45 protein-coding genes, 5 pseudogenes and 3 riboswitches (1 of these 53 running past the window's edge) are annotated in these 57671 nt (G+C 65.4%); of the genes and pseudogenes, 26 read left to right on the forward strand and 24 right to left on the reverse strand.

Annotated elements, in window-relative coordinates:
- The 4 genes and pseudogenes from H3V53_RS23545 to H3V53_RS23560 form a co-directional block, all read left to right on the forward strand.
- Positions 1-3891, forward strand: a pseudogene (locus H3V53_RS23545) (cellulose synthase subunit BcsC-related outer membrane protein); the annotation flags it as partial.
- Positions 3892-4196: 305 nt separating this feature from the next.
- Complete coding sequence (locus H3V53_RS23550) at positions 4197-4652, forward strand: 2Fe-2S iron-sulfur cluster-binding protein (protein ID WP_054920981.1); 456 nt, start codon at positions 4197-4199, stop codon at positions 4650-4652.
- A gap of 1 nt (position 4653) precedes the next feature.
- Positions 4654-6891: a xanthine dehydrogenase family protein molybdopterin-binding subunit gene (locus H3V53_RS23555; RefSeq protein WP_336600011.1), complete on the forward strand. Its 2238-nt coding sequence runs from the start codon at positions 4654-4656 to the stop codon at positions 6889-6891.
- Between the two features lie 13 nt (positions 6892-6904).
- Positions 6905-8176 carry a c-type cytochrome gene (locus H3V53_RS23560; RefSeq protein ID WP_336600012.1) on the forward strand — a complete coding sequence of 424 codons (1272 nt, stop codon included), beginning with the start codon at positions 6905-6907 and terminating at the stop codon, positions 8174-8176.
- A gap of 54 nt (positions 8177-8230) precedes the next feature.
- Here the strand turns inward: H3V53_RS23560 and H3V53_RS23565 are convergent, their stop codons facing one another.
- The 3 genes from H3V53_RS23565 to H3V53_RS23575 are packed head-to-tail and all read right to left on the reverse strand — an operon-like array spanning position 8231 to position 10488.
- Positions 8231-8887, reverse strand: a complete 657-nt coding sequence (locus tag H3V53_RS23565; RefSeq protein WP_054920984.1) for an ABC transporter permease subunit — start codon at positions 8885-8887, stop codon at positions 8231-8233.
- Entirely contained in the window at positions 8884-9639 is a 756-nt protein-coding gene (locus H3V53_RS23570; protein WP_336600013.1) for an amino acid ABC transporter permease, read from the reverse strand. The genes H3V53_RS23565 and H3V53_RS23570 overlap by 4 nt, the downstream gene beginning before the upstream one ends.
- A gap of 39 nt (positions 9640-9678) precedes the next feature.
- Positions 9679-10488: a transporter substrate-binding domain-containing protein gene (locus H3V53_RS23575; RefSeq protein WP_054920986.1), complete on the reverse strand. Its 810-nt coding sequence runs from the start codon at positions 10486-10488 to the stop codon at positions 9679-9681.
- Between the two features lie 262 nt (positions 10489-10750).
- Between H3V53_RS23575 and H3V53_RS23580 the strand changes: the two genes are divergently transcribed.
- Positions 10751-11626, forward strand: a complete 876-nt coding sequence (locus H3V53_RS23580) for a LysR substrate-binding domain-containing protein (protein ID WP_336600014.1) — start codon at positions 10751-10753, stop codon at positions 11624-11626.
- 21 nt (positions 11627-11647) lie between these two features.
- Here the strand turns inward: H3V53_RS23580 and H3V53_RS23585 are convergent, their stop codons facing one another.
- Positions 11648-12742, reverse strand: a complete 1095-nt coding sequence (locus H3V53_RS23585; protein ID WP_336600015.1) for a calcium:cation antiporter — start codon at positions 12740-12742, stop codon at positions 11648-11650.
- A 234-nt stretch (positions 12743-12976) separates the two neighbouring features.
- The gene (locus H3V53_RS23590; RefSeq protein WP_336600016.1) at positions 12977-13333 is read right to left on the reverse strand and encodes a BON domain-containing protein; all 357 of its coding nucleotides are present in this window, start codon (positions 13331-13333) and stop codon (positions 12977-12979) included.
- Positions 13334-13742: 409 nt separating this feature from the next.
- Here H3V53_RS23590 and H3V53_RS23595 point away from each other — a divergent pair, with 409 nt between their 5' ends.
- Both H3V53_RS23595 and H3V53_RS23600 read left to right on the forward strand, forming a co-directional pair.
- Complete coding sequence (locus H3V53_RS23595) at positions 13743-14456, forward strand: DNA-3-methyladenine glycosylase (RefSeq protein WP_336600017.1); 714 nt, start codon at positions 13743-13745, stop codon at positions 14454-14456.
- Between the two features lie 312 nt (positions 14457-14768).
- Entirely contained in the window at positions 14769-15101 is a 333-nt protein-coding gene (locus H3V53_RS23600) for a DUF4148 domain-containing protein (RefSeq protein ID WP_336600018.1), read from the forward strand.
- A gap of 238 nt (positions 15102-15339) precedes the next feature.
- On the opposite strand, the gene H3V53_RS23605 is transcribed toward H3V53_RS23600, so the two are convergent.
- Positions 15340-15774, reverse strand: a complete 435-nt coding sequence (locus H3V53_RS23605) for a CBS domain-containing protein (RefSeq protein WP_054920992.1) — start codon at positions 15772-15774, stop codon at positions 15340-15342.
- Between the two features lie 399 nt (positions 15775-16173).
- On the opposite strand from H3V53_RS23605, the gene ribA reads away from it, so the two are divergent.
- Complete coding sequence (ribA, locus tag H3V53_RS23610) at positions 16174-16821, forward strand: GTP cyclohydrolase II (protein WP_419539561.1); 648 nt, start codon at positions 16174-16176, stop codon at positions 16819-16821.
- A gap of 108 nt (positions 16822-16929) precedes the next feature.
- On the opposite strand, the gene H3V53_RS23615 is transcribed toward ribA, so the two are convergent.
- Both H3V53_RS23615 and H3V53_RS23620 read right to left on the reverse strand, forming a co-directional pair.
- Positions 16930-17058, reverse strand: a complete 129-nt coding sequence (locus tag H3V53_RS23615) for a hypothetical protein (protein WP_336600020.1) — start codon at positions 17056-17058, stop codon at positions 16930-16932.
- Positions 17059-17128: 70 nt separating this feature from the next.
- Positions 17129-18016, reverse strand: a complete 888-nt coding sequence (locus tag H3V53_RS23620) for an NmrA family NAD(P)-binding protein (protein WP_336600021.1) — start codon at positions 18014-18016, stop codon at positions 17129-17131.
- A 201-nt stretch (positions 18017-18217) separates the two neighbouring features.
- Between H3V53_RS23620 and H3V53_RS23625 the strand changes: the two genes are divergently transcribed.
- Positions 18218-19114 carry an AraC family transcriptional regulator gene (locus H3V53_RS23625; RefSeq protein WP_336600022.1) on the forward strand — a complete coding sequence of 299 codons (897 nt, stop codon included), beginning with the start codon at positions 18218-18220 and terminating at the stop codon, positions 19112-19114.
- A gap of 22 nt (positions 19115-19136) precedes the next feature.
- On the opposite strand, the gene H3V53_RS23630 is transcribed toward H3V53_RS23625, so the two are convergent.
- Positions 19137-21632 carry a GcvT family protein gene (locus H3V53_RS23630; protein WP_336600023.1) on the reverse strand — a complete coding sequence of 832 codons (2496 nt, stop codon included), beginning with the start codon at positions 21630-21632 and terminating at the stop codon, positions 19137-19139.
- Positions 21633-21831: 199 nt separating this feature from the next.
- Here H3V53_RS23630 and H3V53_RS23635 point away from each other — a divergent pair, with 199 nt between their 5' ends.
- Positions 21832-22626, forward strand: a complete 795-nt coding sequence (locus tag H3V53_RS23635; protein WP_336600024.1) for a DeoR/GlpR family DNA-binding transcription regulator — start codon at positions 21832-21834, stop codon at positions 22624-22626.
- Between the two features lie 460 nt (positions 22627-23086).
- Here H3V53_RS23635 and H3V53_RS23640 read toward each other — a convergent pair whose 3' ends face one another.
- A complete protein-coding gene (locus H3V53_RS23640; RefSeq protein WP_336600025.1) occupies positions 23087-23371 on the reverse strand; it encodes a hypothetical protein in 285 nt (94 codons plus the stop codon).
- 49 nt (positions 23372-23420) lie between these two features.
- Here H3V53_RS23640 and H3V53_RS23645 point away from each other — a divergent pair, with 49 nt between their 5' ends.
- Positions 23421-24104 carry a response regulator transcription factor gene (locus tag H3V53_RS23645; RefSeq protein ID WP_336600026.1) on the forward strand — a complete coding sequence of 228 codons (684 nt, stop codon included), beginning with the start codon at positions 23421-23423 and terminating at the stop codon, positions 24102-24104.
- Positions 24105-24163: 59 nt separating this feature from the next.
- Here H3V53_RS23645 and bluB read toward each other — a convergent pair whose 3' ends face one another.
- The 5 genes and pseudogenes from bluB to cobA all read right to left on the reverse strand — a co-directional run bounded on the left by bluB (position 24164) and on the right by cobA (position 27916).
- Positions 24164-24898, reverse strand: coding sequence for a 5,6-dimethylbenzimidazole synthase (gene bluB, locus H3V53_RS23650; protein WP_336600027.1), 735 nt, complete (start codon positions 24896-24898; stop codon positions 24164-24166).
- Positions 24882-26185: pseudogene (locus H3V53_RS23655) on the reverse strand (cobyrinate a,c-diamide synthase). The gene bluB and the pseudogene H3V53_RS23655 overlap by 17 nt, the downstream one beginning before the upstream one ends.
- 2 nt (positions 26186-26187) lie before the next feature.
- A complete protein-coding gene (cobO, locus tag H3V53_RS23660) occupies positions 26188-26790 on the reverse strand; it encodes a cob(I)yrinic acid a,c-diamide adenosyltransferase (RefSeq protein WP_054921001.1) in 603 nt (200 codons plus the stop codon).
- Positions 26787-27203 carry a cobalamin biosynthesis protein gene (locus H3V53_RS23665; protein WP_336600028.1) on the reverse strand — a complete coding sequence of 139 codons (417 nt, stop codon included), beginning with the start codon at positions 27201-27203 and terminating at the stop codon, positions 26787-26789. Before H3V53_RS23665 ends, cobO begins: the two co-directional genes overlap by 4 nt.
- Positions 27200-27916: a uroporphyrinogen-III C-methyltransferase gene (cobA, locus tag H3V53_RS23670; protein ID WP_336600029.1), complete on the reverse strand. Its 717-nt coding sequence runs from the start codon at positions 27914-27916 to the stop codon at positions 27200-27202. The genes H3V53_RS23665 and cobA overlap by 4 nt, the downstream gene beginning before the upstream one ends.
- A gap of 150 nt (positions 27917-28066) precedes the next feature.
- A riboswitch (cobalamin riboswitch) is annotated at positions 28067-28329 on the reverse strand.
- Positions 28330-28411: 82 nt separating this feature from the next.
- A riboswitch (cobalamin riboswitch) is annotated at positions 28412-28682 on the forward strand.
- Positions 28683-28842: 160 nt separating this feature from the next.
- Between cobA and cobW the strand changes: the two genes are divergently transcribed.
- The 6 genes and pseudogenes from cobW to H3V53_RS23695 all read left to right on the forward strand — a co-directional run bounded on the left by cobW (position 28843) and on the right by H3V53_RS23695 (position 37715).
- On the forward strand, positions 28843-29961 hold the full coding sequence (cobW, locus tag H3V53_RS23675; RefSeq protein WP_336600030.1) for a cobalamin biosynthesis protein CobW: 1119 nt from the start codon (positions 28843-28845) through the stop codon (positions 29959-29961).
- A gap of 11 nt (positions 29962-29972) precedes the next feature.
- Positions 29973-33776, forward strand: coding sequence for a cobaltochelatase subunit CobN (gene cobN, locus H3V53_RS23680; protein ID WP_336600031.1), 3804 nt, complete (start codon positions 29973-29975; stop codon positions 33774-33776).
- The gene (locus H3V53_RS23685; protein WP_336600032.1) at positions 33773-34810 is read left to right on the forward strand and encodes a magnesium chelatase ATPase subunit I; all 1038 of its coding nucleotides are present in this window, start codon (positions 33773-33775) and stop codon (positions 34808-34810) included. Before cobN ends, H3V53_RS23685 begins: the two co-directional genes overlap by 4 nt.
- A 29-nt stretch (positions 34811-34839) precedes the next feature.
- Complete coding sequence (locus H3V53_RS23690) at positions 34840-35478, forward strand: vWA domain-containing protein (protein ID WP_336600033.1); 639 nt, start codon at positions 34840-34842, stop codon at positions 35476-35478.
- A 365-nt stretch (positions 35479-35843) separates the two neighbouring features.
- Positions 35844-35975, forward strand: a pseudogene (locus tag H3V53_RS43695) (ESPR domain-containing protein); the annotation flags it as partial.
- Positions 35976-36107: 132 nt separating this feature from the next.
- Positions 36108-37715: a YadA family autotransporter adhesin gene (locus tag H3V53_RS23695; RefSeq protein WP_336600034.1), complete on the forward strand. Its 1608-nt coding sequence runs from the start codon at positions 36108-36110 to the stop codon at positions 37713-37715.
- 75 nt (positions 37716-37790) lie between these two features.
- Here the strand turns inward: H3V53_RS23695 and H3V53_RS23700 are convergent, their stop codons facing one another.
- The 5 genes and pseudogenes from H3V53_RS23700 to cobG form a co-directional block, all read right to left on the reverse strand.
- Entirely contained in the window at positions 37791-38744 is a 954-nt protein-coding gene (locus H3V53_RS23700) for a flagellar brake protein (RefSeq protein ID WP_336600035.1), read from the reverse strand.
- A gap of 196 nt (positions 38745-38940) precedes the next feature.
- Positions 38941-40687 (reverse strand): annotated as a pseudogene (gene cobJ / locus H3V53_RS23705) (precorrin-3B C(17)-methyltransferase).
- A complete protein-coding gene (locus H3V53_RS23710) occupies positions 40684-41439 on the reverse strand; it encodes a precorrin-2 C(20)-methyltransferase (RefSeq protein WP_336600036.1) in 756 nt (251 codons plus the stop codon). Before H3V53_RS23710 ends, cobJ begins: the two are co-directional and overlap by 4 nt.
- Positions 41440-42066, reverse strand: a complete 627-nt coding sequence (locus H3V53_RS23715) for a precorrin-8X methylmutase (protein WP_336600037.1) — start codon at positions 42064-42066, stop codon at positions 41440-41442. It abuts the gene before it with no gap.
- Positions 42059-43414, reverse strand: a complete 1356-nt coding sequence (cobG, locus tag H3V53_RS23720) for a precorrin-3B synthase (RefSeq protein WP_336600038.1) — start codon at positions 43412-43414, stop codon at positions 42059-42061. Before cobG ends, H3V53_RS23715 begins: the two co-directional genes overlap by 8 nt.
- Positions 43415-43533: 119 nt before the next feature.
- A riboswitch (cobalamin riboswitch) is annotated at positions 43534-43718 on the reverse strand.
- An 83-nt stretch (positions 43719-43801) separates the two neighbouring features.
- Here cobG and cbiE point away from each other — a divergent pair.
- Genes cbiE through cobM form a run of 4 tightly spaced genes read left to right on the forward strand, consistent with a single transcriptional unit; the run spans position 43802 to position 47581 of the window.
- Entirely contained in the window at positions 43802-45004 is a 1203-nt protein-coding gene (cbiE, locus tag H3V53_RS23725; RefSeq protein ID WP_336600039.1) for a precorrin-6y C5,15-methyltransferase (decarboxylating) subunit CbiE, read from the forward strand.
- On the forward strand, positions 45004-46122 hold the full coding sequence (locus H3V53_RS23730) for a cobalt-precorrin-5B (C(1))-methyltransferase (RefSeq protein WP_336600040.1): 1119 nt from the start codon (positions 45004-45006) through the stop codon (positions 46120-46122). Before cbiE ends, H3V53_RS23730 begins: the two co-directional genes overlap by 1 nt.
- Complete coding sequence (locus H3V53_RS23735) at positions 46119-46847, forward strand: cobalt-precorrin-6A reductase (protein ID WP_336600041.1); 729 nt, start codon at positions 46119-46121, stop codon at positions 46845-46847. The genes H3V53_RS23730 and H3V53_RS23735 overlap by 4 nt, the downstream gene beginning before the upstream one ends.
- A 2-nt stretch (positions 46848-46849) precedes the next feature.
- Positions 46850-47581: a precorrin-4 C(11)-methyltransferase gene (gene cobM / locus H3V53_RS23740; protein WP_336600042.1), complete on the forward strand. Its 732-nt coding sequence runs from the start codon at positions 46850-46852 to the stop codon at positions 47579-47581.
- Between the two features lie 135 nt (positions 47582-47716).
- On the opposite strand, the gene H3V53_RS23745 is transcribed toward cobM, so the two are convergent.
- Positions 47717-49195, reverse strand: a complete 1479-nt coding sequence (locus H3V53_RS23745) for a sodium:solute symporter family protein (RefSeq protein WP_336600043.1) — start codon at positions 49193-49195, stop codon at positions 47717-47719.
- Positions 49192-49404 (reverse strand): DUF3311 domain-containing protein, encoded by a 213-nt coding sequence (locus tag H3V53_RS23750; RefSeq protein WP_054921028.1) that lies wholly within the window; start codon positions 49402-49404, stop codon positions 49192-49194. The genes H3V53_RS23745 and H3V53_RS23750 overlap by 4 nt, the downstream gene beginning before the upstream one ends.
- A gap of 290 nt (positions 49405-49694) precedes the next feature.
- Here H3V53_RS23750 and H3V53_RS23755 point away from each other — a divergent pair.
- From H3V53_RS23755 to H3V53_RS23765, 3 genes and pseudogenes are all read left to right on the forward strand, one after another.
- Positions 49695-50367: pseudogene (locus tag H3V53_RS23755) on the forward strand (MarC family protein).
- Positions 50368-50452: 85 nt separating this feature from the next.
- The gene (locus H3V53_RS23760) at positions 50453-51286 is read left to right on the forward strand and encodes a class II glutamine amidotransferase (RefSeq protein WP_336600044.1); all 834 of its coding nucleotides are present in this window, start codon (positions 50453-50455) and stop codon (positions 51284-51286) included.
- A gap of 244 nt (positions 51287-51530) precedes the next feature.
- Entirely contained in the window at positions 51531-53744 is a 2214-nt protein-coding gene (locus H3V53_RS23765) for a putative bifunctional diguanylate cyclase/phosphodiesterase (protein WP_419539562.1), read from the forward strand.
- Positions 53745-53890: 146 nt separating this feature from the next.
- On the opposite strand, the gene H3V53_RS23770 is transcribed toward H3V53_RS23765, so the two are convergent.
- Positions 53891-54646, reverse strand: a complete 756-nt coding sequence (locus H3V53_RS23770; protein WP_336600045.1) for a glutathione S-transferase family protein — start codon at positions 54644-54646, stop codon at positions 53891-53893.
- Positions 54647-54900: 254 nt separating this feature from the next.
- Between H3V53_RS23770 and H3V53_RS23775 the strand changes: the two genes are divergently transcribed.
- Positions 54901-55071, forward strand: coding sequence for a hypothetical protein (locus H3V53_RS23775; RefSeq protein WP_336600046.1), 171 nt, complete (start codon positions 54901-54903; stop codon positions 55069-55071).
- Positions 55072-55400: 329 nt separating this feature from the next.
- Here the strand turns inward: H3V53_RS23775 and H3V53_RS23780 are convergent, their stop codons facing one another.
- On the reverse strand, positions 55401-56306 hold the full coding sequence (locus H3V53_RS23780; RefSeq protein ID WP_336600047.1) for a 2-hydroxy-3-oxopropionate reductase: 906 nt from the start codon (positions 56304-56306) through the stop codon (positions 55401-55403).
- 403 nt (positions 56307-56709) lie between these two features.
- On the opposite strand from H3V53_RS23780, the gene H3V53_RS23785 reads away from it, so the two are divergent.
- Positions 56710-57671, forward strand: the 5' portion of a protein-coding gene (locus H3V53_RS23785; protein ID WP_336600048.1) for an MFS transporter. Its footprint extends 334 nt past the window's final position; the window shows 962 of its 1296 coding nt (coding positions 1-962); its start codon is at positions 56710-56712; the stop codon falls past the right edge of the window.

A 57671-nucleotide genomic window follows, 5' to 3' on the forward strand; every position in this document is an offset into this window, starting at 1 on the left:
CCGACGCGCGCGGCCGCGCAGTCGCCGAGGGCTTCGCGGCGCTCGATCGCGGCGATCTCGTGACGGCCAAGGCGCGCTTCTCGTCGGTGCTCGCGAGCGCGCCGAGCGACGGCGACGCGCTCGGCGGCATGGGTGTCGCGCTGCTCAAGCAGGAACAGTTCGCGCAGGCGCGCGAGTATCTGCTGCGCGGCATCGCAGGCTGGCGGCGCGGCGCGCTGGCGCGAGGCGCTCAACAGCGCGACGTACTGGATGTACACGAGCGAAGGCCTCGGCGAGCAGAGCAATGGCAATCTCGCGCAGGCCAAGGCATCGTTCGAACGAGCCATTGCCGTGAGTCCCGGCGACGTCACCGCGCAAACCGCGCTCGGCGATCTGCTGATGCAAAGCGGCGACCCGCGCGGCGCGGAAGCGGCGTTCCGGATGGCGTTGCGTCGTCAGTCGGACAATCCTGACGCGATCCGCGGTCTTGTCGGCGCGCTTGCCGCGCAAGGGCGCGGCGACGAAGCGCTCAGTTTCGCGAACCAGCTGACGGAAGAGCAGCGCGCGAAAGTGGGCGGCACCAACCGTCTGCGCGGCGAAGCGCAGGCAGCGCAGGCACGCGCCGCCGAGGCGCGCGGCGATCTGGGCAGTGCGCGCAGCCTGTTCGAGGACGCGCTGCTGAACGATCCCGATGATCCGTGGCTGCGGCTCGACCTCGCGCGCATCTACGCGAAGCAGGGCGCATATGCGAATGCGAAGAGCATCATGGACGGCCTCATCGCGCTGCATCCCGACATGCCCGATGCGTACTACGCGAGCGCGCTGCTCGCCGCCGACATGCAGGACTGGCGCTACGGCCTGTCGCAACTCGAACGCATTCCGGCCGCCAAACGCACCGACGCAATGGCGATCCTGCAACATCGCTTGTGGGTGCATCAGCAATGCGACGAAGCCGTGGCGCTCGCGAAGAACGGGCGCATCGCAGAGGCGCGCGCGATGCTGCAGAACGCGGAGCCGATCGCGGGCACGAATGCCGAACTGATCGGCGCGATCGCGTCGGCGTATGTGACTACGGGCGACACGCCGCGCGCGCTGATGATGGTGCGCAGCGCCGTCGCGCGTGCGCCGAACGACCCAGGGCTGCTGCTCGCCGACGCGGGCATTCTGCTGAACGCGGGCCAGGACATCGAACTTGGCGAAGTGATGCGCAGACTTGCGTCGATGCCACTGACGGGCCGGCAGCGCAGTGACTTCGAGAAGATCAACGTGGCGATCGTCGTGCGCCGCACGGACGCGCTGCGCCAGGCTAACGATCTCGCGAGCGCCTTCGACGTGCTGTCGCCGTGGCTTGCCGCGAGGCCGAATGATCCCGCGATTCTCGCGGCGCTCGCGCGGCTCTACACGGCGAACAACGACAATGCGAACGCGCTGGCCACCTATCGTCTCGCGCTCGCGCAGAACCCGACCGACGTCGGACTGCTGCTGAACGCGGCGGGCGCGGCCACCCAGATCCGCAAGTTCGACTTCGCCGAGTCGACGATGATGCAGGCCCTGCGCATCGCGCCCAACAACCCCGACGTGCTCGCGGCGGCGGGCCGCATGTATCGCGCGCAAGGCCGCAACAGTCTCGCCGCGCAGTATCTGCAACGCGCGCTGATTGCGCAGAACGCACCGCTCGCGCGGCCGGGCGCGACGACGGCGGGCACCAATGGACAGCCTGTGCCGAGCGGCTGGGACGTGCCGTTGCGCTCGCGCGGTCCAATCCCGTTGCCGGGCACCAACCCGTTCGCGAACCGCACGTCGACGGATGCGTCGAACAGTGTGCCGTTCCCGGCGCAGAACACTCAACCGTATCCAATGCCAGCCATGCCTGCCTACATACCGCCGACGCAGCCGGCAACTGTGCCCAATGCGCCTGATGCGCCCTACGTCGCACCGCAGCCGCAGCCGGCCATGCAGATCAACTCGCTGGGCTCGCTCGCGCCGCGGGCGGCCGCCGATACGCGCGGCGCGCAGGAGGCGGACGGCTACGGTCCCGATCAATATGGGTCGTCGCAAGCAGGCGGCGGGCTCGCGCCGGGGCAAGCGTATCCCGCGCAAGACTATGCGCAACCGCAGCCGTATCAACAGCCGTATCAACAGCCGGATGCGCAGCAACCTTATGCGCAGCAACCGGCGTCGCAGCCGTATCAGCAACCGATGTACGCGCAACCAGATGTGAGCACGCCCTGGCCGATGTCGCCGCAGGCGCAGGCCGCGCAGTCGCAGGCAATGCAGCCGATGCAACCGGCGAACCCGCAACCGTCCTCGAAGAAGCGGACGGCGAAGAATGCGCGAGCGGCCGGCAACACGGGGGCGTATGCACAGCAGCCGGGCGGCTATCCGCAGCAAGGGTACGGGCAACCCTATGCGCAGCAGCAGGCTTATCCGCAGCCGTATCCGCAACAGCAGCCTTACCCGCAGCAGCCTTATCCGCAACAGCCTTATCCGCAGCAGCGCGCGTATGCGCAACAGCCGTATCCGCAGCAGGCATATCAGCCACAGCCTTACCCGCAGCAGCCGTATCCGCAGCCATATCAGCCGCAGCCGCAGGGCTATACGAACCAGGGCTACGGTCTCGTGCCGTATGTTCCGCAGCCGCCCGCACCGTATCCGACGCGCGGTGCGCAGGATCAGCAGAACCGTCCCAATTCGCAGCCGGCGCAGACGCAGACGCTGACCGTCGAGGAAGAACTCGCGCAGATCAACCGCGAACAGACCAGCACGATCAGCGGCGGCATCCAGTTCCGCAATCGCGACGGCGAAAACGGCCTGTCGAATCTGACCGACATCGAAGCGCCGCTGCAAGGGCGCATCCGCGCGGGCGACGGGCATGTGGTCGTGACGGTCACGCCCGTCACGCTCGATGCGGGCACGATGAGCAGCAACTCCAACACGATCGCCCGCTTCGGTTCGGCGAGGACCGACCAGACCACCAATCCGTATGGCTCGCAGACGGCGAGCGGCGTCGGCGCAGGGGTCGGCTACGAGTATCGCGGTCTGAAGGCGGACGTCGGCGCGACGCCGTTCGGCTTTCGCGAGCAGAACATCGTCGGCGGCGTGCAGTGGAAGGGCGGGTTGACCGACAAGGTCTCGTACTCGCTGACGGCGGGACGCCGTGCCGTCACCGACAGCCTGCTCTCCTATGCCGGTGCACGCGATCAGTCGGCGAACCTGGAGTGGGGCGGCGTGACATCCAACGGCCTGCGCGGCGACATCGGCTGGGACGACGGGACGAGCGGCCTCTATGCCAATGCAGCCTGGGACTACTACGACGGCCATCACGTCGCGTCGAACAATTCGATCAAGGGCGGCGGCGGTGTGTACACGCGTCTGTACAAGGACGCCGACCAGAGCTTCACGGTCGGCGTGAACACGACGCTGATGCACTACAACAAGAACCTGTCGTACTTCACGTACGGGCAGGGCGGCTACTTCAGCCCGCAGCAGTACGCGATCCTGAATCTGCCGATCCAGTGGACGGGGCGCAACGGGCCGTTCACCTACGACCTGAAGGCATCGATCGGCGTGCAGCATTACCGGCAGGACGATTCGCCTTACTTCCCGCTCGACCCAAAGTTGCAAAACGATGCCGTGACGAACTTCGCGAGCGCGAATCTGCCCGTGCCCGATCCGAACGCTATCTATCCTGGCCAGAGCAAGACGGGCGTGTCGTATTCGATCGATGCCGTGGGCGAATATCAACTCGCGCCGCAGTTGACGGTGGGTGCGGCCGCATCGTTTGGCAACGCCTACGAGTACCGCGAGTTCGTCGCCGCCGTGTACGTGCGCTATGCGTTCACGAAGCAGACGGGCTTCAATGTGTTTCCGCCCACGCCGCTCAGGTCGCCGTATCTGCCTGTCAACGACTAGGCGCCTGTCCCACGCAGATGCAACGAACGAGAGCAGTGCGGCCGCCACTGCTCTGTTTGTTTCGGCGCGCCCGGCCGTCCCGCTCGCGGCGGACGCACTGAGCGCGACACTTCGCCCGCACGTTTTTTAACGTCCCACTACAATCGGTTGGCCCTGCTACCAGTTGCATGCGCAATGCGTCGCTGCACCGTGTGTGTACATGCACGTGCTTGCGCGATTGGCAAGCCACGTCCAACAAAAGCCGGTCGACGACCGCATTTTGTTTGGCGTCGGCGGATAAAACATCACCACTTTTGGATTTGCTCATGGCAACGCTGAACATCAACGGACAGACTCACACCATCGACGCACCGCCCGACATGCCCGTGCTGTGGGCCTTGCGCGACCTCATCGGTCTCACGGGCACCAAGTTCGGCTGCGGCATCGCGCAATGCGGCGCGTGCACGGTGCACCTGGATGGCGTCGCAGTGCGCTCGTGCGTGCTGCCCGTCGCGGCCGTCGGCGATAAAAAGATCACGACGATCGAAGCGGTCGGCGACACGCCCGCCGGCAAGAAAGTCCAGGCGGCGTGGCGTCAGCTCGACGTCGTGCAATGCGGCTACTGCCAGTCCGGACAGGTGATGCAGGCGGCCTCGCTGCTCGCGCAGAACCCCAATCCGAGCGACGCCGACATCGATGCCGCCATGGCTGGCAACATCTGCCGCTGCGGCACCTACAACCGCATCCGCGCCGCCGTGAAGCAGGCAGCGAAGGGGGCATGACATGTCGCAAGGATTGCTCGATGCGCAAAACGGCAAGCCGCGCGATGACGATGCCACGCGTGTCAATCGCCGCGCGTTCCTGAAGTTCAGCGCGAGCGTGGCCGCGATGGCGGGCGGCGGGCTGATGCTCGGCTTCAGCATGCCCGCACAAAGCCAGGGCGATGCACGCAAGTCCGTGATCGGCGGCGACGGCGTCGAGACGCCGCAAAACGGCGTGTTCGCGCCCAACGCCTTCGTGCAGATCGACACGGCAGGCAAGGTCACGCTGATCGTGCCGAAGGTCGAAATGGGCCAGGGCGTGTACACGTCGATTCCGATGCTGATCGCGGAAGAACTCGAAGTGCCGCTCGATAGCGTGACGATCGACCACGCGCCGCCCAACGAACAGCTCTTCACCGACCCGCTGCTCGGCGGCCAGTTGACGGGCGGCTCGACCTCGATCCGCTACGCGTGGGAGCCGATGCGCCGCGCGGGCGCGACCGCGCGCGTGCTGCTGATCAACGCGGCCGCGCAGCAATGGCAGGTGGACCCGGCGTCGTGTCACGCGGAGTACGGCCAGGTGATCCATGCGGATACGAAGCGCAGCATCGCGTACGGACAACTCGTCGATGCCGCCGCGAAGCTCGCCGTGCCGCAGAATGTGCCGCTAAAAAGCCCGAAGGATTTCAAGCTGATCGGCACGCAGGCGAAGCGTCTCGATTCGCCGGAAAAGGTGGACGGCAGCGCGATGTTCGGTCTCGACGTGCGCTTGCCCGACATGGTGTATGCGGCCATCGTCAACTGCCCGGTGTTCGGCGGCACGCTCGCGGGTGTCGACGATACGGCCGCGAAGAAGATTCCCGGCGTGCGGCAGATCGTGAAGATCGACAACGGCGTGGCCGTGATCGGCGATCACACGTGGGCCGCGAAACGCGGCGCGGCGGCGTTGAAGATCACGTGGAACGAAGGCGAGGGCGCGACGGTGTCGATGAAAACGCTCGTCGACGATATGGAGAAGGCGTCGCAGGGCAACGGTGCCGTCGCGCGCAAGGACGGCGACGTGAACAACGCGTTCGCACAGGCGAAGACGCGCGTCGATGCCGTCTACCAGCAGCCGTTCCTCGCGCATGCGACGATGGAACCCGTCAATTGCACGGTGCACGTGAAGCCCGACAGCTGCGAGATCTGGGTCGGCACGCAGGTGCCCACGCGCGCGCGTGACGCGGGCGCGAAGGTGACGGGGCTGTCGCCGGACAAGATCGTCGTGCACAACTTCCTGCTCGGCGGCGGCTTTGGGCGCAGGCTCGAATTCGATATGGTCACGCAGGCCGTGAAAGTGGCAAAACAGCTGAACGTGCCCGTGAAAGTGGTGTGGACGCGCGAGGAAGACATCCAGCACGACATGTACCGGCCGTACTACTACGACAAGATCTCGGCGGGGCTCGATGCGAACGGCAAGCCCGTCGCGTGGCAGCACCGCATCGTCGGCTCGTCGATTCTGGCGCGCTTTGCGCCGCCCGCCGTGAAGAACGGCGTCGATCCCGATGCCGTCGAAGTGGCCGCGGATCTTCCCTACGATCTGCCCAATCAGCTGATCGATTACGTGCGCCAGGAACCGCGCGCGATCCCGACGGCATTCTGGCGCGGCGTGGGGCCGACGCGCGGCGCGTTCGTGGTCGAGAGCTTCATCGACGAACTCGCGGCGCAGGTGAAGATCGATCCCGTCAAGTACCGGCAAGACCTGCTCGGCAAGTCGCCGCGCGCGTTGAACGTGCTGAACGTCGCGACCCAGGCGGCGGGATGGGGCACCGCCATGCCGAAGGGGCAGGGGCGCGGCGTGTCGGTGATGCACGCGTTCGGCAGCTTCTTTTCGATGGTCGCGGACGTCACCGTCGATCAGGGCGAGGTCAGGGTGAACCGCGTGGTGTGCGCGGTGGACTGCGGGATGGTGGTCAATCCGAATACCGTCGAAGCGCAGATCCAGGGCGGCATCATCTTCGCGATCACGGCGGCGCTCTACAGCGAGATCACGATCGATCGCGGCCGCGTGCAGCAGAACAACTTCACCGATTACCGGATTCTGCGCATCCACGAAACGCCGACCATCGACGTGCACATCGTGAAGAGCAGCGAAGCGCCGGGCGGCATCGGCGAGCCGGGGACGGCCGCCGCGCAGCCGGCGATCGCCAACGCGATCTATGCGGCGACGGGCAAGCGGTTGCGTCATTTGCCCGTCGGCAGCCAGCTGATGAACGCTTGAGGAGAGGCCGACGATGAAACCCAGCCTGAAGGCTTTCGCGCTCGCGGCCGCATGCGCGCTGCCGCTCGTCGCGGGCAATGCGCGCGCCGCCGACGATGCCCTCGTCAAACGCGGCGAATATCTGGCGAAGGCGGGCGACTGCGTCGCGTGCCACTCGGTGCAACACGGCAAGCCGTTCGCGGGCGGCCTGCAGATGATGACGCCGATGGGCGCGATCTACTCGACCAACATCACGCCCGATCCCGACACGGGCATCGGCCGCTACAGCGAGGACGACTTCCGGCGCGCGATGCGCGAAGGCGTCGCGAAGGACGGCCACAACCTGTATCCGGCGATGCCGTATCCGTCGTACGCGAAGATCAACGACGACGACATGCATGCGCTCTACGCGTACTTCATGAACGGCGTGGCGCCCGTGAAGCAGGCGAACCGTGAGCCGGACATCAAGTGGCCGATGAACATGCGTTGGCCGCTGAAGTTCTGGAACATGGTCTTCCTCGACAAGGGCGTGTATCAGGACAAGCCGGGCAAGGACGTCGCGTGGAATCGCGGCGCGTATCTGATCCAGGGGCTCGGGCACTGCGGCTCGTGCCATACGCCTCGCGGCGTGGCGTTCCAGGAGAAGGCGCTCGATGAAAGCGGCAGTGCGTTTCTGACGGGCGGCGTGCTCGACAACTGGTTCGCGTCGAACCTGACGGGCGAGCATAACGTCGGACTGGGACGCTGGTCCGAAGCGGATGTCGCGCAATTCCTGAAGACGGGCGCGAATCAGCATGCGTCGGCGTTCGGTGCGATGACGAGCGTGATCAACAACAGCACGCAAGCGATGACGGATGGCGACATCGCCGCGATGTCGCGCTATCTGAAGTCGCTGCCCGCCTCGGGCGGCGCGGGCGGCGCGGCCTATGCGTACGACGCGAAGGCGACGAAAGTGTCGTTGACGCGTCCCGCCAATGACGCCGGCGCGCGCGTCTATACGGCGTACTGCATGCACTGCCACGGCGTCGACGGACGCGGCTTCGCGCCGATGCTCGCGCCGCTCGCGGGCAATCCGAACGTGCTGGAGAAGAACGCCGTGTCGCTGATCAACGTGACGTTGAATGGGACGGAGGATCTGGTGATCGGCGGCATTCCCGCGCCGTATCCGATGCCGAAGTACGCGCCCGTGTTGAGCGACCAGCAGATCGCCGATGTGCTGACTTTCGTTCGTGCGGGGTGGAACAACGGCGCGCCTGCCGTTAGCGCGGACGAGGTGACGAAGGTCAGGAAGGTGACGGCGAAGTGATGTCTGCCTGTCTGCGACGCTGAGGCAATGGCCTGCGCGTCGCAGACAGCGTGTCTACCGCTCCCGTCCCACCTTTTGCTTGCGCTCCAGCACGCGCGCATACCACGTCAGCGGGAAGCACATCGCGAAGTACAGCAGCGCCACCATCCCGTAGATCGGAAATGGCCTGAACGCGGCATTGGTGATCATCGTCCCCGTTTTCGTGAGCTCGGTGAAGCCGATGATCGACGTCAGCGCGGTGCTCTTCACGACCTGCACGAGAAAGCCGACGGTCGGCGCGACGGCGATCTTGAGCGCCTGCGGCCAGACGATGTACCGCAGTTGCTGCCCGAAGGTCATCCCCAGACTCGCGCCCGCGGCCCATTGCCCGCGCGGCACGGCATCGACGCAGCCGCGCCAGATGTCCGCGAGATACGCGCTCGTGTAAAGCGTCAGCGTGACAGTCGCCGCGACCCATGGCGACACGTCGACGCCGAGCAAGGGCAAGCCGAAGAAAGTGAGAAACAGCTGCATCAGCAGCGGCGTGCCCTGGAACAGCTCGACATACAGCACGACGAAGCGCCGCAACCACGGCAGCGGGGAGACGCGCATCGCGAGCAGCAGCAGCCCGACAAGCCCGCCGCCGACGAACGCGATCAGCGACAGCAACACCGTCCAGCGCGCGGCGAGCAGCAGATTGCGCGCGATATCCCATAGCGTGAATTCGATCATGACGAGCGCTCCGTCGTCGATGCCGCGCGCGCACTGCGCGTCCAGGACAGCGCGCGCAACAGTCCGCGCGGCGCTGGCGCCGAACGCGCCGCACGTCCGGCGAACAGGCCCTTGCCGAGCCGGTTCAGCACCTGCCGCAGCACGATCGACAGCGCCAGATACGTGGCCGTGATGATCACGTACGCCTCGAACGAGCGGAAATTGCGCGACTGGATATAGTTGGCCGCGTAGGTGAGGTCGGGCACCGAGATCTGCGACACGACGGCCGAGCCGAGCATCACGATCAGCACCTGGCTCAGCAGCGCGGGAAACACATTGGCGATGGCCTGCGGCAGCACGACATGACGAAACACCTGACCTTGCTGCAGTCCGAGCGCCTGAGCGGCCTGGATCTGTCCGCGCGGAATCGAGTCGATGCCGGCACGCACGATTTCGATCGCATACGCGCCGAGATTGACCGTCATCGCGAAGATGGCGGCCTGTATTTCGTCGATGTGCAAGCCGAGGCTCGGCAGCCCGAAGAACACGAAAAACAGCTGCACGAGAAAGGGCGTGTTGCGGATCAACTCGACATAGGCCGCGATCAGAGCGCGCAGCCATTTCGGCCCGGACGCCGCACCCGCCGCGCCCGCGATGCCGACGATGCCGCCCAGCACCGTCGAGATAGCCGTCAGTCCGAGCGTCACGCCGACGCCGCGCACGAGCATCCCCGCATACATATCGAAGCTGCTGAAATCGAACGTATAACTCATCGTGTACGGCTCATCGTGACGTCTGATCGAAAGGCGAGGTTAGAGATTTTCCGGCAGCGGCGCGCGCAGCCACTTCTGCGAAATCGCGTTCATCGTGCCGTCCTTGCGGGCGCGCGCGATGGTGTCGTCGACCTTCTTCAGCAGGCGCGGCTCGTTCTTGTTCAGGCCGACATGATCGGGCGAACTGAACAGCGAGAACTTCTGTTCCGGATCGTTGGCGGGATGGCGTGCGAGGATCGTCGCGCCGACATCGTTGCCGACGACCATCAACTGTACCTGACCAGAAAGAAATGCAGAAATAGCGCCGTTCGGATCGTCGAAGCGTTTGATGTTCGCGGACGGCGGCGCGATTTTCGTCACACTCAGGTCTTCGAGCGTGCCGCGCGCGACGGAAATGCTCTTGCCCGCGAGATCGTTCGCGTCCTTCACTTTCAGCGACTTCGGCCCGAACACGGCGAGGTAGTAGGGCGCGTACGGCTGCGAGAAGTCGATCACCTTCTCGCGCTCGGGCGTCTGGCCGACGGACAGCAGCATGTCCGCCTTGTGGTCGGCGAGATAAGCCATGCGGTTGTCGCCCGTCACGGCCACGAGTTCGACCTTCACGCCGAGCGACTTGCCGATCAGGTTGGCGACGTCGATGTCATAGCCTTGCGGCTTCATATCCGGGCCGATCGAGCCGAACGGCGGATAGTCCATGAACACGCCGACGCGCACGACGCCCGCCTTCGTGATCGTATCGAGCGCGTCCGCATGCGCGTGCGGCGCGAAGGTGGACAGCGCGACGCCCACAAAGGCGATTGCGGCGAACGCGTTGGAGAAGCGGCGGCGGAAGAGAGCGGCGGTGGTCATCGGTGCATCCTTTCTTGAGTGTTGGGGACGGCGGTGGAGTCACTGTAGGTACGTCAAAAACCTCGAACAACCGAAATCTGCGCATAGGCGCCATGACTTGCGCTCATGCCGTAAGGGTTGTCCCGCACGGGCTCGCGCATGAATTATGTGCATGGCGCGGTATGGCGGCGAATTTTGGATCGCGTATCCTTGAGGACCGTCTGCCGCATGCGCGAGCAAAAAGCAGCACGCGCAATGAATTTTCCTGATAGGGCCAACCCTCATGCGACGACTCCCGCCCCTGAATGCCTTGCAGATCTTCGAGACCGTCGCGCGGCATCGCAGCTTCACGCGTGCGGCCGAACATCTGTGCCTCACGCAGGGCGCCGTGAGCCGGCAGATTCTCGCGCTCGAGGACTACTATCAATTCCCGCTTTTCAAGCGTCATGCGAAGGGGCTCACGCTGACAGCGGAAGGCGAACTGCTGCTGCCCGCCGTCAAGGAGAGCTTTGCGCGCATCGAAGAGATTTCGCTGCGCCTGACCCGCCAGCGCACCGATCTCGCGCTGAAGGTGCCGACCTGCGTGATGCGCTGGATGCTGCCCAAAATCATGCTGTTCCAGGCCGAATATCCCGACCTTCACGTGCAGATCACGACGACCTGGCAGCACGACGTCGACTTTCAGGTCGAGCCGTTCGACGCCGCCATCGTCTATGGCAGGTCAACGGGTGCCGACGTGCAGGCCGTGCCTCTGTTCGAGGAGCGCCTCACGCCCGTGTGCGCGCCGCAACTGCTGCATGGCAAGCCGCTCGCGAGCGCCGCCGATCTGTCGCGTCATACGCTGCTGCATCCGACGCGCGATCACCGCGACTGGAGAATGTGGCTCGATTACGTGGAGGAGCGCGACGTCGATGCCGGTCTCGGCCCGAGCTTCGATACGCTCGATCTCGCGACCAATGCCGCGCTACAGGGGTTCGGCGTCGCGATCAGCGATCTCGCGCTGATCGAAGAGGACGTCGCCGCGCAACGGCTCGTGCGTCCGTTCGACGCCGTGCTCGTGACGGGCGCGCGTTACTTTTTCGTGTATCCGGACAGCGTCGCGCATCAGCAGAAGGTCAATCTGTTTCGCGACTGGATCGACCGGCATTGGACGGAATGAAGGACCTGCTTCAGAGAGAGATCACGGCGCGAACGACAGAAACAGATACGCGGCGAACAGCGACAGGTGCACGGCGCCTTGCAGAATCGTCGTGCGCCCCGTGCCCAGCGTGAGCGTGCTGATCAGCAGCGTCAGTGTGAGCAGCACGGTGTCCTTGCCGTCGATGCCGAGCACGAGCGGACGGCCCGTCCAGATGAACACCAGCGCGACGGTCGGAATCGTCAAGCCGATGCTCGCGAGGGCCGAGCCGAGCGCGAGGTTCAGGCTGTTCTGAAGTCGGTCGGCGCGCGCCGCGCGCACGGCGGCCAGGCCTTCGGGCAACAGCACCAGCGCGGCGATCACGATGCCGACCACGGCCTCGGGCGCACCCGCTTCGAGCACCGCGCGCTCGACGACGGGCGACAGCACCTTTGCGAGCAGCACGACGGCAATGAGGCTGACCACCAGCAGCACGCCGCTCGCCGCCGCCACGCCAAGACTCGGCGGCGCGGCGTGCGCGTCGTCGTCGACGGCGCCATGGGCGGAATCAGCGAGGAAATAGTCGCGGTGCCGCACCGTCTGCACGAACACGAACACGCAGTACAGCACCAGCGACGACACGCCTGCGAACGCCAGCTGCTTGTCGCTCAGGGCGGGTCCGAGCGCGACGCTGGTGTAATTGGGCATCACGAGCGACAGCACCGACAGCGACGCGAGCACTGCCAGCGCCGCGCTCGCGCCGCGAATCTGGAAGCCCTGCTCGCGATGGCGCAAGCCGCCCGCCAGCAGGCAGATCCCGACGATGCCGTTACACACGATCATCACGGCGGCGAACACGGTGTCGCGCGCCAGCCCTGCTTTTTCGGCGCCCGCCGACAGCATCACCGAGACGATCAAAGCCACCTCGATCACCGTCACGGCCACGGCGAGCAGCAGCGTGCCGAACGGCTCGCCGACCCGGTGCGCGACCACTTCGGCATGATGCACGCCGGCGAACACCGAACCCGCCAGCGCGACGGCGGCGAGCGCCGTCAACAGGCCGTTGCCGGGCAGCGCATAGGAGGCGCCGAGCACGATCCACGCGATGATGGGCGCTGCGATCGTCCAGCGGGGCAGTACGGGCGAAGTCGATGCCATGTCTGTTCCGTGCCTTTGTTGTTGTTCGGAAGGGCGCCCGCGCCGCCCGACGCGGACAGTGCGCACAGTCCCGAGATTAAACCAGCCGGAGGGGTTCGCGGTGTGACAGCGTCGCGCGCAGCGATCGTCGGCGCGCCGCGCAAAGAAAAACACCGCTCTTCATGACGAAGAGCGGTGCGTTGCGAAGCCAGCACGCCCGCGTGCGGGCGGTGGCAGGCGTTTGCTGCGTCGGGCTTACTGGCCGACCGGGCGGATCGTCAGTGCGTTCTTCACCGACGTCACGCCTTGCACGCCTTGTGCGACTTGCGTGGCCTTGTCGACTTGCGGCTGCTCCGGCACCGAGCCTTGCAGCGTCACGGCGCCGCTGCGTGCGCGAACCGTGATGTTGGCGACGCTGATATCCTTCGCCTTCGCCAGCGCGCCGCGCACCTTGCGCGCCAGCGCGCGGTCGGCCGATTTCGCGGCCTTGGCGGTCTGCTTCGCGCTCGGCTGAGCGGTCATGTCGGCATCGCTTGCCTGAGCGTATGCGTTGATCGACGCCAGAACCACGAGTGCGCCACCGACCATCTTGATTGCCTGAATCGCCTTCATTCACTTTCTCCTGTTGTCATGATTTGCGAAGTTTCACGCCTGAAACAGGCCCGCGAAGAGCTTCTTCACGCGTGAGACCACTGCACTACCACTTCGGTACTTCGGGATGAAAACGCCTGCTGTTGTATCTGCACCGATAGCGTGCCGGGAAGCGGGCTGCCCAGCCGCGCCGGTGCGTGCTGGGCGGACAGTAACGATACCTCAATTGGTTCCATAGTGAGATAAGAGGGTGGCGCAGTTGCGGCATTGCTACAACGGATCGATGCCAATAGCACCGACTACACCGATTCGTACCGGATGACACCCGTTGCCGCACGGTCGGTGCGCCGTGCATGGAACGGCGCGGCGCGTCATCATGCTGCAACAGGCGCTGCGCACAGGGGCAGCTCCATTCCGGGCAAACGGCCGCATGGCAAAAACCGCGCTTTCCATGATTCCTCTACATCGCAACGATCTACCCGTCGATACGGTTGACCTCGCGCGCTTTCTGTTGGGTAAATACCTGGTGCGCGATCTGCCCGAGGGGCGCGTCGCTGGACGGATCGTCGAGACCGAGGCGTATCCCGTCGGGGATTCGACCAACCATGCGTTTCCGGGGCGCCGCGCGTACAACGGCTCGATGTTCCTCGAGCACGGCCACGCGTACGTGCGGCTCACCTACGGTATCTACAACGTGATCAACGTGGTCAGCGAGCGGGAAGGGACGGGCGCGGCCGTGCTGATTCGCGCGCTGGAGCCGGTGGAGGGAATCGGATGGATGCAGGCGCGACGGGCGGATGCGAAGTTGCTCGACCTCGCGCGCGGGCCGGGGCGGCTCGCGCTGGCGCTGGGCATCGATTCCGGCTTCGACGGCACCGATCTGTGCACCGGAAAAGGTTTGTGGCTCGGCGTGAGCCGTAACCGGGCCGCAGAGCGCGCGAACGACGCGCAAAGCACGAGAAGCACGAGAAGCACGAGAAGCACGAGAAGCACGAGAAGCACGAGCGGCACCAGTAGCACCGAACGCGACGCGCCCGCGCCCTACGCCGTCACGACGCGCATCGGCATCGCGCGCGAGACGCATCGGCGCTGCGCTTCTATGAGCCGGGCAGTCCATTCGTCAGCGGGCCGCGCAAACTGCTGACGGGCGAAACGCGGCGGCCGCAATGACGCGGCTCTCCTGTCCCCGATAAACCGTGGCGGCGCATGGCGGGTTGGCAATCGTCGGCGGTTGCCGCGTCCCGGCGCCAGGCTGATACGTCGCGCACTATTGCAAACCGTCCATCGAACCTCGATTGCCCCGGCTGCATCGGCCGGCTACTTTTCCAAGTCTCGCAATTAAGTATCTCCGAAATAGGGGTTTTCCCTTGGTATCCCGCTGGCTACACTGTCATCACTGGCTTCACACACGGTTGTGCGAAGCAGGCTGATAAAAGAATTTTCGGAGGTAGTTACCATGAAATCGCTGATCAAGGCTGTTGCCATCGCTGCTGTTCTCGCCGCTCCCGTCGTCTCGTTCGCCCAGTCGAACCAGCCTGTGACGCGCGCCGAAGTCCGCGCCCAGCTGATCCAGCTCGAAAAGGCAGGCTACAACCCCGCCACAGCCGTCGATTCGACCTATCCGGCCGACATCCAGGCCGCCGAAGCACGCGTCCAGGCGCAAAACGGCGCTGTCGCGCAAGCCCGCGTCGCCGATACGGGCTACGGCGCGCCGACCAACGGTTCGTCGCAATCGGGCGCAGCCGTCAAGGCGCTGAACCCGACGCAAGACGTCTACTTCGGTCATTAATCGCTAAATGGAAGCCGGGCCGCACGTTCGCGGCCCGGTGCGCGCGCCTTCAGAGTTCGGATAAAGCGCGCGTGAAAGCCAGGCAGACGGCGGCGCGGCGCAGTGCGCAGCAGGGCACACCAATGCCGCCGTCAATGAAAGCATGAACCTCCGCCGCCGCAAGGTGGCTTAGCCCAACCTCGCGGATTGGGCTTTTTTTGCTGGCGGAATTCGGCCAGTGCGGCCAGCGAGGGAGCGGCTACGCGCCGTGTATGTAGTGCTCGAGTTGCTGGATGGTGAACTGCTGCTCGGCAATGATGTTCTTCACGAGGTCGCCGATCGAAACCATGCCGATCAGTTGATCGTTTTCGAGCACGGGCAGGTGGCGCATGCGGCGCTCGGTCATGAGCGCCATGCATTCGTCGGTGGTCTGTTCGGGGCGCACGAAGCGCACGGCAGTGCTCATGATGTCGCGAACGGGCGTCGTCTTCGACGAGCGGTCCATCAGCACGATCTTGCGCGCATAGTCGCGTTCGGTGACGATCCCCGCGATCGCTCCGTTTTCCTTGACGATCAATGCACCGATTTGCTTGTCGGCCATGATCTTGATGGCGTTGTAGACGGAATCGGTTGCTTCGATCGTGAAGACGTCTTGATTCGGCTTCGATTTAAGGACTTGTGCAACGCTAGTCATGGAGCGGCTCCGTTTGCAGTGCAGCACGCCTGGCCGCGGCGCGCTGGGATGAGGGAGAGGCACGTCAAGCGCAGAACAGACGCAAACCAAGTATAGGCGTCGACGACGTTCGCGGCGACGCTCGCTTCGCCTGGGTTCTGTGAGGAACAACACGCATCGTGTGCAAGATCGTACCCATACCGCACGAATGTTGGGCAACGCGTGGCCTTTCGTCGGCTGTACGACAACGCCCGCCCGTGCACCATCGTGTGCGCGCATGCGCACCGCGGCGAAGCGGCTGCCAGGTACAATTCATCGTTTAGCGGTAAACTCCGCATCTGTATCCGATCTGCCGGTCATCATTCTCCGGTCTTTATCCCCGTTCGTTGACGGGTTCATGTCCGCAATACCGCTAACGCCATGCCCATGTCTCACGATCCGTCGCACGCTGTCGGCGTACCCACCGGCGAATGCGTCACGCTCGACGCGACGGCCACGCTTCCCACCCGCTACGGCACCTTTACCTCGTATGTGTTTCGCGTCAACGACTCGGGCGCCGAGCATTTTGCGCTCGTGATGGGCGAAGTCGCCGAGAAGCAATCAGTGCTCACGCGCCTGCATTCCGAATGTCTGACGGGCGACGTGCTCGGCTCGTATCGCTGCGACTGCGGCGAGCAGCTCGATCTCGCGCTGCGCTATATCGCGGCTGAAGGCTGCGGCGTGCTGCTGTATCTGCGCGGCCACGAAGGCCGCGGTATCGGGTTGTCGAACAAGATTCGCGCGTATGCGCTGCAGGAACAGGGGCGCGACACCGTCGAGGCGAATCTCGATCTCGGTCTGCCTGACGATTCGCGCGAATACGATTCGGCGGCGGCCATTTTGCGGCTCTTGAAGGTGACGTCCGTGCGCCTGATGAGCAATAACCCGAAGAAGTTCGACTCGCTGTCGAAGCATGGCATTCCTGTTTGCGAGCGCGTTGCGCTGGCCATTCCGATGCGCGAGGAAAACGAGCGCTACATCCGCACCAAGCAGGTCAAGTTCGGGCACTACTTCGAAGAAAACGAGTAACGCCACGCTGATTGCGTGCTGCTGTCACGCGCTATAAGGAATGGCCTCGCGCATCGCGAGGCCATTTGTTTCTTGGGGCTTCGGAAGCTCGTCGGAACATCGCTATCGCTAGAAGATCGCGAAGTCGTCGTTGCTGTCGGGAATCGACGCAAGCAGGTGCGCCAGCCGAAGCCGTCCGAGCCGCGAGGCCAGGGCGATCGCAAGGCCATAGAGGGCTTTAGCGCCATCGCGCGTCACGCCATTGCGTGGCGCACTCGCACGCTGTGTTGCGCACAGGAAGCGATGCGTCCGGCACATTCCTATAGTTTCAACGCGCGTTGTTTGCTTGCACGAGAGCATCGAACACCTCACGCAGTTCAGTCGTGCCGAAGCGCCGCTCGCCGACGCCCGCTTCGACATCGATCCGCTGCGCGTTCTGTGCGTCGTAAAGATCCACGATCAGCTTTGCGTGGTTCGCGTTGAGTCCCGCGCGCGACAGCGTCGGTTCCCATTGATCGCGCGGCAGCGCAAGCGCGACGACATCGCATCCGCTCGCCTCGCCCAGCACGCGCGCGACATCCTTTGCCGCGTATCGGCGTGGACCCTCGACGCTCACGACGCGCACGCCGTCGCGTGCCGGCCCGTCGCTCAGCAACTGCGCGGCGACGCTACCGACGTCGTGCGCGGACACCGTCGGAAACAGCCTGTCGATAGGATGATGAAGGCTCGGCAGCCGTCCCGTCGCGAGCGCGGCGGGCAGCACGCGCGCCCAGTTCTGCATATGTTCGGCTGCGCGCAGCAGCGTGAGGCGCGGCGCGGCGTCCCGGAACGCCGCTTCGAGATAGTGAAACAGCATCGTGATGCCCGTATCCGCGTCGAGTTCGGCGCCGTAGTCGGACAGCGCGACGACATGAAGATGCGGGTGCGCACGCAGCACGCGTGCCGCCGTATCGATCGTGTTGCGCATCGCGGCCGCCGGGTCGGGTTCCTGCGGCGGCACCGGGCAGAGCATCTGCACGGCAACGGCGCCGTCGAGCGCGCGATGCATCGACGCCTCGTCGTCGAGATCGCCGCGCACGACTTCGCAGCCGATCCGCGTCAGCGCTTCGCATTGCGACGGATCGCGGGCGACGGCGCGTACGGCATGGCCTGCGTGTCTGAGCGCCGCCGCGGTCGAGCGGCCCACTCTCCCCGTTGCGCCAAAAATAACGAACATCGCTTGACTCCTTCGTCGACAGAATGTGTCGAGCGTACGCGGCAAGCGCTCTGCAAACGCGCAGGCAAGGATGACGGACAGCAGATCCGGATGACGATGCGCACGCCGTCGCGCGATACGCGAAGCGACGCTTGGCCACGCACGCGCCAAACCCGGCGCAATCCAGCACAATGCGGCAATCATGACCAAGAGGTGCAAGCGATGAATGCCGTCCTTCCTGCGTTGCAGCCGCATTCGGGCGCGCGCGAGAGCCTGCTGTCGAGCGCGTCGCTCGGCTGGTCGGGTTTTGGCGCTGAATTGCTCGGGATTTCCGCGGGCACGCACCGCATCCCCGCCGCCGTCGAGCATCGCGTGGGCGTGCACGTGGGTGCGCCCGTGCGTGCCTTGTGCCGATGCAATGGCGAGCGCCTCGCACGCATTCAGGCGCACGGCGACGCCGACGTGATCCCGGCAGGCCTCGATGGCGAATGGTCCGACGACGCCAACTGCACGGTCTTGCGCATCTGGTTCAGCGCCGTATTCGTGCGCGACACGATCGAACAGATCGGCGTGCGTGGCGCCGATGCGCAGATTCGCCCTCAATTCCAGATGCGCGATGCGCGCTTCCAGCATCTGGCGTGGGCCATGCGCGCCGAACTCGAAGCGGACCAGGCCTCCGATCCCCTCTACGCCGAGAGCCTGTGCACGGCGATGATCGTACGGCTCGCGGGCGCGGACGTGTCGCGCGATCGACGAAGCCGTGTGTTGTCGGCGCGGGCGGCGGCACGCGTGATCGACTACATCGAGGCGCATCTCGACGAACGTCTGACGCTGACGGCGCTCGCTGCCCTTGTCGGCATGAGCGTGCCGCATTTCAAGGTGCTGTTTCGCGAGACGATGGGCGTGCCGGTGCACCGGCATGTCGTGCAGCGGCGCGTCGAGCGCGCGAAATCGCTGCTGCTGCAAGGCCGCTTCAGCGCGAGCCAGGTCGCGCTCGAAGCCGGGTTCGCGCATCAGAGCCACATGGCGCACTGGATGAAGCGGCTGCTCGGCGTGACGCCGCGTGAGCTTGCACGCAACGTCGAGTTGCGCGATGAAGAGCGGGCCGCCGGGCGTTGATGGGCACTGACGGGCCGGCCGCTCAGCTTTTCACGCGCGCCGATGCGGGATCGTATGGCGCTCTCAGATGCAGCGTGGCGGGCAGCCGTTCGCCCGCTACGTCGATCTGATAGCGGCCGCTCGTGAGCCACGCTTCGTCGAGCGCGGCGCTGTCGTCGCGTTTCACATAGCCCATCGCGACGGGGCAGCCGAGCGTGTGCCCGAATGCCGCCGACGTCACGAAGCCGACGGCCGCGCCGTCGCGCATGATCGCTTCGCCGCCCCATAGCATGCGATCGCTGGCGCCGTCGACGGTGAACACGACGAGGCGCCGGCGCAGCGGCTCGTCGCGCCGCTTGAGCAACGCGTCGCGCCCGATGAACGGGATCTGCTTGTCGAGCTTGCAGGCGAACCCGAGACCCGCTTCGAACGGCGTCGTGTCCGGCGACAGCTCGCGTCCCCACGCGCGATAGCCTTTCTCGATCCGCAGCGACTCCAGCGCGTAATAGCCCGCGTTTTTCAGGCCGTTTTGCGGATCGAGGCGCTTTCCCGCGGCGTGCAGCGTCTCGTAGACGCCGACCGCGACTTCGACGGGCACATACAGTTCCCAGCCGAGTTCGCCGACATACGTGATGCGCGTCGCGCGCACCGTCGCGTAGCCGATGTCGACCTCGCGGCTCTGTCCGAACGCGAACGCTTGATTGCGCCAGTCGGCTTTCGACACGCTCGCAAGCAGATCGCGCGAGCGCGGCCCCATCAGCGCGAGCACCGCGTACTGGCTCGTCACATCGACGAGCATGCAATGGCTGTCGGGCGGGATGCGCTTGTCGATCGTGTCGAAGTCGCGCGTGGTTTGCGCCGAACCCGTGACGAGCAGATATTGATCGTCCGACAGGCGCGTGAGCGTGAAGTCCGATTCATAGCCGCCGCGCTCGTTGAGCATGCCCGTGTAGACAGCCGTGCCGGGCGGCACCGCGACATCGTTCGCGACGATCCGTTGCAGCACGGCTTCGGCATCGCGTCCCTTGACGAGAAATTTGGAGAACGACGTCATATCGAACAGCGCGACGCCTTCGCGGCAGGCGCGATGTTCGTCGCCGCTCCACGGCAGCCAGTTCTGCTGGCCGAACGCGTAATCGATACGCGCCTCTTCGCGCGTCGGCGCAAAGAAGTTCGCGCGTTCCCAGCCCATCTTGCTGCCGAAGCACGCGCCTTCGTCGCGCAGTTGCGCGTAGAGCGGCGAGCGGCGAAACGGCCGCGCGCTGTCGAGCTCGCGATTGGACCACGGCATCGCGTAGTGCAGGCCGAGCGTTTCCTTCACTCGGTCGTGCAGCCACGTGTCATTGCCGTTGAAGCGCGCGAAGCGGCGAATATCGACGGGCCAGAGGTCCATTGTCGGCTCGCCCGCGACGATCCATTCGGCGAGCGCCATGCCCGCGCCGCCCGCCGACGCGATCCCCATCGAGTTGAACCCCGCGCCGACGTAGAAATGGCGCAACTCGGGCGCCTCACCAAGCATGAAATGGTTGTCGGGCGTGAACGACTCCGGTCCGTTGTAGAACTGGCGCACCTGTGCCGTCTCCAGTGCGGGCACGCGCTGCAATGCGTTCTCCATCAGGATCTGGAATTGATCCCAGTCATCGGGCAGCAGCTGGAACTCGAAACTGTCGGGGATGCCGTTCATGCCCCACGGCTTCGCGTCCGGCTCGAAGCCGCCCATCACGAGGCCGCCCACTTCCTCCTTGAAGTAGATGTAGCCATCCGGGTCGCGCATCACGGGCAGGTCGGGATGCACGCCCGCGATCTTCTCCGTGACGATGTAGTAATGCTCGGCGGAATGCAGCGGCACCGTCACGCCGCATAGCCGTCCTACGGCTTTCGCCCATTGTCCCGCGCAGTTGACGACCACCTGCGCGGCGATCGTGCCTTCGTTGCCTGCCTTGTCGCGCCATGCGACGCCGCTCGCCTCGCGTCCTTTCGATGCCGGTCGCGTGTGAATCGCGGTAACGCGGGTGTTTTCCGCGATGCGCGCGCCCCGCCGGCGCGCGCCGCGCGCGAGCGCCTGCGTGAGATCGGTCGGATTCGCCTTGCCGTCGCCGGGCAGCCAGACGGCGCCGAGCAGGTCGTCCGTGCGCATCGGCGGCCACAGTTCGCCGGCTTCTTTCGGGCCGATCACCTCGCACGTCACGCCGTACGCGCGCGCGACGGCGGCCGTGCGCCTGAGCTGCGTCATCCGCTCGGCCGTGCGCGCGACCGACAGCGAGCCGCATTGCTTCCATCCCGTCGCGAGACCCGTGTCGGCTTCGAGCTCCGCGTAGAGCGCCGTCGAATAGCGGATCAGCCTCGTCATGCTTTCCTGCGCGCGCAGCTGTCCGACGAGCCCCGCCGCGTGCCACGTCGTGCCGCACGACAACTGACCCTGTTCGAGCAGCACGACGTCCGTCCAGCCGAGCTTCGTGAGGTGATAAGCGACCGAGCATCCGATGATGCCGCCGCCGACGATGACGACGCGAGCCTGCGTGGGAAGAGGAGAGGTCATGACCGGAATGTGGAATTAAGTGGATATGTGTGGACGTGTGTTGCTGCGTACTGTGCAGAAAAAGCGCTGAAAATGCAATGGTCCGGCAATGAATCGTGAATCGATGGAAGCGTCGGGCATGTTGGAATAGTTGGATTCGTGTTGAATTGACGCGGGCAAATTTGTTAGACTTGCGCGCAACTTCCCCACGCTCGCGCCGATGTTCGCCACTCACCGACAGAACGAGATCCTGCGGCTCGTCCGCACGCAAGAGACCTGCACGATCGCCGATCTGGCCAGCACCTTCGGGGTGTCCGACGAAACGATCCGCCGCGACCTGAAGCCGCTGGTCGCCGAGGGTCTACTCGTCAAGGTGCACGGCGGCATCATGCTGCCCGCGCAACTGGACGAGCCGCCGTTCCGGCGCCGCATGGTCGATCAGCGCGAGGCCAAGCGCGCCATCGCGGCGCGCGTCGCGGAGCAGGTGTGCGACGGCGATTCCTTGATGCTCGATGGCGGCACGACCTGCGTGCACATCGCGCACGCGCTCGAATCGCATGCGCGCCTGACAGTCGTCACCAATTCCGCCGAGATCGCGCGCCTGCTCGCGCCGCGCAACGACAACCGCGTGCTGATGGCGGGCGGCGAGTTGCGCGCCGACGATGCATCCGCCGTCGGGGACAGCGCGCTTGCCTTCTTCCGGCAGTTCCACGTGCGCCATGCCATCGTGTCGGTCACGGCCATCGACGCGAAAGGGCGCTTCATGGACGCGCAGCCGGCCGATGCCGCACTGGCGCGCGTTGCGTTTTCACAAGCCGAGCATCGGATCGTCGCCGCCGATCACACGAAATTCGGCCATAGTGCGCTAGTGCACGTATTCAGCGCGGAAGATCTCGATATGCTGGTCACAGACGTGGCGCCGGCGGCAGGGCTCGCCAAAGTGCTGGCGGCGGCGGGTGTCGGCGTGCTTTGCGCGTCGCCTGCTTCTGGCGAGAGGGCCGACGAAAACGTCTAATCGGCGTTCGCGCACTTGCATCAGCCGTCGCGGCTTGCGTGCGGGCACGCGGCGATGCACGCGTGGCGCGCGCCTTGCGCGTCGACGCTAAAGTGCAGTGCGGCAAAAGCCGCTAAAAGGACATAGGGACATGGTAGCGGGCAAATGACACCGTAAAATGTTATCGGTCTCGTCAGCCCGATTTAACGAATTGACCGCCTCGCCACATAAAAGCTGCGAGATTAATTGACTGATCGAATTCGTTCTAATAATCTTCACCCCGATTTAAAATTGAATGCGTCAGCGGCGACGCTCGAATTGTTAAATCCATCAGGTTACTGGCACGAACTTTTATTCCATCGCGTGGAATCCGGCGCGTAGCCGCCACCCGTCGACAGAACAGTCTGTCGATCTGCTTTCGGAAGTGACCAGTATTTCCCGCCGCAAAAGACGTCATACCAATCGCCGGACGCCGCGTCCTTCATGCGTTTTCCCCTGAACATCCGCGTGAAACAGGCAATGCCCGGCTGGCAGGAAAGGCAACAGAAAAATCCGCGTTGTTCAATGCGGCAAAAAGAAGTGGATGTTGCGCCTCTTTAATACCGGTTGTTCCAACTCCGGAAAGCGGCGCGAAGGCATTTACGCAATCTCGGGTATCGAGGCATTGTCTGGCGATTTGAAGCAATTTGCCGGCAATCGATGCAAGGCATGCGAACAAAGCGAATGTGGATTTCAAATTTCCGATTTGCAAGTCGTCATCCTTCATCGGGATTTCCCGGTCGGACAGTAACAACGAATTAGCGTTGCGGGGTTTTATGAGAATTGCAGTTCTGGAGGAGACTCAGGCGCAAGCCGACTTCGTGTGCAGGACCTTGTCGGCGGCGGGACACACGTGTCATGCGTTCGACGACGGGCACTCGCTCGTCAGGCAACTGCGCAGCCAACCTTTCGATCTGCTTGTGCTGGATCGCCATGCGCCCGCACTGTCGGGCGACGAGGTGCTGCGCTGGGTCCGGCAGACGCTCGCCGAGCGCATACCCGCCCTGCTGATGGGGCGCGTGAGCGACCTGCCGCCGCAGGACAAGGACGCTGACGATTACATCGTCAAGCCGGTGAGCGCGGCGACGCTGCTCGCGCGCGTCGGCATGCTGCTGCGCCGCGCGCAACGCGAGCCCGTAGCGGAAAAAGAGGTGTTCGGCGAATACGAATTCGAGCCGGGCGCAAAGCGCGTACATGTGCGCGGCAATGCCGTCACGTTGACGCACAAGGAGTTCGAGCTCGCGCTGCTGCTGTTCAAGCATCTGAGCCGGCCACTGTCGCGCTCGCATATCCTCGACGCGATCTGGAAGCAGGCCGCGGGCATTCCGTCGCGCACGATGGACACGCACGTGTCGATGCTGCGTTCGAAGCTCGGTCTGCGGCCCGAGAACGGCTACCGTCTGATGCCAATTTACGGCTACGGCTACCGGCTCGAGCGGATCGAGAAGGGCGAAAGCTGACGGCAGGCACCGACGACGCCAAGAGGCTGCCAACGCCTTCCAAGGCCCTTTAACGCGCGTCAGGCAGCCTCTGACGGGTCGGTGCTGGTGTTGTTTGCGCGCGCCTCGCTTGCGCTGCCCGCCTGCCGCTCGTCATCGCACGCTCGCGCGGGTTGCGCGGGCCATGTGTTCTCGAACAGGCACGCGCTGAGGGGCATGCGTGTGGCCCAGCCTTCCGATTCGAGCATCGGCTCGGCATAGAAACGCTCGACGTGCCCGACGCACAGAAGCGCCACGGGCCGCGCGCCCGCCGGCATGCCGAGCAGCGTGCGCACTTCGTCGGCATCGAACAGCGATACCCAGCCCATGCCGAGACCTTCCGCGCGCGCCGCGAGCCACATGTTCTGGATCGCGCAGGCGACCGACGCGAGGTCCATCTCGGGCAGCGTGCGTCGCCCGAACACATGTTTCTCGCGGCCGTCCATCAGTGCCATCGCCAGCAGCTCGCCGCACTCGAGCATGCCTTCCACCTTCAGCTTCATGAATTCGTCGCGGCGCTTGCCGAGCGCGTCGGCCGTCAGCAGGCGTTCGCGTTCGACGGCGTCGTGCAGGCTCTGCCGTAGCGCGGGATCGGTGATGCGGCCGATGCGCCACGGCTGCATGTAGCCGACGCTCGGCGCGTGATGCGCGGCGTCGATCAGGCGCGCGAGCACGGCGGGATCGACGGGCGCGGGCACGAAGTGGCGCATGTCGCGCCGTTCGTAGATCGCGCGATAGACGGCGGCGCGTTCGGCGTCGTTAAAAGGCTCGGCCATGAAAGAGGGCGGCCGCGAAGGCCGGGTTGGACGGCCAGTAGCCGTGCATATAGGTGGCGGCGATCGAACCCCGGCGATAGACGGCTTCGCCGGGCGCGTCGGACTGGGCGCGCGTCGCGTGGCGCACGGGAGCGAGCGGCGTGCTCACGCGCGAATAGTGAAACGTGTGGCCCGTCAGCAGGCCGTGCGTCGCGTCGTCGATCTGCTGCATGCCTAGCGCCGTGAAGCGCGTCTGCATCGCGGCGTGGCCCGGCAACAGGCCGAGCATCGGCGTGCTCGCGCCTTGCGTGTCCGTGACGCTGTCGAGCAGATACAGCATGCCGCCGCATTCGGCGACGACGGTTTTGTCCGCGCTCGCATGTGCACGGATCGACGCGGCGCTGCGCGCGTTGGCCGCCAGCGTGGACGCGTGCAGTTCCGGATAGCCGCCGGGCAGATAAAGCGCGTCGGCGCCGCCGGGCACGGGCTCGTCTGCAAGGGGGGAGAAATACGTGACGCGCGCGCCGAGCGCTTCGAGCAGCTGCACGTTGGCGGGATAGATGAACGAGAACGCGCGTCGCGCGCGATCGCGACGTGCATGCCGTCGAGCAGACGCGGCAGCGGCGCTTCGTGTTCCGGCTCGTCGAACGCGATGGCGGGCGGCAACTGGGCGAGCGGGGTGGCGGCGAGCGCGTCGGCGGCGCGCTCGAGCCGCGCGTCGAGATCGTCGATTTCAGCCGCCTGCAGCAGGCCCAGATGGCGATCGGGCAATTCGATCGAATCCGTCGACGACAGATAGCCGAGCATCTTCAGATCGCGCGGCAGCGCTTCTTCGAGCATCTGCGCGTGACGCGCCGACCCGACCCGGTTCGCGAACACGCCATGAAACGGCACGTCCTCGCGAAAGCGCGCGAGGCCGAACGCAACAGCGCCGAAGGTCTGCGCCATCGCCTTCGCGGAAATCACGGCCGCGACAGGCACGCCGAATCTGGCGGCGAGATCGGCGCTGCTCGGCGTGCCGTCGAACAGGCCCATCACGCCTTCGATCAGGATCAGATCCGCTTCGCGCGCGGCCTGCGCGAGCAGCGCGCGGCATGCGGACTCGCCGACCATCCACAGGTCGAGCGACAGCACGGGCGCCCCGCTCGCGCGCGCTAGGATCATCGGGTCGAGAAAATCCGGGCCAGTCTTGAACACGCGCACGTCGCGCCCCATGCGCCGATGATGCCGCGCGAGCGCGGCCGTCACCGTCGTTTTGCCCTGGCCCGACGCCGGCGCGCTGATGAACAGGGCGGGACACGCGAGCATGTTCAGAACTCCACGCCGCGCTGCGCCTTCACGTGCTGCTCGCGGTAAGGATGCTTGACGAGGCGCATTTCGGTGACGAGATCGGCGGCGTCGACGAGCGCGTCGGGTGCATGGCGGCCCGTGATCACGACATGCAGCATCTCGGGCCGCGCATTGACGACAGACAGCACTTCATCGAGCGGAAGATATTCGTACTTCAGCACCGTATTCAACTCGTCGAGAATCACCATCTGGTACTCGCCGCTTTCGATCATGCGGCGCGCTTCGTTCCAGCCCTTGCGTGCCGTCGCGATGTCGGCTTCGCGGTCCTGCGTGTTCCAGGTGTAGCCGTCGCCCATCGTGACGAAGTCGCAGTTCGCCTGCGTGCCGAGAAAATCGCGTTCGGACGTGTGCAGCGCGCCCTTGATGAACTGCACGACGCCGAGCTTCAGGCCGTGGCCGAGCACGCGCACGGCCATGCCGAACGCCGCCGTCGACTTGCCCTTGCCCGTACCCGTGTAGACGATCAACAGGCCTTTTTCGACCGTCGCCTGCGCCTGCTTTTTCTCGTGGCCTTCGCGGCGGCGCTGCGTCATGCGTGCGTGCGATTCGGGATCGGTTTTCATCGATGTTCCTTGATTGCGGGTATGTCGTGGGATGGAGAGCGTGCGGCAGCGCACGCGATCGCGACCGTCACGCCGTCGCGCGCGCGCTTCGGCACGAGCAGGGTTCCGCCTCGCGACGCGAGCAGCGCGCAAGGCTCGCATACGCCGTCGATGCCGAGATGTTCGCGCGCGGCGGCCGACACGCTGGTTGCCGCATCGAGCGACGCGATGGCTTCGCGGGTGAAGGTGCGCAGCGGCAGCCCATGCTGCGCGCAGAATGCAACGAGACCGGCTTCATCGGCCTTGGATTCGAGCGACGCAACTGCGTGCAGCGCCGCGAAGTCGAGCGTCGCGCCGAGCGCGTCACGCACGGCGCGTTCGATCTGTTCGGCCGACACGCCGCGCCGGCAGCCGATGCCCGCGACGAGCTTCATGACACGCCGAGCGACGCGACGCCGCCGATCACGACGATGGCGGGCGAACCGAGCCCCGCATCGGCGACGTGTTGCGCGAGTTCGCGCAAGCTCGCGCGCACATGGCGCTGCTCGGGGCGCGTGGCGGATTCGATCGCGGCGCAGGGCGTGTCGGGCGGCATGCCGGCTGCCAGCAGCGCATCGGCGATGTCGTTCAGACGGCGCATGCCCATGTAGATCACGAGCGTCATCCGGGTCGCCGCGAGCGCGGCCCAGTCGGCCTCGTGCTCGCCCGCGCCGTGGCCGGTGACGAAGATCACGCCTTGCGCGTGATCGCGATGCGTGACGGGAATGCCGATGGCCGCGGGCGCGGCGATACCGGCAGTGATTCCGCCGACGATTTCGACCGCGATGCCCGCGGCCTGCAGCGCCTGCTGCTCTTCGCCGCCGCGGCCGAACACGAATGGGTCGCCGCCTTTCAGGCGCGCGACGCTGCGGCCCGCGCGCAGATGGTCGAGCATCTGCGCGACGATGTCCGGCTGCGGCGTCGACACCTGGCCGCCGCGTTTGCCGACATGGACGATTTGCGCGTCGTCGCGCGCGAACTGCAGGACTTCGGGGTTGACGAGATCGTCGACGAGTACGACATCGGCCTGCGCGAGCGTGCGCACGGCCTTGAGCGTGAGCAGCTCGACGTCGCCGGGGCCGGCGCCGATCAGCCAGGCGCGGCTCATTGCGAAAAAAGCGCCGCTGCACGAGCGCACGCTTGCGAGTGATAGGTCATTCGAGATTGCCGATGGTGCTTGCGACGCGCGAGGGCGGTGAGAGTCGCGCGCGGGCGCTGGCGGCCGTTTCCCGCGGCTCCAGCGAATGGCGAGGTGATCGTCGCCTCCATGCATCTGGCCGGTATCCGGGCTGGCGGCTCATCGCGTTCGCCTTCCCGCCTGCGTGCTGCAGGCAGTGGCTTTGAACGCACTGCGCGGAACGCGTTGGCATTCCGCTTGCCGCGTGACCGTTGCGGGGACAGCACAGGCTGGGCGTCATATGAATCGCGCGCAATGGCGATGACGACGCTTCCCTGTTTCCCGTTTAACTCTGCAGGCCCTGAGTTGCTGGCCTGCTCGGCACCAGACGCGCGCATACGATAGCACACGCCAACTTGCGCGTCGCCTCGGGATGATGCCCGGAAAGCCCGTCCGGCCTTTCTTGACGCTCCTCGCGACGAAGCCTAAACTCGCACGCACTCTGGTGCTCGCGCGCGCGTTCGGCGTGCGCAGTTAAACGGGAAATAGCCGGTTTTGCGTGACATCGCAGAACCAAACTATGCTGCTCCCCGCAACGGTAGGTGAAGGCATCGCGAAGACGATGCAGAGCCGGCCTCGCTGCATGTGCGTCCAATAGCGGCCCATGCAGAGCAATCCACTGCGCGAAAATGCTCGCGCGGGAAGGAGAGGCGGCGCTTTCATCAGCCCGGATACCGGCCCGAGACGACGACGCTGCGCTGCGGGGATGCGGCGCTGCGTTCACGATTCCTCATGCGCTGCATGGCGTTTGCGTTGGTGCTTTCTTCGAGCATGCAAATGCCCGTGCGGCGCCGTTTTCGTCCCCGTGCCTTACTTCTTCAAGTTCGCCCGAACGCAGCGCGGGCAACGGAGCCATCATGCAGACACAGATGCGCAAGATTCCCGTGACCATCGTGACGGGCTTTCTCGGCAGCGGCAAAACGACGTTGATGCGTCACATTCTTCAGCATGCGGGCGGCCTGCGCATCGCCGTGATCGTCAACGAGTTCGGCGAGCTCGGCATCGACGGCGAAATACTCAGGGGCTGCGGCATCGGTTGCGATGAGAACGGCAACGAGACGGAAGGCCAGCTTTATGAACTCGCGAACGGCTGTTTGTGCTGCACCGTGCAGGAAGAATTTTTCCCGGTGATGGAACAGCTTGTCGAACGGCGCGAGCAGATCGATCACGTGCTGATCGAAACGTCGGGCCTTGCATTGCCGAAGCCGCTCGTGCAGGCGTTCAACTGGCCGTCGATCAAGAACAGCTTTACCGTCGATGCCGTCGTGACGGTGGTCGACGGTCCGGCCGTGGCGAGCGGCCAGTTCGCGCAAGACCCCGTTGCCGTCGACCAGTTGCGCAAGGCGGACCCGAATCTCGATCATGAATCGCCGTTGCACGAGCTGTTCGAAGACCAGCTTTGCGCCGCCGATCTCGTGATTCTGAACAAGACCGATCTGCTCGACGAAGCGCAGCAGGCGAGTGTCGAGACGGTCATCCGCGAGGAGATTCCGCCGCAGGTGAAGGTGGTGCGCGCGCATAGGGGGCAACTCGATCTGCACGCGCTGCTCGGGCTCGAATCGGCATTGGAGGAGACGATTCATCTGCGTCACGATCACCACGGTTCCGCCGATGATCCCGATCACGCCGACCATCATCACGACGAGTTCGACTCCGTCGTCGTCAGTGCGCAGGCCGTGTCGCGCGAGACGATGATCGCCGCGCTGCAAAGCGTGGTCGAAGCGCACACGATCTATCGCGTGAAGGGCTTTGCCGCGCTGCCCAATGCGCCGATGCGCCTCGTCATTCAGGGTGTGGGCAGGCGTTTCGACAGCTACTTCGACCGGCGCTGGCAGGCGGGTGAACTCGACGCGTCGTCGCTGAGCCGCTTCGTGCTGATCGGCGCAGACCTCGATCAGCCCACGCTGCAACGCGCGCTCGATGCCGCGTTGAACGCAGCGCTGAACGTGCAGCACGCGCAGACACGACAGGCCTGACAGGCAACGCGATGCATCTGCTGCGCACCGTTCCCGGTGGTTTCGTCGACGATTCGAAGGGCGTGATCCGTATCGATCAGCAGCCCGCGGACATCGTCATTCTCAGTTCCGCCGACACGACGCTGTCGCTGCTCGCGAGCGTCGTGCCGCGTCTGGGCGATGGTTTTCCGAGCGTGCGGCTTGCCAACGTGACGTATCTGCGGCAGCCGGCGTCGGTGGATTTTTACGTCGACGATGTGTTGCAGCATGCGCGCGTGGTCGTGGTCGATCATCTGGGCGGCGAAGCCTATTGGCCTTACGGCATCGAGCAGGTCGTCGCATTGGCGCAGCGCAAAGGGCAGACCCTCGCGATGTTTTCCGGCGATCTGCAGGAAGATCCGAACCTGCTCGCGCGCAGCACCGCCGACGCCGACCTGTGCCATCAGTTATGGCGCTATCTGCGCGAAGGCGGCGCACACAATGCCGAAGCGTTCATGCGCTGCATTGCGTGGCGCGCGCTCGGCTGGGGCAAGGAGCCTGCGCCGCCGAGTCCATTGCCGCATGCCGCGCTCTATCACCCGGAGCGCGACATCGCGACAGTCGAAGACTGGCAGGCACGCTGGAAGCCAGGCGCGCCTGTCGTCGCGATCCTGTTCTACAAGGCGCATTTGCAGGCGGCGAATACGGCCGTGTTCGATGCGCTGACCGATGCGCTCGAAGCGCGCGGCATGAATCCGCTGCCCGTCGCGATCACGTCGCTCAAAGATACGATCAGCCGGGACGTCGTGCAGGAACTGGCTGCGCAGCATCACGTCGCACTCGTGTTGAACACGACGGCATTCGCCGCTTCCGCCATCGACGATCCCGAACCGCTCGCGCTCGCGGGCGACGCGCCCGTGATGCAGGTGATCCTGAGCGGCGGCAATCGCGAAGACTGGCTCAAGGACAATCACGGCCTCAATTCGCGCGACATTGCGATGCATGTCGCGTTGCCCGAGGTGGACGGCCGCATCATCACGCGTGCGATCAGTTTCAAGGGGCTCGCGTATCGCTGTCCGCATACGGAAGTGGACGTGGTTCGTTATCAGCCGGATCACGAGCGCATCACGTTTCTCGCTGAGTTGAGCGAGCGCTGGTGCAAGCTGCGCCGCACGCCGAACCCCGAGAAAAAGCTCGCGCTGATACTCGCGAACTATCCGATGAGCGAGGGGCGCATCGGCAATGGCGTGGGGCTCGATACGCCGGCATCCGTCGTGAACATTCTCGCGATGCTGCGCGACGAAGGCTATCGCATCGACGATGTGCCCGCGAACGGCAGCGCGTTGATGGACGCGTTGACGCAGGGCGTGACGAATGATCCCGTCGTGCGCGATCTGCGGCCTGCGTTGCAGAGCCTTGCGTTGAGCGACTACATGACGCACTTCGCGCGTCTGCCGCAAGCGCTGCGCGACGCGCTGAATGCGAAGTGGGGCGCGCCTGAACGCGATCCGACTGTGCGGCGCGGGCGTTTCATGATCGCGGGCTGGCGTTGCGGGCATGTGTTCGTCGGCATTCAGCCGCCGCGCTCGCGCGAGCAGAATGACTACGCCAGCTATCACGATGCCGAACTCGTGCCGCCGCACGCGTATCTCGCGTTCTATTTCTGGCTGCGGCATCAGTTTCATATCGATGCCGTCGTGCATGTCGGCAAGCACGGCAATCTCGAATGGCTGCCGGGCAAGAGCGTCGCGTTGAGCGACACGTGCTGGCCCGATGCGATACTCGGGCCGCTGCCGCATCTGTATCCGTTCATCGTCAATGATCCAGGCGAAGGCAGCCAGGCGAAACGCCGCACGCAGGCCGTGATCGTCGATCATCTGATGCCGCCCATCACCCGCGCGGAAAACTACGGGCCGCTGCAGGATCTCGAACGTCAAGTCGACGAGTACTACGACGCGCTGATGGTCGATCCGCGTCGTGCAAAGCTATTGCGGCGAACCATACTCGACACCATTGTCGAACATCGGCTGCATGAAGAGTTGAGTCTTGCAGCGCCGAGCGATGCCGATACGGAAGACACGCTGCTGACGCGCGTCGATGCATGGCTGTGCGAACTGAAAGAAGCGCAGATTCGCGACGGCTTGCATACGTTCGGGCAGTCGCCTGCGGGCGTGCAGCGGCGCGATACGCTGCTCGCGCTCGGGCGCTTTCCGGTCGGCGACGGCATGGGCGCGAAGGCGGGGCTGATCGATGCGTTGGCGCGCGATCTCGAAGTCGATCATCTGTTCGATCCGCTGTCGGCGGACTGGTCTGCCGAGTGGCACGGGCCACGTCCCGCGCTGTTGCAGCGCGTGAGCGATGCGCCCTGGCGCCACAACGGCGACACACGTGAGCGGCTGGAACTGCTGGCGTCGTCGTTGCTCGACAGCGTGTGCGGTTTGCAGAGCGGCACGAACGCCGCGCCTTGCACCGACGAACTGCCGCACGCCGCGCAAGTGCTCGAACGGTTGCGCGATGACATCTTGCCGCGACTCGACGCATGCGGGCCGCACGAACTGATGCATCTGAAGCGCGGGCTCGAAGGGCGTTTCGTGCCGCCGGGCCCGAGCGGCTCGCCGTCGCGCGGACGCCCCGATGTGTTGCCCACGGGCCGCAACTTCTATTCCGTCGATACGCGCGCGATCCCGACGCAAGCCGCGTGGGCGCTCGGTTTGAAGTCCGCGCAGACGCTGATCGAGCGGCACTTGCAGGAGCACGGCGATTATCCGCGCGCCATCGGTCTTTCCGTGTGGGGCACGGCGACGATGCGCACAGGCGGCGACGATATCGCGCAGGCGCTCGCACTGCTCGGCGTGCGGCCGAAGTGGGCGCCGGGCAGTCATCGCGTGACGGACTTCGAGATCATGCCGATTGCCGCGTTCGACCGGCCGCGTATCGACGTGACGTTGCGCGTGTCCGGCTTCTTCCGCGATGCGTTCGCGAACGTGATGCATCTGTTCGATGCCGCTGTGCAGGCCGTCGCCGAACTCGATGAACCCGAGGACGTGAACCCGATTCGCGCGCGCGTGATGCGCGAGCGCGATGCGTGGATCGCGCGCGGCGTCCCGCCCGATGAAGCACGACGGCGCGCGGGCTTTCGCGTGTTCAGCGCGCGTCCCGGCGCATATGGCGCGGGCTTGCAGCAGATGATCGACACGCAGCAGTGGCAGACGGACGCCGATCTGGCGAACGCGTATCTGTCGTGGGGCGGGTATGCGTACACGCAGAAGAGCGCGGGCGAGGAGGCGCGGCATGCGTTCGGCACGCGGCTCGCCGCCATGGATGTCGTCTTGCAGAACCAGGATAACCGCGAACACGACGTGCTCGATTCGAACGATTACTACCAGTTTCAGGGTGGCATGACGGCGGCGGTGCGGCACCTCGCAGGCAATCAGCCGCACGTCTACCACGCGGATCACAGCAATCCCGACACGCCGCGCATTCGCACGCTGCATGAAGAGATTGCGCGCGTGATCCGCTCGCGCGTCGTGAATCCGAAGTGGCTGGAGGGCGTGAAGCGTCACGGCTACAAGGGCGCGGCCGAAATCGCGGCGACTGTCGATTACCTCTACGGTTACGACGCGACCGCGCGCGTGATCGCCGATCATCAATACGCGCTCGTCACGGATGCGTATCTGAACGACACCGACACGCGCGAGTTCATGCGGCAGCACAATCCGCATGCATTGCACGCCGTATGCGAGCGCCTGCTCGAAGCGATGCAGCGCGGCCTGTGGCAACAACCTGGCGACTATCGCGCGCAAGTCGAACGGCATCTGCTGGATAGCGAACAACACATCGAAGGATCACGATCATGAGTGAAGCCAGCGGGACGCGCGCGGTGTTTCCGTTTTCCGCATTGATCGGCCAGCAGGCATTGCAGCAGGCGCTGTTGCTTGCCGCTGTCGATCCGGGCATCGGCGGCGTGCTGGTGAGCGGCCCGCGCGGCACCGCGAAATCGACGGCGGCGCGCGCGTTGGCGGAGTTGCTGCCGGAAGGGCAATTCGTGACGCTGCCGTTGGGCGCGAGCGAAGACCGCTTGATCGGCACGCTCGATATCGAGTCGGCGTTGCGTGATGCGTCGGTGCGTTTTTCGCCGGGCCTGCTCGCGAAAGCGCATCGCGGCGTGCTGTATGTCGATGAAGTGAATCTGTTGCCCGATGGGCTCGTCGATGCGTTGCTCGATGCAGCGGCGAGCGGCGTCAATACCGTCGAGCGCGATGGCGTGTCGCATACGCACGACGCGCGCTTCGTGCTGATCGGCACGATGAATCCGGAAGAAGGTGAACTGCGGCCTCAACTCACCGATCGCTTTGGCTTGATGGTCGCGCTGGAGAATTGCTTCGAGCCGCAAACCCGGCAGGACATCGTCAAGGCGCGGCTTGCGTTCGACCTTGATCCTTCTGCGTTTCGCGCACGTCATGCAGGGCAAAGCGATGCGTACGTTTCGCGCATTCGCGCGGCGCGTGCCGCGTTGGCGCAACTTTCGTTCGACGACGAAGTGCACGCGCATGTCAGCACGTTGTGCATTGCGGCGGGCGTCGATGGCTTGCGCGCGGATCTCGTGATGCTGCGCGCGGCTCGAGCACTCGCCGCTTTCGAGCAGGCGGATGCGGTGACGATTGCGCATGTCGATCGCGTAGCCGGATCGGTGTTGCTGCATCGGCGGCGGTTGCATGAACCTGTCGTGCAGCCTCACGATGCATCGGCGCCTTCGCAAGAGCCTTCGGCGGCAGCAAGCGCGAATGCTGCTGCCGATAGCGACTACGGTTATCTGCCGCCCGAACCGACGGGCACCGCGCGCGTCACGAACGTCAAGAGCGTCATTCCCCTCAACGCAAAAAAACACTGAGCCATCGAAAGGGCGCGGCCGCGCGCGCAATGCGCAGCGGTTTTCGATGGCGCCAAGGCGCGGGCGATGCGACACGCGACGGTTCTTCCGGCGCGCGCATCGCATGGCCGCGCACGCTGGCCGCGAAGCGTGATGAGCGCTTGCGCGTGGACCATTTGCGCTATGTGCACGAAGACGCGCGCGGCGGCGTGCTGCATTGCTTCGTGCTCGATTGCTCCGGGTCGATGATGTCGAGCCAAAAACTCGCGCGCGCGAAAGGTCTGCTCGTCGCAATGTTCGATCAGGCGCGCGCCGCGCGTGCTGACGTGGCGCTGGTTTGCTTTGGCGGCGATCGCGCCGATGTGCGGTTTGGTCCCGCCGCGCCGCGCTGGTGGAACGAGCGGTGGATCGAGCCTATCGGCGGCGGCGGCGGGACGCCGTTGATCCTCGGCGTTGAAGCGGCGTCCGCAATGCTGGAACGTGTCGCGCGGCGTCGGCCGATGCAGCAGCGCTGGCTGTGGGTGCTTTCCGATGGCCGCAGCAGCGGTATGCCTGCGCGGCCCGCGCACGCCGATCATGTGGTGATCGTCGATTTCGAACTGGAGCGCACGCGCATCGGGCGCTGCGCGGAACTCGCGCGCGAGTGGAGCGGCGAGTGGTTTCCATTTGATGCGCTGATGGGCGCTTAAGCTTCAATTCACGTTGCGCGATTCGGCGCGACGATTCCTCTGCACGTCTTGTAAAAGAAAAAAATCCTGGTGACGCGTCGCTTGCTTCGTCACGTCCGTTGCATTTCTCCTTCATTCGAACCGGCATACGCTGCGCACGTTGACTGATTGCCCGTTTCAATTCCGCATGTAGGAAACCTTCGAAATTGGGCCCTTGCTTCGCGCAATAAGACCTGTCCTATTCGGCTTTCCGAGCGCTTTTCATATCTTTCGTCGGCTAGATTTGCATGACGTCCGGAAGTGGTGACGACTGCTTCCCGTGGTCCGTAGTGCAAATCACGAAAGGTGGTCTGGTAAAAAAATCGATGCTTTAAATAGGATAACGAATGAACAAGACGTATCGATCGGTATGGAATGAGTCGACCGGAACCTGGGTTGCGGTGCAGGAGAATGCAACGGGCCGCGCGAAGCGATCGACCAGCCGGAAGCTCGCTGTCGGTTCGGTATTGGGCCTCGTTGGAGTTAGCGCTGGTTTGCACGGGACGATTGCAGCCGCTAACACGCTAGGCAACGGCGGTTTGACAATCTGCAGTGCAAACCCGTCCTCCTATGGCACCGCCATTGGATACACGGGGGTTTACACAAACATCGTGGGTTGCTCGCAAGGGATCGCGTTTGCGCTCGGAAACAGTGAAAACTACCAGGGCGGCGATGACGGTACGGGTCCCTCTCCGACGGTGGGCATCTCGGGATGGGGCAACGGCTCACTCACGCTCACGGGCACGGCCGGCATCCTGATGAAGAATGCTGTGCTCATGAGCGGCAATCAGATCACCCAGCTTGCGCCGGGAGAGATCGCCAGCCGCAGCACAGATGCCGTGAACGGTTCGCAGCTTTTCGCAACCAACCAGAACGTCGCCAATCTGACGAACCTCGTCAACAACATTGGCAACGGCGGTAGCAGTCTCAAGTACTTCCACGCGAACTCGTCGCTGGCGGATTCGACTGTGACGGGCGCGGACAGCGTCGCCGCAGGTCCGGCCGCTACAGCCAGCGCGAGCAACGCGGTCGCACTCGGCGCTAACGCGGTTGCCGATCGCGCGAACAGCGTATCCGTCGGCTCTGCAACGGCACAGCGCCAGATCACGAACATGGCAGCAGGTACGGCGCTCGCGAACATCGACACGCGGCTTGCGAACATCGCGACGGGCAACGGGTCGAGCGGCAACAGCCTGAAGTACTTCCACACGAGTTCGACGCTCGCCGATTCGTCGGCGGCGGGCGCGAACACGGTGGCCATCGGCGGCGCGGCGCTTGCGAGCGGCGCGAATGCCAGCGCCCTCGGCAGCCAGGCGACGGCATCGGCGGCGGCATCGACGGCGCTCGGCAGCGGCGCGCAAGCTACCGCTTCGAACGCTGTCGCGCTCGGTCCGGGCTCGGTCGCGAATCGTGCGAATACCGTTTCCGTCGGCTCGTTGGGCAACGAGCGTCAGATCACCAACGTCGCGGACGCCACGCAAGGCACGGATGCCGTGAACCTGAACCAGATGACAGCCGCGATCGAGAGCGCGGTGGTCAACGTCGGCACGGGCGTCGATTCGCTGTTCATCGCCGATGGCGACCGCAACACGGAAGCGTCGCAGGCCGCGGGCACGCATGCCATGGCGATGGGCGCGGCGGCGAATGCAAGCGGCACCCAGTCGATCGCGAGCGGCTACAACGCGCAGGCGAGCGGCAACAGCTCGGTGGCGATGGGGGCGAACGCGAAGGCGACGGCCGATCACGCGGTCGCGCTCGGCGACGGGTCGGTGGCCGACCGCGCGAACACGGTGTCGGTGGGTTCGGCGGGCAACGAGCGGCAGATCGCCAACGTGGCGGCCGGCACGCAGAAGACCGATGCCGTCAACGTCGGCCAGTTGAACGAGGCCGTGTCGAGTGCCGTCGGCAATCTGCCCGCGGGCATGACCGCGAAGGACTACACCGACCAGCAGATCGGCGCGATGCAGCACTCCGTCAACGAGGTCGCGAAGAACGCCTATGCGGGCGTCGCGGCGGCGATGGCGATGCCGAACCTCACGCCGTCGCAGCCGGGCAATACCGTCGTCGCGGCGGGCGCGGGCAACTACAAGAGCGGCTCGGCCGTCGGCGTGGGCGCGACGTATCGCTCGCGTGACGGCAAGTGGCTCGTGAACGGCGCGTTGTCGGTGACGACGTCGGGCGATGCGGGCGTGCGCGCGCAGGTCGGCTACGAGTTCTAAGGCGGTTTGCAAAAGCAGACGGCCCGATCATGCGCATGACCGGGCCGTCTTTCGTGGGCGAGCGAAACGCCGGACTTACTTCGGTCCGCTCGTCCAGAAGATCACATCGTCGATGCGGTCGAACACGTACACCTTCAGCGCCATCTGCTCGACCTGATCGAGCTTCTCGAACTCGATGCCGTGCGTGGCGGGATCACCGGGCTTCGAACCCGTCTGAATGTTACGGATAATCGCCGTCGTTTCAATCGACGTGTCCATGTCCTTGGACTGCAGGCGGAACGCGACACGAATCCGCTTGCCGACTTCACCGACCGTCCACGGCGCCGCGAACGACATGCCCATCGCGCTCACGCTCTGCACGAGGCCGAGACTCTCATAACCGCTGCCTTCCGCTTCGATCGAAAAGCGCAGCGGCAGGCTCGCGCGCACGCGCACCGACTTGCGCTCGCGCAGACGCCGCACCGCGCCCGGCTTCGACAGCACGAGGTAGTGGAACGGCACCTGGCAGACGGAATCGACGGTGCAGACAAAGCGGAACACCGCCTGGCTCGCAATCGCGACGATCTCGACGTTCTCGCCGACGGCGAGCGCCATCGGCTTGCCGTCGACGAGCGGCGGCGTCACGAACAGCGACTCGTTCGGCGCGAAGCCGATGATGCGCGACGGATGCATCGGCGCGCCCATGCCGACCTGCGAGCGCACGCCGATCAGCGCGCCGATCGTCAGATGCATTTCCTTCAGCGTGAGCGATTCGGGCTCGCCGCCGGACGCCCTTGCTGCCGGTCCGGCCGTGGCGGGATCGGCGGCTGCGTCGTCCAGGTCGCCGCGCTGCGGCTTGAAGTTCTGGAAAAGAAAGCGATGCTCGTCCGCGCCGATCACGACCGCGCCGCGCTCGAACAGCAGCACGCCGTCGGCGTCGACGATCGGGAAATCGAGCGGCGTGCCGATGGGCACCGCGTCGGGCGAAAGCTCACGCGGGGCGGCGGGCGCGTTCGCGCCCGTATCGACAGTGTCTTCACTGGTTTGCATATTGGGACGAATGAAGCGTTGGCCGGAGATAATCGTTGTATACGTCGCGCTATGGAAAAACTTTAATTTATTTTTTATGCGCGACTTCAATCCGTTATTCGCGCGCTTTCAGTGTGTCTTTCAGTCTTTATACGATTTGTTTATTCGGTGCAGGTAATTAGCCGATTTAAAGCGCTGCAAACGTTCAAACCGGCTTTCATTTATACCAGCGCGGCGTGTAAACCCACTCGCGGCCGCTCTGGGCGGGCCGGAACGCGCGTGTCGTCGAAGCACCGATTATCACCGTGGTTCGCATATCGACATCGCCCGAGCGGAGTTCGGCAAGTGTGGTGTTTTTCAGTGTCGCACCGGGCCGGCCGATATCGCGGCCTAGCACCACGATGGTCGACGGTGCCCGGAATTCGCGCACGATATCGAGCGCCTTGTCGAGCTGCCACGGGCGCGCGCGCGAAATCGGGTTATAGAACGCCATCACCAGATCGGCCTCGGCGGCATGGCGCAGCCGCGTTTCGATGACGGCCCACGGTTTCAGGTTGTCCGACAGCGACAGCACGCAGAAATCGTGACCGAGCGGAGCGCCGGCCTGCGCGGCCGTCGCGAGCGCGGCGGACACGCCGGGGACGATTTCGAGTTCGACGGCGGCCCATGCCGCGCCTTGCATCGGCGCGTGCTGTGCCGCCTCGTCAAGGGCTTCGAGCACGGCCGCCGCCATCGCGAACACGCCCGGATCACCCGACGACACCATCACGACGCGCCGTCCCGCGCTCGCCAGTTCGAACGCATGGCGGGCGCGCTGCATCTCCTCGCGGTTGTCGGTGGCGTGGACGCGCTGGTCGGGCCGGAACGGGCCCGCCATCTTCACGTAGGTTTCGTAGCCGAGGACGTCGGTGGCCTGCGCGAGCGCGGCGCGCGCGGCGGGCACCATCAGCGACGCATCGCCGGGGCCGAGGCCAATCACGCTCAGCTTGCCGCGCGCACGGCCGACCGTCGCGGGATCGAGCGGCGCGGCAGCGACGGCGAAGGCAACGGGCGCGTCTGGATCGCCGTCGATGGCTTCGTGCGGAACACGCAAGGTCTTACGAAGAAGGTCGACGGCGCTGGGCGCAGCGCTGTCAACACCGGCTGCATCGTCGGCCCCGAAGCGCAACGCGACGTCCAACGCCTGCGCCGCCTTCGCCAGCGTGGCATGGCCCGTCAGCGCGGCGGGCGCGAGCAGCAGCGCGAGCGATTGCGAGGCCAGCCCCCGGGCGCGCGCCGCGTCGAGTATGCGTTCGTGCAAGCTGTCGTCGGAGGCGGCTGCTTCGTCCACCGCGACGACGACGCTGCGCGGGTGGATCACCAGTTCGTCGGCGGCGCCGCTCCAGGCGAGCGGCGTGACGCGAATCAGGCGCCGGGCGCTGTCGGCGCGCGGCAACGGCATGCCGTCGAGCCACGGCGCGTCGCCTTCGATGCGCGTCGCTTCGCCCGCGAGCAGATCGGACACGAAGCGTTTGCCCTGATCGAGACTCGCGAGCGCGTAGCCTTCGGGCGGATTCAGCACGCGCGCCGAAGCGCAGTTCGCCGCTCGTCGTGATGGCCGGCTGCACGTCGAGCGCGGCGGCGATCTCGCGCGCCATCAGGTTCACGCCGGACAATCCGCCGAGCAGCGGCACGACGGCGCTGCCGTCTTCGGCGACGGCCAGCACGGGCGGCTCGCTGCCCTTGTTCGCAAGCAGCGGCGCGAGGCAGCGGATCACGATGCCCGCCGCGCACAACGCGACGATCGGCGTGCCGCTCGCATACAGCTCGCGCAGATGCGCGCCGAGTTCCGTGTACGCGATATCCGCTTCGCCGACGCGGCCATGCAGGCCGTGCACTTTCGCGCCGTCGTACAGCGCCTGCAGGCGCCGCGCGGTGTGCTGCGCGCCGGTGCCGAGTATCACGACGGCGGGCGGCGTCGTCATCCTTGCCATTTTTCCCCCGGCACGACGAGCAGCGAGAAGTAGGGCGACGCCATCGGGTCGACGTCGGCGAGGGGCACGATGCGCTGGTTCGTCATCGTCGCGCGTTCGACGTAGAGCGCGCGATCCGCCAGCCCGAGTTCGTCGAGCACACGGCGCACCTTGTCGAAGTTGCGGCCGAGCTTCATCACGACGGCAGCGTCGGCATCGGCCAGACGCCGCTTCAGTTCGTCTTCGGGCAGCACGCCCGACAGCACCGACAGCGTCTGATTCCGGTAGACGAGCGGCTGGCCCAGCACGGCGACGCCGCCGAGCATCGAGCAGACGCCGGGCACGACTTCGGCGTCGAAGCGCGGCGACAGCCGGTTCGCGAGCCGGTCGTGCAGGTACATGTACGAGCCATAGAAGAACGGGTCGCCTTCGCAGATCACGGCGACGTCGCGTCCCGCGTCGAGATGCGCCGCGACCACTTCGGCCGCTGTATCGTAGAAGTCGGCAATGATCGCTTCATACGACAACGGCGGTTCGAGCGCTTCCGTCGTCACGGGATAGACGAGCGGCAATTGTTCCTGCTCGCTCGACAGATGCGATTCGATGATCGAAAACGCGTTGCCTTTCTTGCCCTTCGCGACGAAATACGCCACCACGTGCGCCGATTTCAGCAGACGCAGCGCCTTCACGGTGATCAGTTCCGGGTCGCCGGGACCGACGCCGAGTCCAAAGAGCCGTCCGCGCATGACGTTCTGTTTGGCCATTTATTCTTCCTCCGTGGCCAGTGCGTTGATGGCGGCCGCCGCCATCGCGCTGCCGCCGCGCCGTCCGTGCACAGCGACGAACGGCACGCCGCGGCTGTCGGCGGCGAGCAGCGCCTTCGACTCCGCCGCGCCGACGAAGCCCACGGGAAAGCCGAGAATCAGCGCCGGCCGCGGCGCGCCCGCGTCGAGCATGTCGAGCAGATAGAAGAGCGAGGTGGGCGCGTTGCCGATCACGACGACGCTCCCCGCCAGATGCGGCCGCCACAGCTCGAGCGCGACGGCCGAGCGCGTGTTGCCCAGCTCGCGCGCCAGCGCGGGCACGCGCGCGTCGCCGAGCGTGCAGATCACTTCGTTGTTCGCGGGCAGGCGCGCGCGCGTGATGCCTTCGGCGACCATGCGCGCGTCGCAGAGGATCGGCGCGCCGTTCGCGAGCGCGTGGCGTCCGGCTTGGCCCGCGCCGTCAGAAAAACGCAGGTCGCCGACGATATCGACCATGCCGCACGCGTGGATCACGCGCACGGCAAGCTTTTCGAGGTCGGCGGGAATGTGCGAGAGGTCGGCTTCCGCGCGTATCGTCGCGAACGACTGGCGATAGATTTCCTGTCCGTCGCGGATGTATTCAGGCATCGAATGGCTCATCAAAAGAGGGCGGCGCGGACCCGTTCAATGCCGTCGCCGCTTCGTCGATCGTCAGGCCGCGCGCGACGGGACGGCCGAAGCCGGCGGGATCACGCGGGTCTTGTGTGTGGTAGAGGTCATAGCGTTCGCCGCCGACGGCGAGCAGCGTGTACGGCGCGCGATGCGCGGCCGCGCACGATCGCGCGCAGCCGCTCAGATGCACTTGCGTGCGGCCGGGCACGTGCGGCGCGAGCGTCGCTGCGTCGGCTTTCACGTCCGCCAGGCTTTTCGCGCAGCCTGTCGAACCCGCGCAGGCGATCACCCGAGTCAGCGGATCGCATGTCGTCGTGGCGAGGCCGAGGGCGGCGAGTGCGTGCAGCGTCGCATCGACGTTTGCGGGCTCGATGTCGGTCAGCAGCACGCCTTGCCACGGCGTCATGCGCAGCGTCGCGCCTTCGTTGTTGCGCACGATGTTCGCGAGTCCGCGCAAGGTTGCGCTTCGCATGCGGCCCAAAGCAGGCTGCCCGCCCAAATGCAGGCGGGTTGCGTCGCGCTGCGCGTGCGCGCCGAGTCTGCGTGACGCGTCGGCGGGCTCGCGGCGCCAGTTCGCGACGTATGCGTCGCGTAGCAGCCGAACGCTGGTCTTGCGCGCGGCTTGCGCCAGCACGCTTTCAGCGGCATGCGTGGCGAGCACATCGCGCATGCGCGTGTGGCCGGGCTGCGCGAGATCGAGAAACGTGTGCACGAGTGCTTGCGTCAACGGCACGATGTGTTCGGGCGCGACGGCGGCCAGCGCGCCCGCGTGCCGCGCGTCGACAGGCGGGCAGCCCGCGAGACCGAACCCGACCAGCACGTTGTCGTGCGCGGGATGCCGCAGCGCGGAGAACCAGATGTCGTGGGGATGATCGAGCATCATCAGACGCTCGCCGCCGTCGAGCAGCAGCGCGAATTTCGCCGACAGCGCCGCGAAGCGCGCATCGCCTTGCAGCAGGGCGAGAAGTTCAGCGGCAAGCCCAGCCGTGTCGAACAGCGCGTGCGCATCGCGGCCCGCGGCGGGACTGATCATCACGTTGCGCACGTCGTCGGCCAGCGCGTGAGCGTGTGCCTGCGGGCCGAGCCCGGCCGCGAGCAGCGCGGCGATCAGCGCGTCTTCGCGACCCGGCTTCACGCCGCGCAACTGAAGGTTCGCGCGATTGGTCACGTCGACGACGCCCGACGCGTGCGCGTCGATGGCGTCGGCGATGGCATCAGCCTGCGACGCGCCCAGTGCGCCCCCCGCGAGCTTCACGCGGCAGATGCCGCCGTCGAGCGCGGGCACGATGCGCAACAGCCCCGGGCAGGCGGAAGGGCGCGGCATGCAGGCATCGGACGAACGGAAAGCTGGGCTCAAGACATCACCGGGTTAGGGTCGCGCGACGGCCCGGGCGTCTCGGATGAGAGCGGCACGGCATCGGTACACCCCGCCCGATGTGGCTGGCACGAACTGGTTGGCCGGCAGGTATCTGGCTGGCAGCACGTCGACGCCCGCGGTCCAGTCGATGCCCGGGGCGCGCGCTGGCGTGGACTTGCTGCATACAGTTGCGGGGGCAGCCACAATCATCGGCGATCCGTGTTGTGTTCCCTCTTGGGCCCCGAAAGGCACCGGCGAACGGGTATTATGCCTTTTTTCGAACAGCACAACGATGCCGCGGCCTTTGAATACAAGCTGCCGCGGCGTTATCGAGATTCAAATGAGGATGGACGCATGCCGGCCTGGCTGACCGTGGTGGGAATGGGCGACGACGGTTTTGCCGGCCTCGGAAAGGCGGCGCGGCGCGCGTTGATCGACGCGCGGGTGATCTACGGCGGCGCGCGGCATCTGGCGATGCTGCCCGTGTGCCTGTCCGCCGCGCGCGAGCCGTGGCCGCAGCCATTCGACATCGCGCCCGTGCTCGCGCGGCGCGACACGCCCGTGTGCGTGCTGGCGAGCGGCGACCCGATGTTCTACGGCGTGGGCGCGACGCTCGCGCGCCACGTTCGCACCGACGAACTGCGCGTGCTGCCCGCGCCTTCGTCGGTGTCGCTCGCGGCGGCGCGCCTTGGCTGGCCGCTGCAGGATGTCGCGACGGTCTCGCTGGTCGGCCGGCCGCTCGCGGCGTTGCAACGGCATTTGCACGACGGCGCGCGCGTGTTCGTGCTGAGCGCCGATGGCGCAACGCCCGCCGCCGTCGCCGCGTGGCTCGCGCAATGCGGCTTCGGCGCGACGCGCATGATCGTGATGGAGCATCTGGGCAGCGCGTCCGAACGCCTGATCGACGGGCGCGCCCACTCGTGGGAGATCGGCGGGACGGCGTCGCTGAACGTGATCGCGCTCGAATGCGCGCGCGATGCATCCGCGCCGCGCCTTGCGCTCACGCCGGGCTTGCCCGACGACGCGTTTCGCCACGACGGCCAGCTGACCAAGCGCGACGTGCGCGCGCTCACGCTAGGCCGTCTCGCGCCTGCGCCGGGCGAACTGCTGTGGGACGTCGGCGCGGGGTGCGGGTCGATCGGCATCGAATGGATGCGCGCGCACCCGGCGTGCCGCGCAATCGCGATCGAAGCGAATAGCGAGCGGCAGCGCTTCATCGAACACAATCGCGAAGCGCTTGGCGTGCCGAACCTGCAATTGATCGCGGGCAATGCGCCCGATGCGCTGGACGGCTTGCCCGCGCCCGATGCGATTTTCATCGGCGGCGGCGTGACGGTGCACGGCGTGCTCGACGCGTGCTGGCACGCGCTGAAAAGCGGCGGACGCCTGGTCGCGAACGCCGTCACGCTTGAAGGCGAAGCGGCCCTCACCGCATGGCGCGCGCGGCATGGCGGCACGCTCACGCGCATCGCGCTCGCGCAGGCGCAGCCGCTCGGCGGCTTCGAGACGTGGCGCGCCGCGCTTCCCATCACGCTGCTCGACACCAGCAAACCGTGATGCGCAACGAGAGCCCCGAACAACCCGCGCCGCTGCGCAGCGGCTACACGACGGGAAGTTGCGCGACGGCAACGTCTCTCGCGGCGGCGCGTCTGCTGCTGACGGGCATCGCCAGCGATGTCGCGGAGATCGTGTTGCCGAAGGGTCAGCTCGTGCCGATGAAGCTCGTGTTCTGCCGCCTGATGACTGCCGACCCGAGCGACAGCGCGAACGACTGCGGCGCGGAGGCAGGCACGGTGAAGGACGCGGGCGACGACCCCGACGTCACGCACGGCGCCGTCGTGTTCGCGCGCGTGCGCCTGAGCGACGCGCCCGGCGTGCGCTTTCATGCGGGACCGGGCGTCGGCACGGTGACGCGCGCGGGCCTCACGCTGCCCGTCGGCGAACCGGCCATCAACCCGGTGCCGCGTCAGATGATGACCGCGCATCTGACCGACCTCGCGGCCGAATGCGGCTATGCAGGGGGCTTCGAGGTGACGATCGGCGTCGAGCACGGCGAGGCGCTCGCGCAGAAAACGATGAACCCGCGCCTTGGCATCGTCGGCGGCCTGTCGATTCTCGGCACGACGGGCATCGTGCGGCCGTTTTCGTGCTCGGCGTATATCGCGTCGATTCATCAGGGCATCGACGTGGCGCGCGCGAACGGCTACTTGCACATTGCCGCGTGCACGGGGAACGCGAGTGAGGACGCGATGCGCGCTTACTATCATTTGCCCGATATCGCGCTGATCGAAATGGGCGACTTCGCGGGCGCGGTGCTCAAGCATCTGAAACGCGCGCCTGTCGACAAGCTCAGCATGTGCGGCGGCTTCGGCAAGCTGAGCAAGCTGGCGGCAGGGCATCTCGATCTGCACAGCCGCCACTCGAGCATCGACTTGCCGCAACTGGCCGCGTGGTCGAGCGAACATCCGTCGAGCGATGAAGCGTTGCGGCGCGCGATGGTCGGCGCGAATACCAGCCAGGAAGCGCTGGCAATGGCGCTGAAACAAGGCGTGCCGCTCGGCGACATCGTCTGCGAACGCGCGCGCGCGGTGGCGCGCGAGATCGTGCCCGAAACGGTTGCCGTCGAAATGTTCGCCATCGACCGGCAGGGCAACATCATCGGAGCGGCGCGATGAAGCGCGTGCTGCTGCTGGGCGGCACGGGCGACGCGTTGCAGATCGCGCGGCAGCTTGCCTCGCGTGATGTGTACAGCCTCGCGGGGCTTGGGCGCGTGCCGCAAGGGCTGGCGTGCGCGGTGCGCGTCGGCGGCTTCGGCGGCAGCGAAGGGCTCGCGCGGTATATCGAAAGCGAAGGCATCGCGCTCGTAATCGACGCGACGCATCCCTACGCCGCGCAGATGAGCGCGAACGCGGCGGCAGCGTGCCGCGCGGCGGGCGTGCCGTGCTGGGCGCTGCGCCGCGCGGGCTGGACGCCGCAGGCTGGCGACGACTGGCGCATGGTGGACGGCTGGGACGCGCTGGCCGATGCAATCTGTCCGTTCAGGCGCGTGCTGTTCACGTCAGGTCGCGAGCCGCTGTCGCATCTGGACGAGATACCCGCGCATCAGTTCTGGATCGTGCGTTGTCTCGATGCGCATGCGGGCAACGAACGCGCGCGCATCATCGACGCGCGCGGTCCATTCGATATCGACGGCGAGCGGGCGCTGTTCGCGCTCAACGGCATCGACGTGCTCGTGACGAAGAACAGCGGCGGCGCAGCGACGCAAGCCAAGCTCGACGTCGCGCGCGAATTGAGGGTGCCCGTCGTGATGTTGACGCGGCCCGCGCTGCCCGCCGTCGATCGCGAGTTCGAGAGTCCCGCGCAGGTGCTGCGCGCGTTGAGTGAAGAGGGAGTGCAGTAGAGATGACGGTGTTTTTTATCGGCGCGGGTCCTGGCGATCCCGAACTGATCACGGTGAAAGGGCAGCGACTCGTGCGTACGTGCCCCGTGATCCTGTATGCGGGGTCGCTCGTGCCCGAAGCCGTGCTGAGCGGGAATGTCGCGGAGAACGTGGTTAACACGGCCGAACTCGATCTCGATGCGATCGTCGCGCTGCTGGTGCAAGCGCACGCGAAAGGGCAGGACGTCGCGCGCGTGCATTCCGGTGATCCGTCTTTGTATGGCGCGATCGGCGAACAGATCCGGCGCTTGCGCGCGCTCGGCATTCCGTACGAGATCGTGCCAGGCGTGACGGCAACGGCCGCGTGCGCGGCGGCGCTCGGCGTCGAGCTGACGCTGCCCGACGTATCGCAGACGCTGATTCTCACGCGCTATGCGCGCAAGACGTCGATGCCCGAAGGCGAGCAACTGGCGGATCTGGCGCGGCATCGCGCGACGATGGCAATTCATCTGGGCGTGCGGCATCTCGCGCGAATCGTGGATGAGCTGACGCCGCATTACGGCAGCGATTGTCCCGTCGCTGTGATCTACCGAGCAAGCTGGCCGGATGAAGAGAAGGTGACGGGCACGCTGGCGGATATCGTCGCGAAGGTAGCGGCGACGGATATCGAGCGCACGGCGTTGATTCTTGTCGGACGGGTGCTCGATGCCGAGCATTTTGCTGACTCGACGTTGTATGCGAAGGAACGCGACTGAAAGCAGGGGGCAACGGGCGAGGTGAGCCGTTGCCGCAGGAAGCATGGTGCGCGGAGGTCGCGGATAACGCTCAAGCGGCCAGCGACGCGCGCACCCATCAAACAACCACAACGCGCCGCCGGCATAGGAAGAACATCAATGCGTATGCACGCGCGACTCTTCGGCCTGCGCATGCGGCTGCGTGACCGCACTCACGATAACGAACACGATCACATTCACTGCCAGCGCGAGAAAGCCGATATTGATGTCCTTCGCGGCATCCGGCAGGAACGGCATCAGTTGCGCGACGCTGATATGCATCAGCGTCGTCACGGCGACGACGGCAACGCCCGCCAGAATCCCGCAAAACGCCCCTTGCTTCGTCGCGCGATTGCGCGGCGCGAGGCTGCAGATGACAGCGGGAAACAGCTGCGTCACGAAGCTGTAACCCATCAGCAGCAGCGCGACGATCGTCTCGCCGCCGTGCAGCGTGAAGAACACCGCGACGAGCGCGACGACGGGCACGAACACGCGCGCGAGCTTGGCCACGCTTTCATCGGACGCGTTGCGCTGCACGACACCGCGATAGATGTCGTTGGCGAGCAGCGTGGAGGCCGTCGTCAGGATCATCGAGCCGGGCACGAGCGCAGTCAGCACGCCCGCGGCGCCGATCACGCCGACGAACCACGGATCGAACGTCTGCAGCGAGACCTTGAACAGCGACAGGTCGATGTCGCCGCCCTTGAGTCCGGGCACTTTCAGCACGGCCGCGAAGCCGACGAAGAACACGAACAGCAGGATCAGCTGATAGAGCGGCAGCACCATCGCGTTGCGGCGGAAGATGCGTTCGTCTCTCGCGGTGAACACGGAGCCGAACGTATGCGGCCACATGAAAAAGCCGAGCGCCGTGAGCAGCACCGTCGACTGGAACCACGTGACGCTCGAGCCTTTCTCCGGGAATGTGAGGAAGTTCGGATGCGCGGCGTCGATCGCATGGAACATCTCGCCGAGGCCGCCGTAGTAGTGAATCGGCAGATAGATGCCGAGGAACAGCACGATGCCGAGGATCAGCAGATCCTTGACGACCGAGTTCCATGCCGAGCCGCGCACGCCCGACATCGTGACGTAAATGGTCACGACGATCGCCCCGATCCAGATTGCCGCCGACGACGAAATCACGCCGTACGACGCCGTCGATACGATGATGCCAAGCCCCTTCAATTGCAGCACCAGATACGGAATCAGCGCGGCGACGTCGACGACGGCGACCAGCACGCCAAGCGAAGTGCTGTCGTACTTGCGCGCGAAGAAGTGCGGCTGCGACACGACGCGATGCGTTTTCGCGAAGCGCCACACAGGCGGCAACATCCAGTACGACAGCACGTAGGCGAGCGTGCCGTACGCGAGGATGTAGTAGACGGGCGCGCCCTTGCCGTACGCGAAGCCGCTGCCGCCGAGGAACGTGAACGTCGTATAGATTTCGCCTGCCATCAGCAGGAACACGAACGCGGTGCCGAAGCTGCGGCCGCCCACTGTCCACTGTTCGAGGCTCATGTCGTGGCCGTGACGCGCGCGCACGCCGAGATACAGCGCGAACAGCGTGACGGCGGCGATGATGACGAGTGCGCTGCTCATGAACGCACCTCCTCGCCCGTCGACGCATCGCGGTTCGTAGGGTCGAGCCGGTAGATGATGGCCATGATGAGGGCACTCAACACGACCCACATGACGATCCACGCCAGCACGAACGGCATGCCGAGCACGAGCGGTTCGACGCGGTTGACGAACGGAACGCCGAGCAGTATGCCGATGAACGGCAGCACAGCGAGCAGACGAAATGACATGGACAACCCTCCCAAGGGTGAATGAGCCGGTCTCTCAGAACGTCTTTTCGTGAAGCGATGACAGAGTACCGCGCACCGACTGTATGCCTGGCTGACCCGTTCGGTAAAGGCTGTCAAAAATAACGCCGATGGACCGAAAGCAGCGCGGCCGCCTGCTGCGCCGCATGAATAATGCCTGCTATCGTGGCGGGCGAAACGGCTTGCCATTACACTGTTCGCGCCCCGCTGCGCCCCCGTGCGCCATGGCGCGGCGCAAAAAAATCAGAACCATCAAAAGAGCGGAACCGTCGATGCTTTCCAGCCTGATTTCGGAAATTCTGTTTGGCTTCACGGGATTGATCAGCATCATCAATCCCATTGCGATCGCCTTCGTGTTTCTCGACCGCACCGATTCGTTGACGGACGCCGAGCGCGCGGCGCTCGCGAAGCGCGTGTCCATCAATGCGTTCGTCGTGCTGCTGGTCGTATTCTTTGTCGGGACGCCGATCCTGCATTTCTTCGGCATTTCGATGGAGGCGCTGCGCATCGGCGGGGGGGCTGGCGGTTGCCGTCAGCGCCTGGAACATGCTCAATGCGCCGGAGCGGCAGCCGAACGAAGCAGCCGTCAAGCCCGTCGATCCCGACAATGCAATGTCGAAGGCTTTCTTCCCGCTGACAGTGCCGCTTACGACGGGCCCCGGCACGATGGCGACAGCCATTGCGTTGAACGCGAACCGCAGTCACAAGCTGTCGGAGTTCCTGATGTCGTCGATCGCGTCCGTGACGATTTCGTTTCTCGTCTTGCTCGCGATCTGGTTCACGTACAACCATGCCGCGACCTTGGGCCGCTATCTCGGCAAGGAAGGCACGAAGGTGGCGTTGCGCGTGTCGGCGTTTTTGCTGCTGTGCATCGGCGTGCAGATCATTTTGACGGGGCTGTCGGAGTTTCTCGCGCCGATCGCGAACGGGCGGCTGAACAACTGAGCGGCGTCCGCGACGCGGATACGAATCCCGTCGAACAGTGCGAAACCGGCGCGCGCGAAGTCGTATTTCATCGAGGAGAGCGATCATGTGCCGCTGGCTGGCTTACACAGGAAACCCGATCCAGCTCGAAGCCGTACTCTTTCGAGCCAGGCATTCGCTGATCGACCAGAGCCTGCATTCGCGACTGGGCGCGACCACGACCAACGGGGACGGCTTCGGCGTCGGCTGGTACGGCGAGCCCGACGAGCTGCCGTTTCGTTATCGTTGCGCGCAGCCGGCGTGGAGCGACCGCAACCTGCGCGACGCGGCGCGCGCCGTGCGCTCGCGGGTGTTCGTCGCGCATATCCGCTCGGCCACCGACACGCCGTCGCAGGAAACCAACTGTCACCCGTTCCGGTACGGCCGCTGGCTATTCGTGCACAACGGCCTGATCCGCGACTATCCGAGACTGCGGCGCGACCTGATGCTCGGCATCAATCCCGATCTGTTCGCGTCGATCGAAGGTTCGACGGATTCCGAAGTGATGTTCTATCTTGCGCTGACTTTCGGCCTCGAAATCGAGCCCGTGCAGGCGCTGGAGCGGATGGCGTGTTTTGTCGAGGAGACCGCGGACAAGCATGGCGTCAGCGAACCGCTGAACATGACGGTGTGCGCGATGGATGGCGAACAGATCGTCGCCGCGCGCTATTCGAGCGAGCGGAACTCGCGCTCGCTCTATCACAGCACGTCGATTCGTCATTTAATGGAGCTTTATCCCGACGATCCGCGCTTCGCGGCTGTCGGCAGCGACGCCTTTCTCGTCCTGTCGGAGCCGCTGCTCGACCTCGAAGGCCTGTGGCAAGAGGTGCCGGAATCGGTCGCGATCGTCGCGAAGCGCGGCCGGATCGAAGGACGGATATTCAATCCGCGTCGCGCCTAGCGTACGTGCCGTATCTGGTCGCGATTAGGGGTAAACCCGGATGCGCGACGTGCGTCCGTCTGCCGTTGTTGCATCGAGGGAGTGCAACCATGAGCCGTCACGTGACCGCAGACATCGCGAACGGGAAGCCATCCGACGTCGCCCGCCACGAGTCCGATCTCGCCGCCGAAGTGTTCGCGTCCGAGCAGAGCGTGCTGCGGCTGCTGACGCGCAGCACGCCGCTGCCGGAACTGCTGGCGGAAGTGTGCCGGCGCGCCTGGCGCTGCTCGGCGCGGGCGCGAAGTGCTCGATCCTCGTGCTGGACACGGACGGCGTCACGGTGCGCGTGGGCGCGTCGCCGTCGCTGCCGGCGCAGTACAGCGCGGCCATCGACGGCATGCCGATCGGCCCGTGCGCCGGCTCGTGCGGCACGGCGATGTACGAGCGGCGGCTCGTCGTCGTCGACGACATCGAAAGCGATCCGCTGTGGGCCGATTTCCGCCATCTCGCGCTGCCATTCGGGCTGCGCGCGTGCTGGTCGGTGCCGTTCGAGGACGACGCGGGCCAGGTGCTCGGCGCATTCGGCGTCTATTACCGCGCGCGGCGGCGTCCAAACAGCGACGAGCAGGCGATGCTGCGCGAGATCGGCCAAAGCGTGGGTCTCGCCGTGCATCAGGATCGGATGCGCAAGCGGCTTGCGCAAAGCGAGGAGCATCACCGGCTGGTCGTCGATCACCTGAACGAAGGCATCGTCGTGCAGACGCGCGAAGGGATCGTGCTCGCCTGCAATCCGAGCGCGCGGCGCATGCTGCGCGCGACGGGCGAGGTCATCGGCCAGCACATCGACAAGGTCATCCGCACCGCGTTCTGGGAAGACGGCTCCGCCGTCGGGACCAGCGACCAGCCAACGCAGCGCGTGCTGCGCACCGGCCATCCCGTGGTCGGCATCGTGCTCCGGCTCGAACTGACGTCGGCCGAGTCGATCTGGATCACCGAGAACGTCGTGCCCATCGTCAGGCCGGGCGAGACGGAGCCGCACGCGGTGCTCGTGTCGTTCAACGATGTCAGCGCGGTGCGGGCCGCGCGCGCGCAACTGCAGCAACTGGCCACGCGCGATTCGCTCACGGGCCTCTACAATCGCGCGTTTCTCGCGGACAGGATGAGCCAGCTGCTCGCGCCGCATGCGGCGGCGGAGCATGCAGCGCCTGAGCCGGGCGCACCTGAGCGGCCGGCGCCTGAGCCGGCCGCGCCTGAGCCGGCCGCGCCTGAGCCGGCCGCGCCGAACCTCGCCGTGCTGTTCGTTGATCTCGACGGCTTCAAGAAGGTCAACGACATCGCCGGCCACGAAGCGGGCGACGCACTGCTGTGCAGCGTCGCCGCGCGGCTGTCGGCCTGCGTGCGCAGCGAGGACACGCTCGCGCGCGTCGGCGGCGACGAGTTCGTGATCGCGACGGGCCATTACGGCGATCTGTCGTTCCTGACCTCGCTTGCGCAGCGCGTGCTCGATACGATCGCGCAGCCGTTCGCCGTCGGCGGCAACGAGTATTACCTGGGCGCGTCGATCGGCATCAGCGTTTTTCCCGGCGACGGGCGCGACGCGCAGACTCTGATGCGCAACGCCGATTCCGCGATGTACGACGCGAAGCAACGCGGGCGCAACAACTTCCAGTTTTTCACCGCCGAGCTGAGCCAGCGCCTGCAGCGGCGTTTCGCCATCGAGCAGTCGTTGCGCCGCGCGCTCGCGTCGGACGAATTGAGTCTTGCCTATCAGCCCATCGTCGAAGGCGCGACGGGGCGCATCGTCGGCGCGGAGGCGCTGCTGCGCTGGTACAACAGCGAACTGGGTCAACTGTCGCCCGCGGAGTTCATACCCGTGGCCGAAGATACCGGCCTGATCGTCGAGATCGGCCGCTGGGTGATGGAAAACGCGTGCATGCAGGCCGTCGAATGGCGCCGCACGATCACGCCGGATCTGATGATCGCGGTGAACCTGTCGCCGCGTCAGATCAACGGCGAGCTGATCGAACACGTGGCGCTGAGTCTCGAACTGGCGGGGCTGGAGCCGTCGGCGCTGGAGCTGGAAATCACGGAAGGCGTGCTGATGAGCGACAGCGACAACGTGATGCCGCTGCTGTCGGCGCTCGCGCGCATGGGCGTGCGCATTTCCGTCGACGACTTCGGCACGGGCTATTCGTCGCTGTCCTACCTGAAGCGCTTTCCGCTGCACAGCCTGAAGGTCGACCGCTCGTTCGTGGCGGGGCTGCCCGAGCATCGCGATGCCGTGGCGATCACGCACGCGGTTGTTGCGATGGCGCATTCGCTCGGCATGAACGTGACGGCGGAAGGTGTCGAGACGACCGAGCAGGCCGCGTTTTTGCGTTCGATCGGCTGCGAGCGGCAGCAGGGCTATCTGTTCGGCAGGCCCGTCCTGCCGCGCGAGTTCGCGCAGGAGGCGCGACGCCTTCAGGCGGGCGTCTGATCATCGGGGCCGGGCGCGGTGACGCCGACGGGCTCGCGCGCCAAGGCGCTCATGCGAGCGGGGGGCGGCGGTGTCAACCGCTTTTCAACCGCGTCAGGCGCTTGAGCCGCCTGACGCGCCGCTTGATCCGCCGCTTGATCTGCCGCTTAAACCGCCGGCCGCAGCAGGTCGGGCCAGTATCGCCGCGCGATCCGTTCGTGATACGCGCTCAGCGTGGGCTGCTTCGCGATGAAATCGCGCACCGGACTTTCAAAAGGATGCGCGATCGTCGTGTGAATCCACGCAAAGCACGTTGCGTCGATCGTGGTGGGTTCGTCGCCGAACAGAAACGGCTGGGCGCCGAGCAGATCGACGACGGCCTGCCATCCGTCGATGCCCATCTGCGCGACTTCATCGAAGCTGTGCCGCCCCGTGCCTTGCTCCCACGCCTGGCGCAGCACCTTGCGGCGCACCAGCGGCAATACGAGCGGCGTGAGGGCGCCCATCAGCGGCCGCGCAGGCGGTGGCGCGACGAGGCGCGCGTATCCGCTCATGACCGGCTTGTAGATCGCCATGTTGCCGTCGACGGCCCAGCGGAAATACACGATCACGAAGTACAGATGAGTTTCCAGCAGCGCCTTGATCGCCGCCGATTGCGCGCGTTTCACGGCGTCGAGCCGCGCGTCGTTGAGCGCCTGCGGATGCCGGCGCTGCAGATAGTCGATGATGGCCGACGAATCGCAGACTCTCACGCCGTCGATCTCCGCAACGGGCAGCTTTTTCTTCGGCATCGCATTGAGATTGCCGATACGTCCTTCGTACGGAATGCCCGACATTCTTAGCCAGGTTTCGAGCTTGACGACGAATGGACTGATGTCCGGCGCCATCGTGCCTGCGCCATCTCCGAATTTGTAGACGATCATGGCTGGGTCCTCGTCCGCCCGTTGCGCCGCGTGTGGCGCGGTTGCGGCAACAGGCATCGTACCCGCGACCAGCCGGACGCGGCGAGGGTTAACTTTCGTGCCAGCGTCGAGCCGCGATTGTTGTTCTCAGCCAAACATAGATTCCTCGCGCATACGATTGATGCTTGACGCCGAATTCATAGAATGGTCATCAAGCGGTGCCGGTTTTCATGGTGCCAGGCCATTGAGGAATCAGACGGATTTCGGAGATTGAGATGGACATCCTCGACGTAGCGCGGCAAGCAGGTATGACGGTCGTGCTCGAAGCACGGATCGGACGGCAGGAATATCACAGCGTGCACGGCTCGCTGGCGGCGCTGCAAAGTTTCGCCGAGCGGGTGAGGGCGTCGACGATCGAAGAAGCGCAGGTCGTCGAGCAGGACTGAAAAAGCGAAGAGCCGTCGACGTGCGACGGCTCTCCAGGTGACGTGGTCTCCGGCGCCTGAACCCGGCAAATTCAGCCGGCAAAAAACTCGACGATACAGACAATCGTCGTAAACAGTCCGATGCAGCCGCCCAGTGCGACAGCTCCCTGCATGAATCCCCCGAGATTCCCCATATAGCGCTCCACGATGTTTGGATGGTGGCGCTAGTCTAATCGAAAGAAAATAGAAAGGTAAAAGAAAGTAATGGTGTTGAGCGAAGGCAGACTGTGCTTCTTACTTGTACGACGACATATCTCATCAATACACGCACTTGCTGGCCGATGCCCCGCTCATGCTTTCGGTGTCTGGCCGATCTCGTGATTCGCCATGATTTCGAGCGCGCGAACCATAGCCGAGTGATCCCACGCCTTGCCGCTGTGCGCCGCGCACGCGTTGAAGAGCGTCTGACAGGTCGACGTGGCGGGCAGCGGCACGGCGAGCGCCTGCGCTGTCGCAAGTGCGAGATTCAGATCCTTCTGATGCAGTTCGATCCGAAAGCCCGGGTCGAACGTGCGTTTGGTCATGCGCTCGCCGTGCACTTCGAGAATGCGTGACGACGCGAAGCCGCCCATCAGCGCCGTGCGGACCTTTTCCGCGTCGACGCCTGCCTTCGACGCCAGCAGCAGCGCCTCGCCGACGGCTTCGATGGTCGCGGCGACGATCACCTGGTTGGCGACCTTGCAGATCTGGCCTGCGCCGACTTCGCCGATCAACGAGACGTTCTTGCCCATCATGTCGAACAGCGGCTTGACCTGGTCGAACGTGGCTTGCGCGCCGCCCACCATGATCGTCAAAGACGCCGCCTTCGCGCCCACTTCGCCGCCCGACACGGGCGCATCGAGATAATCCGCGCCTTTCTCGCGCACGCGCGCGGCGAACTCGCGCGTGGCCATCGGCGAGATCGAGCTCATATCGACGACGATCTGCCCCGCGCGCAGCGCGTTCGCCACGCCGTTTTCGCCGAACAGCACGCGTTCGACGTCGGGCGTATCCGGGACCATGACGAAGATCACATCGGCTTTGGACGCGACGTCGGCGGGGCTGCTGCAGGCCGTGACGCCTGCTTGCGTCAACTCGTCGGGCACGCCGCTGCGCGTGAAGGCGGCGAGGTCGACGCCATGCTTGCGAAGATTCGCCGCCATCGGACGGCCCATGATGCCGAGTCCGATAAAGCCAGCCTTGAGTGTCTGAGACATGAGGTTCTCCACATTCGTTTGTCGGGTGATGTGCGCTTTCAGCTTAAACAGCACCGGGCAAAAAGCCTAAGACGAGTGGCCTCCGAGCATAGGGATTCTTATGCGCGAGTGAGTCGTCTCATTTTCGATCGAGCGAAAAAGAGAACAGTCTGATGTTCGAATGAACATGGGGCGCCAAGCATTTTCTATCCGCACAGTTGCAGGGTGAATTCGGCAAAATGACCGGCTGACACGGCTTTCCGACACTTCGGCATACGTCTTACATGGTTTTCCCTGGTATTCTGCAAGTTCGCTGGTGATACGATGACAGACGATAAATGTCGCTCGAATGTTCGAATTCGCGCATTGATCGGCGCCGACGCCGGGCAGCCTCAGACCCGGCCGTAGAAGAAGGGAGACGGACTTGAGAACAATCATTGGCCTGCGCTGGTGGATCATCGCGCTCGTGTGCCTTGGAACCATCGTCAATTACCTGTCGCGCAACGCGCTCGGTGTCATGGCGCCCGAGCTGAAGACGTTGCTGCACATGAACACGCAGCAGTACTCGTATGTGGTCGGCGCGTTTCAGATCGGCTACACGATCATGCAGCCGGTCTGCGGCCTGATCATCGACCTGATCGGGCTGCGCCTCGGTTTTGCGCTGTTCGCGTGCCTGTGGTCGGCGACGGGCATGCTGCACGGTCTCGCGAGCGGCTGGCTGTCGCTCGCCGCCTTGCGCGGGCTGATGGGGCTGTCGGAAGCCGTGGCGATTCCTGCCGGCATGAAAGTCGTGGCCGAATGGTTTCCGAATCGCGAAAAATCGGTGGCCGTCGGCTATTTCAACGCGGGCACCTCGCTCGGCTCGCTGCTCGCGCCGCCGCTGGTCGTGTTCCTGTCGCTGCGCTACGGCTGGCAGAGCGCGTTTGCCGTGACGGGCGCGCTCGGTTTCGTGTGGGCCGCGCTGTGGTATGCGTTTTATCGCGCGCCCGCCGATCACAAGCGGATCGGTGAAGCGGAGCGCGCGACCATCGTCGAAGGGCAGACGCCGCCCGCCGCGTATGCACAGGACAAGCGCCGCATCCGCGAAGTCCTCGGCACGCGGCGCTTCTGGGCAATCGCGCAGGCGCGCTTTTTCGCCGAACCCGCCTGGCAGACGTTCAGCTTCTGGATTCCTCTCTATCTCGCCACCGAACGCCACATGGACCTGAAGCAGATTGCGCTGTTCGCGTGGCTGCCGTTTCTCGCCGCGGACCTCGGCGGTCTGTTTGGCGGCTACCTGTCGCCGTTCCTGATGAAACGCCTGCGCGTGCCGCTGATCTGGTCGCGCATCGCGGGTGTCGTGCTCGGCGCGTTCATGATGATCGGCCCGGCGTGTATCGGCCTGGT

It is taken from the genome of Paraburkholderia bengalensis (assembly GCF_037126505.1).
In the GTDB taxonomy this organism is placed as follows: Bacteria; Pseudomonadota; Gammaproteobacteria; order Burkholderiales; family Burkholderiaceae; genus Paraburkholderia; species Paraburkholderia bengalensis.

Excerpts from the sequence above, each read along its gene's own strand:
- H3V53_RS23635 (WP_336600024.1), top strand. The coding sequence starts at position 21,832 with ATGTTCGCCACTCACCGACAGAACGAGATCCTGCGGCTCGTCCGCACG.
- H3V53_RS23550 (WP_054920981.1), top strand. The coding sequence starts at position 4,197 with ATGGCAACGCTGAACATCAACGGACAGACTCACACCATCGACGCACCG.
- H3V53_RS23760 (WP_336600044.1), top strand. The coding sequence starts at position 50,453 with ATGTGCCGCTGGCTGGCTTACACAGGAAACCCGATCCAGCTCGAAGCC.
- H3V53_RS23605 (WP_054920992.1), bottom strand. The coding sequence starts at position 15,774 with ATGACTAGCGTTGCACAAGTCCTTAAATCGAAGCCGAATCAAGACGTC.
- H3V53_RS23595 (WP_336600017.1), top strand. The coding sequence starts at position 13,743 with ATGGCAAAAACCGCGCTTTCCATGATTCCTCTACATCGCAACGATCTA.
- H3V53_RS23690 (WP_336600033.1), top strand. The coding sequence starts at position 34,840 with ATGCGCAGCGGTTTTCGATGGCGCCAAGGCGCGGGCGATGCGACACGC.
- H3V53_RS23565 (WP_054920984.1), bottom strand. The coding sequence starts at position 8,887 with ATGATCGAATTCACGCTATGGGATATCGCGCGCAATCTGCTGCTCGCC.
- H3V53_RS23750 (WP_054921028.1), bottom strand. The coding sequence starts at position 49,404 with ATGTCATTTCGTCTGCTCGCTGTGCTGCCGTTCATCGGCATACTGCTC.
- H3V53_RS23700 (WP_336600035.1), bottom strand. The coding sequence starts at position 38,744 with ATGCAAACCAGTGAAGACACTGTCGATACGGGCGCGAACGCGCCCGCC.
- ribA (WP_419539561.1), top strand. The coding sequence starts at position 16,174 with ATGCCCATGTCTCACGATCCGTCGCACGCTGTCGGCGTACCCACCGGC.
- H3V53_RS23585 (WP_336600015.1), bottom strand. The coding sequence starts at position 12,742 with ATGGCATCGACTTCGCCCGTACTGCCCCGCTGGACGATCGCAGCGCCC.
- H3V53_RS23630 (WP_336600023.1), bottom strand. The coding sequence starts at position 21,632 with ATGACCTCTCCTCTTCCCACGCAGGCTCGCGTCGTCATCGTCGGCGGC.
- H3V53_RS23620 (WP_336600021.1), bottom strand. The coding sequence starts at position 18,016 with ATGTTCGTTATTTTTGGCGCAACGGGGAGAGTGGGCCGCTCGACCGCG.
- H3V53_RS23775 (WP_336600046.1), top strand. The coding sequence starts at position 54,901 with ATGGACATCCTCGACGTAGCGCGGCAAGCAGGTATGACGGTCGTGCTC.
- cobO (WP_054921001.1), bottom strand. The coding sequence starts at position 26,790 with ATGAAAACCGATCCCGAATCGCACGCACGCATGACGCAGCGCCGCCGC.
- cbiE (WP_336600039.1), top strand. The coding sequence starts at position 43,802 with ATGCCGGCCTGGCTGACCGTGGTGGGAATGGGCGACGACGGTTTTGCC.
- H3V53_RS23685 (WP_336600032.1), top strand. The coding sequence starts at position 33,773 with ATGAGTGAAGCCAGCGGGACGCGCGCGGTGTTTCCGTTTTCCGCATTG.
- cobM (WP_336600042.1), top strand. The coding sequence starts at position 46,850 with ATGACGGTGTTTTTTATCGGCGCGGGTCCTGGCGATCCCGAACTGATC.
- H3V53_RS23640 (WP_336600025.1), bottom strand. The coding sequence starts at position 23,371 with ATGAAGGATGACGACTTGCAAATCGGAAATTTGAAATCCACATTCGCT.
- H3V53_RS23590 (WP_336600016.1), bottom strand. The coding sequence starts at position 13,333 with ATGAAGGCGATTCAGGCAATCAAGATGGTCGGTGGCGCACTCGTGGTT.
- H3V53_RS23715 (WP_336600037.1), bottom strand. The coding sequence starts at position 42,066 with ATGCCTGAATACATCCGCGACGGACAGGAAATCTATCGCCAGTCGTTC.
- cobW (WP_336600030.1), top strand. The coding sequence starts at position 28,843 with ATGCAGACACAGATGCGCAAGATTCCCGTGACCATCGTGACGGGCTTT.
- H3V53_RS23710 (WP_336600036.1), bottom strand. The coding sequence starts at position 41,439 with ATGGCCAAACAGAACGTCATGCGCGGACGGCTCTTTGGACTCGGCGTC.
- H3V53_RS23625 (WP_336600022.1), top strand. The coding sequence starts at position 18,218 with ATGAATGCCGTCCTTCCTGCGTTGCAGCCGCATTCGGGCGCGCGCGAG.
- H3V53_RS23600 (WP_336600018.1), top strand. The coding sequence starts at position 14,769 with ATGAAATCGCTGATCAAGGCTGTTGCCATCGCTGCTGTTCTCGCCGCT.
- cobG (WP_336600038.1), bottom strand. The coding sequence starts at position 43,414 with ATGCCGCGCCCTTCCGCCTGCCCGGGGCTGTTGCGCATCGTGCCCGCG.
- H3V53_RS23745 (WP_336600043.1), bottom strand. The coding sequence starts at position 49,195 with ATGAGCAGCGCACTCGTCATCATCGCCGCCGTCACGCTGTTCGCGCTG.
- H3V53_RS23665 (WP_336600028.1), bottom strand. The coding sequence starts at position 27,203 with ATGAAGCTCGTCGCGGGCATCGGCTGCCGGCGCGGCGTGTCGGCCGAA.
- H3V53_RS23580 (WP_336600014.1), top strand. The coding sequence starts at position 10,751 with ATGCGACGACTCCCGCCCCTGAATGCCTTGCAGATCTTCGAGACCGTC.
- H3V53_RS23780 (WP_336600047.1), bottom strand. The coding sequence starts at position 56,306 with ATGTCTCAGACACTCAAGGCTGGCTTTATCGGACTCGGCATCATGGGC.
- H3V53_RS23575 (WP_054920986.1), bottom strand. The coding sequence starts at position 10,488 with ATGACCACCGCCGCTCTCTTCCGCCGCCGCTTCTCCAACGCGTTCGCC.
- H3V53_RS23735 (WP_336600041.1), top strand. The coding sequence starts at position 46,119 with ATGAAGCGCGTGCTGCTGCTGGGCGGCACGGGCGACGCGTTGCAGATC.
- H3V53_RS23570 (WP_336600013.1), bottom strand. The coding sequence starts at position 9,639 with ATGAGTTATACGTTCGATTTCAGCAGCTTCGATATGTATGCGGGGATG.
- H3V53_RS23645 (WP_336600026.1), top strand. The coding sequence starts at position 23,421 with ATGAGAATTGCAGTTCTGGAGGAGACTCAGGCGCAAGCCGACTTCGTG.
- bluB (WP_336600027.1), bottom strand. The coding sequence starts at position 24,898 with ATGGCCGAGCCTTTTAACGACGCCGAACGCGCCGCCGTCTATCGCGCG.
- H3V53_RS23770 (WP_336600045.1), bottom strand. The coding sequence starts at position 54,646 with ATGATCGTCTACAAATTCGGAGATGGCGCAGGCACGATGGCGCCGGAC.
- cobN (WP_336600031.1), top strand. The coding sequence starts at position 29,973 with ATGCATCTGCTGCGCACCGTTCCCGGTGGTTTCGTCGACGATTCGAAG.
- H3V53_RS23560 (WP_336600012.1), top strand. The coding sequence starts at position 6,905 with ATGAAACCCAGCCTGAAGGCTTTCGCGCTCGCGGCCGCATGCGCGCTG.
- H3V53_RS23555 (WP_336600011.1), top strand. The coding sequence starts at position 4,654 with ATGTCGCAAGGATTGCTCGATGCGCAAAACGGCAAGCCGCGCGATGAC.
- cobA (WP_336600029.1), bottom strand. The coding sequence starts at position 27,916 with ATGAGCCGCGCCTGGCTGATCGGCGCCGGCCCCGGCGACGTCGAGCTG.
- H3V53_RS23730 (WP_336600040.1), top strand. The coding sequence starts at position 45,004 with ATGCGCAACGAGAGCCCCGAACAACCCGCGCCGCTGCGCAGCGGCTAC.